We start from the raw sequence: 56728 nt of genomic DNA, 5'->3' as shown, positions 1-56728 counted from the left end.
GGTGTACCAATGAGATTGGGTATACACCCGAGAACGTTCATCGAATAGATGGGCGCTTACGCCCACAAAGAAGGGATGCTCGTGTCTGTTTACACGCTGCCGGAACTCCCCTACGACTATGCAGCTCTCGAGCCGCACATCTCGGCCAAGATCATGGAGCTGCACCACGACAAGCACCATGCCGCCTACGTCACCGGCGCGAACACCGCCCTCGAGAAGCTGGCCGAGCTGCGTGAGTCCGACGGCCTGGCTCCCGTGGTCAACCTGCACGAGAAGAACCTCGCCTTCCACCTCGGCGGCCACACCAACCACTCCGTGTTCTGGAACAACCTGAGCCCGGACGGCGGCGACAAGCCCGAAGGTGAGCTCGCAGCAGCCATCGACGATCAGTTCGGAAGCTTCGATGCTTTCCGTAGCCACTTCTCGGCCAACGCCAACGCCATCCAGGGCTCCGGCTGGTCCATCCTGGCCTGGGACTCCATCGGTCAGCGTCTGCTCATCGTTCAGCTCTACGATCAGCAGGGCAACATCCCGATCGGCCTCACGCCGCTGCTGCTCCTCGACATGTGGGAGCACGCTTTCTACCTCGACTACCAGAACGTCAAGGGCGACTACGTCAAGGCATTCTGGAACATCGTCAACTGGGCCGACGTCGCCGCTCGTTTCGAGAAGGCGCGCACCCAGACCGCAGGTCTGATCGTCTAGCTCGAACCGCCTCGCGGAAGGCGCGCAACGGAACTCACCGGTTCTGTTGCGCGCCTTCTGCGTGTGACCACCAACAGGGTGATCGCGAGGAGAACCGTGGTGACGCCGAATCCGATCGCCAGACGCTCGGAGGTGATCAACGAGTCGGGCGCGGTCGACGTACTGACGGCGACGGGCGCTGCCAGGACATCGCCGAGAGTGTTCTGTTGGGCAGCACTTCTGGCTGGAATTGCCGCCGCTCCCGATCCGAGGTCCGTGGACAACTGAGTCGACAGGTCCTTCAGTTTCGTGAACCCGTCGACGATCTGCGTCGTCGCCTGATCCACCATCTCCGGCGCCTGGTCCGCGATCGGCACGATTCCGTCGTTCAACTGCCGAGCACCGTCCGACAACTGCGCGCTCGCCGCACTCACCTGGCCCATCGCCGAACGGACCAGATCGCCGAGGTCGGATTCCGGCCCCACGCCGCCGCCGAGCAGTTCGGGTACCTCCGTGAGGTTCCGATGGAGCAGGCCGAGGTCGGCACTCACCTGCTCGAGACCGGCGAAGACCTCCGGTGGTACAGGCGTGTGGCGCAGCATGTTCAAGGTCTCGTCCACAGCGGTCTTCGTCCGCTCCGTGTTGGTAGTCGCGTCACCGAGCGTTGCTCCGAGTTCGGTGAGCCGGTTCGCGACATCGTCCGTGCTTCCAGATGTTTCAGCGACCACCGCCGCGACCTTGTCCGATACCTCGAGCAGTTCGACGGAGCCCGACCGCGCCGTTTCCAGGTACGGCAACAGGGCGTCGGCGCCTTCGGCGAGATCCTGAGCTGCCGAATCCGCGGCACCTGTGCCCGCCGCCAAGAACCCGGCAAGCATGCCGGCCTGCTGAAACTCGAGCCTGTTCCCGGCGATGTCTCCCAGCAGGCTCGACATTCCTTCTGCGCCGATCTCCTGCGTGACAGCAGCATTCACGGTGTCGACCACAGCCGGGTCGTCGACGTTCATGTGAACGTCGAGAGCTGCCTTGCGCGGCTTCGGCCCCCACACCGACGAGACCGCCTCACTGAAGTCCGTCGGGACCGTCACCACGGCGAGATAGTCTCCATCGGCAGCTTCCTCCGCACTGACGACATCCCAGTCGAGGGTCGACTGCTCCCCCAGGCTTTCGGCGATACGTTCCCCGGCCCGCACGTCCTCACCTTCCACAACTGCTCCGGCATCGGAATTGACGACGGCGATACTCCGGTCGTCACTCGAGGCCTGAGCGACCGCTGCCGCTCCCCCGCCCACGATCGCCAGGACCAACACCGTCGCCGCTGCGGCGCGCACAGAAATCATGCGCCGAAACCTAGGTGACGATTCGTAGGTGCATTCTGTGGGAATCATGAGGGGCGTCTGAGGAAAACTGGCACTCGAGTGGCCTTGTGTGCCAGATGTGGTCCGGCGCATCCTGGAAGAGGAGGCAGAGATGAACAGCAGCGATCAGAACGTCGGCATCTCGCCCTTTCAGGCTGCAGGAATCCTGCAGGGATTCGTCATTTCCGGCCGCTGGCCCGATACGACGAAGGAATGGGCGCAACTACTCGCCCTCGCCGTCCGTGTCGCGACACTGCCCGGCATCCTCCGGACCTCGACCGTTTTCGGGGCTCGCGAGGAATTACCGGACGAACCCGCCCCCGGAACCGTCGGACTCGTGATCGCCGACGGCCCGGTGCTCGGCGATTCGGCGGTGTCCCCAGGCCGGTACGGCGCACATCAGCCGCCGGCCATCCTGATGCTGCACCCGCCGTGCGAAACGGCCCCGACCCTCCCCGAATGCGAAGGCGCGGCGTCCGGCTGCGTGCTGCTGCCCGGGCTGCCGGATCTCGGCCTCGAGCACCGCGCGGCCTGGGTGGAAGCCGAGGCAGACGGAACCGTGACATCCATGGTGAGTCGGGTGGGCATCGACCCGATCAGCGATCCCGACACCGCAGTATTGGCGATGCTGTTGACGCAGTAGTTCTGGTGGCGCAGTGATCGGCGCCCCGTCCGGCATCGTTCGGGTTCCCGAAACCGACTGAGCAGTGTCCCCAAACTTATTGTCTCATTTGGTTTTTCGCGAATCCTCGAGCTAAACTACTGGCATCGAAGGGGAGTAGCCCCCAATCGCCTGTGTCGACATACTGGCTCGAGATCGCATTCGAGCCCGGCCTGGCGGACCGGCTCGTGCCGGTGGGCGAGACCTTCGGCCAGGCAGTCGCACCCGCGGCGGCCCGGGCCGGAGGCGCCACCCCATCCTCCGACCTACGACTTCGTCAGGAGGATGCCCTTGCTCGCCGCTTTTCTGCTCAGTTTCGGCGTGATCTTCGTTGCCGAACTCGGCGACAAGTCCCAGCTCATGGCGATGACGTTCGCACTGCGTCATCGCTGGTGGGTGGTCATATCCGGAATCACGATCGCCACCACCGTCGTGCACCTCGTGTCCGTTGCCGTCGGCCATTCGCTTGGCGTCGCGCTGCCGACCACACTCATAGCGATCGTCGGCGGTGTCGCCTTCCTGATATTCGGCGCTTGGACGCTGCGCGGTGATTCCCTCACCGACGACGAGTCCGACAAGGCAGGCCGCACCACACGATCGGCACTGCTTGCCGTCACCTCCGCCTTCTTCCTTGCCGAGCTGGGCGACAAGACGATGCTTGCCACCATCACGTTGGCCACGGACCACGACACCGTCGGCGTGTGGATCGGATCGACCATCGGAATGGTGGCGGCAGACGGCCTCGCCATCGCAGTCGGTGCAGTTCTCGGTAAGCACCTACCCGAGAAGGTGATTCGAGTCGGCGCGGCAGTTCTGTTCTTCATGTTCGGGGCTTGGCTGCTACTCGACGGAATTTTTCCCGGCACTGCCGCCGGCATGATCGGCGGTGGCGCGGTGGTGGCACTCGCAGCCATCGTCGTCCTCGCTCTACGGTCTCGTAGACGGTCCCCCGAAAACACCACATCTGTCGGACCACAGAGGTAGACTTCGAACACAAGTTCGATCGGGGGGTCGGGGTGGGATTCGAAGCAAGTCTCGAAGCAGTCGAACATGCCGCTGCCCTCCTCGTCGATGGAGACCTCACTCACCTGTCCGATCACGAGGTCGTCGAGTCGATCCGTCAGCTCGAGACCACCCTCCGGAAGTTGGGGGCGGCATCGGATCGCCTGATCGTCGAGACGGTGGAGCGGTCGATTCCCGCTCGTCTCGGCTACAACAGTCCCAACAAGCTGCTCGTAGACGTGATCCGAGTATCGGCGTCGGACGCATCTGCGCGTGTGACCCGCGCACGCGATGTGGGCACCTGGCACGCAATGGGCGGCGAACCGCGCCCCGCGGCGCTTCCTGAGACGGCCGCCGCCCGAGCAGACGGCGCGATCGGCAACGATCACGTTCGGGCCGTGAGCAAGACGCTGCGCAAGGTGCCACGCGCCGTTTCACCGTCCGCCATCGCAGAGGCCGAGAAGATCCTGGCCGATTGCGCTCGACGCGGTACGCCAGAGGACGTCGAGCAGGCCGGGCACAGACTGCTGGCATACCTCGACCCGGACGGCAGCCTCACCGATGATCACGATCGGGCACGGCGCAGGAATCTCCACATCTCCGCGCAGGACTCGCAGCTGATGTCGAAGATCTCAGGCGAACTCGACCCCATCACTCGCGCGCTCCTCGACCCGGTGTTGGAGAAGTGGGCACGCCCCGGAATGAATAATCCCGCCGACCCGGACTCCCCCACCGGCGACAGTGAGGGGCCCGGCATCGACCGAGAGCAACTCGTCGCCGCTGCAGCACGCGACACTCGAACCGCGGGACAACGAAATCACGATGCACTCGCCGCCATGCTCCGAAGCGTGCTGTCCTCGGGCGCCCTGGGTAGTCACCGTGGACTGCCCGCCACAACGATCATCACGATGACGTTGGCGCAGCTGGAGAAGGCCGCGGGCGGGGTTGCCACCACCGCAACCGGAGGCCTGCTGCCCATCGCAGACGCATTGAAGCTCGCGGAGAGATCACACCCTGTGTTGGCCCTGTTCGACCACGACGGCCGTCCGCTTCATCTCGGCAGGAGTCGCCGCTTGGCTTCCTCGGATCAGCGCCTGGCGCTCATCGCTTCCGATGTCGGCTGCACGCGGCCGGGGTGTTCCGCGCCTCCTACTCGGTGCGCCGTCCATCACGTGCACGGTTGGAAGCGTGGCGGCGCCACCGACATCGACAACCTCGCATTGGCGTGCGACGCGTGCCATTCGCTGATAAACGACTCCGAAACCGGCTGGCTCACACGCAAATCAAGAGGCAGAACCGCGTGGATACCGCCACGCCACGTCGACCCCGCCAGGCGACCACGTGTCAACCACCGCCATCATCCACGGGAGCTGCTCGAGGCGGCCTCGGCAGACAGTGATGTCCCGTAGAAGGTTTCGGCAGCGGAGCGGTCCTGCTCGTCATAGGCGGCCAGGGTCTTCTCGAAGTCTGCGCGCATTTCGAGCGCGCGGGCCCGATTCGATTCGATAACCGCCACTGCGGTGGCGGCTTTCTCCCGCACGCTGTCGGCGAATGCGGCCGCGGAGGGCAGGTGACCTTCGCCCAAACCCATGTTCGCAGGGGCCAATTCGTTGCGGGCACGGATGATCAGTCCATCCATGTCCTCGACGAGCTTCGTACAGGCGTCGATGCAGCGAGTCAGTGATCCGCGATCGAGTTCGAGGATTCCGTTCGCGTCCGCCATTACTCGATCCCCCGTCCGGCACCGCTGATCGCCTCGGCATTCGCGTCGTCCGTGCCGTCGTAGCCGGCAGCACTTGCCACCAGGTTGTCCGACAGCCGTGCCACGTCTGCGAGCAGGGCATCACGCCGGCCGTTCACATAAGTGCCGAACGTCTCGAATGCCGCTGCCGCTGTACCGGTCCACGCGGCCGACGAATCCGCTATTTCTCGATCGGTCGCGGTCAAAGCTGTATTCGCATCGGCAAACACCGAATCCATGCTGCCGGCCGCGCCACGCAATTCTGCTGTGTCGACCTGCACTGCCCCACCCTGTCCATTCGTCATCTTCTCGACCCTCCCCTGTCGGCTTCGGCTCGCCAGCTTACGTGGCCTGTGCACAGGCCCGGTGCAAAGGCGTGCAGACTCCGATAGATTGACCGCGCATCGAAGTTTCCTTGGGGGGGGATCGTGGATCTGAGAATGATTCGTGAGTGGGACGTCGTCGTGCTCGAACAACTGGAAGAGTCGCTGTCCGGTCGACTGGCCACTGTCACCGACGTGCAGCAACGCATCACCGAGATCGGGCGGCTGCCCGCCTGGTCCGATACGGCCGCTGATGCCGCACGGCAATCGTTTCGGGTTACGGCCGACGGTCTCACCGATGAGGCGGCTGCGATCGGAGCGGTCCGCCAGTGTGCCCAGGAATCTGCGGCGGCACTGCGACACGTCAAGGCAGAGCTCGGTGAAATCACCTCGTTCGCTGCCGCCAATGGATTCGCGATCGACGACTCCGGGCGGGTGACCGGCGTACCTGGCCAACGAGAAGCCCTCAGGTCGGAGCTCGAAGCCGGCGCGAGAGCACTCATACTGCAGGCAGCGGACATCGACGCCGATGCGGCGAGCGTGTTGGCGCGAGCTGCTGCCGGCAAGATCGACGCAGGTGGTGCCCGCACCACCGGTGAGGCGAGCGCCAAGGGCGCCGAACAGGGTGGACTCACGGCCCCGGCTCCGCCGAAGGATGGGTCTCCGACTCGGAATCGTGAGTACTGGGAGGCGCTGCCGAAAGACCAACGCGCCGAGGTACTCGCCGAACATCCTGAGTGGGTGGGCAATCGGGACGGGATCCCTGCAGTCGCGCGGCACGAGGCGAACGTCAATCAGTTCGACGACGAGCGTACGAGGCTGGAATCGGATCGTGATCGCTTGAAGGGCGAGCTCGACGACAACGTGTTCGGCGGCGCATTCAGCAACAAGGATGCGGAGCTCTGGTACACCGAGCAAAAGCTGAAGGACCTCGATCAGCTCGAGCAGATGGTCGAGAAGAACCCGGACGGCAAGCTGATGCTGCTCGACATGAAGTCCGGGGAACGTTCGATGGCGGCGTTCGCGCTGGGTGATCCGGATACCGCCGATCACATCGCGGTGACCACGCCCGGGATCAACACGACCGTCGAGTCGCTCGAGGGCATGACAAGTGAGGGCAAGGCACTGAAGACGGAAACCGAGCAGCAATTGCACAATGCCGGGCGAGGAGACGAGACGGTCGCAACCGTCGCATGGTTGGGCTACGAGCCGCCCACCACCACGGGGCCGGGAAACTTCGACGTGCCGTTCACGGATCAGAATGTGGGTCGTGGCTGGCTCGTGGACTCCTGGCAATCCGACCGGGCAACGGCCGGCGCGCCGAAGCTCGCTTCCTTCTACGAGGGCCTCGACGCGGCTTCCCAGAAGCCGGATCCTCACATCACTGCGCTGGGCCACTCGTACGGGTCGTATACGCAGGGGCTCGCCCTGCAAGACCCCGCACCCGGCCAGCCCGTGGACGATGCCGTCTTCTACGGGTCGCCGGGGTTCAACGCCGACGACGAGTCCGATCTGGGGCTGGAGCAAGGGCATGGATTCGTGATGCGCGCTCCCGACGATCCCATCACCATCGCCGACGGATTCGGCAAACTCGGGCCCGATCCGGTGCAGACGGACCTCGAGCAGTTGTCGACCGGCGGAGCCACCACTCAGGACGGGGTTCGGCGCGAGGACTCCAACGGGCACAGCGAGTACCCGCGGTCCAGTGCCAACGGCGAGCTCCGAACTTCCGGCTACAACATGGCAGTGGTCATCGCCGGCCTGTCGGATCTGGCGGTGCGGTGATGGCTCGACTCGTACGGACAGGAACTTCGATCGTGGTGGTGAGCACGGCGATCCTGATGGGTGGATGTGGTGACGTGAGCGAGAACCCTTACAACTTCGATGACAGCCAGGTGACCGCGGCCGCCGACCGCATGCATACGTGGCCGTCTCTCGCCGAGTCCGAACAGGTCGTCACCGACACGGTCACTCGGATCGGTGACGCCGCCACTGCCATCGCGCCCGAACTCCAATGGAATTGGAGCTACGACCGCAGCCAAGGGAGTTGCCCCGGCCCGTACGCGAATACGGACGGGGTGTCGGTCACCACCCAACTCCTGGGCTCCGACCTCCCGATCCGCGACGAGAACTGGCCCGCTGTTCTGGACGCCGCCGGGAAGATCGCTGCGGAGGCCGGCATGGATCGACTCGAGGTCCAGGTCGATCAGCCCGACCGGCACGACGTGACCTTCCACAGCGAGGACGGCAACAAGATCACCCTCGGCACCAACCAGGCCTCGTCCGTTCGTGGAACGACAGGCTGCAGATACCCAGCCCCGTAGACGCGGGTCAGGGCGCTACGAAACCGCCGGTGCCCGGCAACGTCGGCTGTCCCTTGTTCACTCCCAGATTGGCTGTGGTGGTGGCGACAGAGAACGCGACCGGCCCCGACCCCGTGCGCACGGTGGTGTGGACGGGAGCCTGGTCCGGGAAGTAGCTGCACGCCTTGAGCAGCGCGCTGCCGTGGTCGCCGGTGCCGAGGTTCTGGAAGTTGATCTGCAGCATCGCGCCCCCGGCAGTCGTTCCGCACACGTCGGGGCTGAATGCCGTCGAGAGTCGGGTTTCCCCGGGCACGGGCGACGTCTGGGCCAGCACCGATCCCGAGTACGCGCCCGGCACCGGGAGTCCGTCGACCCAGAGCCCCGTTGCCGGAATCTGGTAAACGGGAATCGGCGCGGGGCCGATCACCGGGCCGATCGGTTCGGCAGCGACCGGGGCAGCGATCGCCATGGTCGTTCCCAGCGCCGACAGCGCACCGAGCGCAGCAATGCACAGACGTTTCAGGTGTGGCATCAAGTCCTCCAGACGGGAATGTTCACATGATTGAACCTCATGACTGGGTTCAATGCGGGCGAAAACACTGCCCCACCAGCAAGTACAGACTATTCTTCGAGGTCAGGTGGTTACACCGACTCGAGGGGTAGGTGCGTCGTGCGCCATGGTCTCCGCGTACTGATATCGGTCATGTTCGTCGCCGCGGCGATAACCTTTCCGGCTGTCGGCACTGCCCAATCGCCCGGATACACCGAACAGCTCCTGTATTTCTCGGTGCACGTCGGGCCGGGTGACTCCCAGCAGTGCACCATCATCGGCCAACTCGTCGTCCCCCACTCCGCATCCGAGTCCAACCGAGTTCCTGCAGTCCTGACCACCAACGGATTCGGCGGCTCCTACCAGGGGCAGCTCCCACTCGCCCGAACGGCCGCGATGAACGGTTATGCAGCACTGGCCTATTCCGGCCTCGGCTTCGGCGGCAGCGCATGCAAGATATCCCTCGACAGTCCCGAATACGACGGCCGCGCGGCCGCGCAGCTCGTGAGCTTCCTCGGTGGCGCGGACGGAATCGCCTTCACCGATCCGGCTCTCACCCAACCGTTCGCTCCGCCGACCATGATCGAACGTGACACGCACGATCACGACGGAAGCCCGTCCGTCGACGACCCGGTCGTGGGAATGGTGGGCGGTTCGTACGGCGGCGGGGTTCAATTCGCCGCGGCGGCAACCGATCCCCGAATCGACACGATCATTCCGATGATCACCTGGAACGATCTGTCGTACTCACTCACCCCCAACGGCACTTCGGTGACGTCCGGCGTGTCCAGTGACGTGCCCGGAGCGGCCAAGGTGCTGTTCGCGTCCGCTTTGTTCACGAGTGGCGTGACCAACCCGCAGGCTGCCGGCTACGCAGCCGATCCAGCGCGAGCAGCGGAATGCCCCAATTTCCTTCCCTTCATGTGCACCGCGATCTCCGAGGCTGCCGTGCTGGGCACCCTCAGCCCGCCGATCATCGCGCAGCTGCGCGCGGACTCCGTCGTCAGCTACGTCGACCGCATCCGAGTGCCCGTCCTTCTCGCACAGGGACAGCAGGACACTCTCTTCGATCTGAACGAGTCGGTCGCGACCTACGACGCACTGCGCGCGCGAGGTGTCGAGACGAAAATGATCTGGCATTCCTGGGGGCACAGCCATCTCACGCCGGCACCGGGCGAGTTCAGCTTCACTGCCCCGGATCCCGCAACCCAATACGAAACCGGTCGAGTCTTCGACTGGTTCGACCACTATCTGAAGGGCACCGGCGACACCGGACCGCAGTTCGCCTACTTCCGCGACTGGGTGGGCTACAGCGGCAATGCCGAGCCCGCCTATGCCACCAGCTCCGCGTACCCGGTGGGCGTCGACCGCGCATTCCACCTCTCCGGCGACGGACGACTCGTCGATTCTGCCGCCCAAGCCGTGCCGGGCGCGGCGACCATCACTACGGGAGCAGCAGGCCTGCCCACCGGACTCGAAGCCCCCAACCTCACGCCGTCGGACCCGGTCCCGGCGATTGCTCTGCCCGGATCCCAAACGGGGTGGACCAGCGTTCCGTTCGCCGATCCGGTGGACGTCGTCGGCATCCCGAAGGTCACCTTGCGGGTGCAGTCTGCCGGGCACCCCGTGGTGTTCGCCAAGCTCTACGACGTGGCCCCCGACGGCAACGCCACTCTGATCAACGGACTCGTCATGCCGATACGGATCACCGATCCGACCGCGCCGGTTCCCGTCACGCTTCCCGGAATCGTCCACCGCTTCGACACAGGACACTCGATACGGCTCGAAGTGGCCGGTGGCGACCTCAGCTTCCGGGGCGGACTCGAATCCACCGCCGTCACTCTGATCAGCGAAGGATCCGGGCCCCTGGTACTCCCGGTCGCCGGGTGACTCCCGGTCGCTGGGTGACCGGTCACAGTCCGTTCGCGTTATGGTGCAATTCACCAGAGTCGACCGTTCAGAAGGTCGCCGGAGAAGAGGAGCGAACGTGGAAATTCAGGGAACCGCTGCACTGGTCACCGGAGGCGCGTCAGGCCTCGGTGCTGCGACCGCCAAGCGTCTCGCGGATGCGGGCGCCACCGTATTCGGCCTGGACCTCGCGCAGTCCATCGAGCGTGCCGGTGACAACGTCCCCGCGGGCGTCACTCTCATCCCGGCCGATGTCACCAGCGAAGAGGACGTCAAAGCCGCGCTCGAAAAGATCGGTGAGGCCGGCGTCCCGCTGCGCATCGTCGTGAACTGCGCGGGCGTCGGTTGGGCCGGACGCATCCTGTCCAAGAAGGGGCCGCACGACCTCGAGCTCTTCCGCACGGTGCTGACCGTGAACCTGCTGGGCACGTTCAACGTCATGCGCCTCGCCGCAGACGTCATCTCCAAGACGGACACCGTCGACGAGTCGGGGCAGCGTGGCGTCGTCGTCAACACCGCGTCGGTGGCCGCGTTCGAGGGCCAGATCGGACAGATCGCCTACTCCGCATCGAAGGGCGGCGTGCACGGCATGACCGTTCCTGCGGCTCGTGACCTCGCCCAGTTCGGCATTCGTGTCAACACGATCGCGCCCGGAATCATCGACACCCCGATGCTCGCGGGCGTCACCGACGAATACCGCGCGGGCCTCGAGGCCGGCGTGCCGTTCCCGTCGCGTCTGGGTAAGCCCAGCGAATACGCACAGCTCGTGCAGATGATCGCCGAGCACGACTACCTCAACGGTGAGACCATTCGTATGGACGGCGCCCTCCGCATGGCGCCTCGGTAAAGCTTCGCCTGTGAGTGGCCGACGAGTCCCTGGACTCGTCGGCCACTCACAGGGAGCGAAGCTCCCGCTTGGAGGATGACATGGGTTTCTACGCGAACCAGATCGTTCCGCGGCTCGTGAACGTCAGCTGCGGAGTGAAGCTCACCGGCGCACATCGGCGCCGGGTCTGCTCCGGACTCCACGGCCAGGTGGTGGAAATCGGGTTCGGATCGGGACTGAACGTTCCGTTCTACCCCGCCGCCGTGTCTTCCGTGAACGCCGTCGAGCCGGCCGATGTCGGCTGGAAACTCGCGAGCGAACGAGTCGCGGCATCCTCCGTCCCCATCGAGCGGTCGGGCTTGGACGGCCAGTCCCTTCCGTTCCCCGACAACACCTTCGACACCGCACTGTCCACCTGGACGATGTGCACCATCCCCGACATCGACACGGCACTGCACGAGCTACGGCGAGTTCTGAGGCCCGGCGGAACCCTGCACTTCGTCGAACACGGGAGCGCCCCTGACGAGAACGTCCGAAAGTGGCAACACCGCCTCGAGCCGATTCAGAAGACTTTCGCCGGCGGTTGCCACCTCACCCGAGACATCCCTGCCCTGCTCACCGACGCGGGATTCGAGGTCCAAGAAGTCGACAACTTCTACGACGAAGCCGCACCCAAGATCGCCGGAGCCTTCTCCCTGGGGCGTGCCGTGTCCGGTTAAGCTGATCGGACAACATTGGGCACGGGGGGAATATTGAGTTCGTTCAGAGCAGACCTGGAGAAACTGGAAGGGCTGGGGGGTGTGCTTCACGGCCTTGCGCAGGAGGCAGGCGGGCTCAAGACGGGGCCCGCTGCGGGCCCGTTTCTGTCGAGTCCCGGCGGCATGATGAGTTCAGTACTCGAAGCGTCCAGCATCTCGCACGACTTGATCGATGGGGCGCTGGTGCCTGCAATCAAAGAGCGCCTCGGTGAAACAGGCGACGTAATGATCCACACCGCGCAGGAGTACCGGAACCAAGACGAATCGAACGCAGAGAAGCTGGCCACCAATTACGCCAATGCAACCGGCGATTGGAACGAGCAGCCGTGAGCCTTACTCGCAATCAGATCAGTTCGTGGAACCCGACTGGGCTGACCGATATCGGCGACGCATGGATCGCACTCGGCGCCAAAGTGGAAGACTTGTTCACCCGGTACGTCGACGGCGTTACGAAGGTGAACGACGCTTACTGGGAAGGTGTCACCGCCGACGCCGCACAGGGCCGCGCCACTGCAGACAAGAAGACCGCAGTGGTGGTCGTCGATGCACTCGAGGCGCTGGCGGATCGTGCGAAGCAGGGATTTCACGAAATCGATGCGCCGCTTCAACGTGCGCGCCACGCGATCTCCGGTGCAGAGAGTGCCGGCTTCCGTGTCTCGGAGAACCTTGCGGTGACCGATCCAGCTACTGCAGATCCTGACAGTGATCGCGTGCAGGCCATGCGAGACTGGCAGCGCGAGCTCGACGATTCGGCGAATGCGGCCGAGCAGGCCGACCGGAGCGTAAAGGACGCGCTGAGTACAGGGCGGGGTGACCTTCGCGCCAAATTCACATCGGCCGCAACATTGGGTGCGGACCAGGCACGTAAAGACACTGCAGACCTACTTGCACACCCGGAGTCCCTGACACCAGAGCAGATTCAGAGACTGGCCGACGGCGGCAGTCTTACACCGGAACAACTCTTGTCACTTGAAAATGGTTCTACTGCAACCATTCCGGCCTCTCAGATGGAGTATCTGAACCAGCTCAGTCGTTCGATGGACGGGAAGAGCCCCCAAGAGATTCAGCAGTTGATGGACAAACTCCCGCCGGATACTCAACGTGCAGTGGCGAACTCACTTCAGCTCGTCTCGAACGAGAAGGTGACCGCGTCGGTCAAGGGCGATTCGGAAGTTCCGACCAAGGGCGGCGTCGAGCTGCTGCCTACAAAGGTCAAAGAGTCGTTGACACGGGATGACCTGGTTGTCACAGGGTTTGAGAGATCGGGATACGCGGCACATCCGAGCACGGCACTCAATGGAGTCGCCGACAACCAGGCGATCGCGAAGATCGTCGATGCGGGTGATTCCGAATACAAGGCAGGTAGCAGTTTGGATCGACACCTCATGGACGTCGGTCGCCAGTACCTCGATGCGCAGGTGGCGCACGAGCAGAACCCCGACAACAAGCTTCACTACTTCACCGTGGACGGGAGGGGAACGACTGACACGGACATCACAGAAGGCATCTTCCAAGCTGTGGGGGACGACAAGATCGCCGTCCACGATGCAGTCACCAACCCCGACCATGGCAAAGATTTCGTCAGCGACGTAATGACGCACAACTGGTCCGACGATGGAAAGGCCGCGTCGACGATGTTCCAGTTCGGCGACCTGGACGCGAGCGTCCAGGATCCCAACAATGCAAATGACGTTGCGACCGCCACCCGAACAGGTGGCATCATGTCCGCAGTCGCGGAGTCCATGAGCACCAACGAGGCGTGGGAACTCATGAAGAACGTTCCTGAGACCGACAAGCAATCCATCGGCCAGATCAATCCGAGTCTTCTCCAGTCCGTCGCCCACAGCATGTCGCCCTACGCCGCAGATCTTGCCGGTGCAGACCAGCCCGACAAGCCCGGTTTCGACATCGCCGGGTGGGCCGACCCGAGCAACAACGGCCATCTCGCCGGATCGTCGAATGTTTTCGCTGCGCTGAACACGGACGAAGCGGCTGGAACCGAATTCACCAAGAACGCCTACGCGGCAATGCTCGCCAAAGAAGGTGAGTACGCACAGGACCCTTACGCGTCGAACGCTGCCAATTCGCTCTCCACAGCTGGCCGACTACAGGGCTTGGTCGACAAGGGCCTCCTTTTGTCGACAACAGACGAATTCACCGACACGGCAGAGCGGAACCAACAAGCGTACGACCGTAAGTCGGCGGCTTACGGAGCCATCACATCTCTCGGTGGCCCCGCCCTCGACTCCGTTCGCGGCGGCGCGTTCGTCAACACGATGATCAGCGCAGGCGGCGACCCATTGAAGGAAGCAGTTATCGGAAGCCCGCCGGGCCCTGCAGAATCGGCACAACTGTCTGGCCCTGACTGGAACAAGCACTATTACAGCGTTCTCACTGCCACCCCGAACCTCCCTCCCGAATTGGCCAACGACGCCAACTATGACTGGGCCTTCGACGAGAAGGGGAACCTGTTGCCCTGGGATCAGGCGCAGACGAATTTGTCCAACAACCTGGAACGGGGCGGTGACTACGAAACGATGTTCAATCGTTCCGGACGACAGGACGACGGGCACGGCACCCGAATCACCCAAGGATATGACGATGTGGTGCGAAATGACGGATAAGAGAATGCTGCGCGCTGCTGCTCTGGCTGCTGTGACACTGACTGTTTCGTGTGGGGCGGACGGAGCCAACCCGGCGCCTCTCGAACCAGAACCCCCGGCACCGATCCCCCACTCCTACCGTTGGTCAGCGGAACCCTCCGTGGACTTGTTCAGTCGCGGCGCTGAACTGGTACGTGCCACATATGAGGCAGGAGGCCTCTCGTTCTTCAGGGGCATCGACCATTCATTCCCTGGCTACCGCGACGCACTCGGAGGACCGATCGGCCCCCTTGACCCGGACGTCTTGGATTCGGTCGGTTCGGTCGATCCGATCGGAGTTCCGTTGCCAACTACCAATTTTCGACATATCGCCGAAATGTCCTCGAACGACCGTTCCGTAGAGGCGACAGTCTGCACCTACGAAACGTTTGCCAACGACTCTGATAATAGGCTGGCACCGCGATTCGGGCAGACTCGGATCGAGCTAGAGAATGTGGGTGAGTCAGCGGGCACGCCCGGAACGCCGGATGCTGATCCGAATATCGAAGACCCGGGATCGCGCAATCCACCCGACTGGAATATCTTCGAAGACTGGAAGATAAGAGTCTTCAAAACGGATACACCGCAACCGGCCGAGTGCGGCCGCTGGTGGCATACCCAATTCCCCACTTTGCCGTTCGACACTGAAACCGGTCAGGTCGACATCCCCAGTGGTTTCAAAGCGCCGACACAGCCCGTAGCCATCCAGTATCCCGAATGGATCGGTCCCGGACAGGAGCAGTGAGCCGCCTCACAAGTCCCCAGCCAGCGGAATTTCCTGCACGGCACGGTCGCTCATCCATTCACGCAGCACCTTGGTCGCGATGACGTCGTCCTCGTTGTATTCGAGGATTCGCTGGCGCTGGCTGGTGACCACGTCTCCGTCGTATCCGACGGCCTCTCGGTACCAGCCCATGGATGCCTCGCCGCCGGCCTCGTCGTCGCGCCAGCGAAATCCGGCGATGGGAGCAATCTTCTTGAGCCCCTTGCCGTTGGGACAGATGAACTGCTCGCTCACCACTTGGTAGATGTCGACCCATTGGGGGCTGTCGATGAACTCGCGCACTTCGGCCTTTGTGGGGATACCCGGCATACCCGCGAAACGCTTCGCCGAACCGAGTAGCCACTTGTCTTCGGCCGCACGCGAATAGCAATACGCTGCAAAGGTTTTTCCGGTTGCCGCTGCCGCCGCACGCTCGGCCATCAGCCACGTCCAGAATTCGGCGAACGACCGCGCTTCGTCGTCTGTGGGCAGCGGTTCCCACGTGACGAAGGGCCGGTGGACGGAGACCTCGCCGGTGTTCAGCAGAGTTCCCCACAGGTACGCACCGTGCTCCTGGTAGCTCTCCATGTCGACGTCCACCTCGACGTCTGCGCGGGTCACCTGGACGGTCTCGAATCGGCGCACCAACGGTGCACCGGCCAGCCACGCCTTCGCGGTGATCACGGCGTCGGCGAAGTCACCGTGCGGCCACTCCTCGATGGGTTCGCCCTCCCATGACGCGAGATCGTCGATCGTGTGACATCCGCGCTCACGCAACAGATCTGCTCGCGATCCACTGGCCACCAGGCTCACGTCTCGCGATTCGGCGAGCTCCGATTTGCAGCCCGGCCACCATGGGCAGGAACGACATTCGCCTATCTGCGAGGGTTTGGTCTCGGTCTCGCCGCGGGCAATGGCGATCCGGTCGGCAAACCGTTCGTCGTACTCGTCGAGGATGTCGGCGAGATCGTGGACGTAGATGCAATCTCCGCCGTATCCGATCGCGCCGCCGACGAGGGCCGGCGTGGCGAGCGACCGCCGCTCGAGCATGCGGTAGATCTGCGCCACCCGCATCTGATCACGGATCTGGCTACGTGGTTTCCGCTTCTCGTCGACGGTCGGCTCCCACTCGAACAGTCCCGACGTGGTCGCGCCGCGCCCGGGGTCCGTCACTTTGTGGTTGACCACGATCACCGGGATATAGCCGCCCTGCGAGGCGTCCCGCATCAGAATTTCACAGTGCCCTTTGCGCCCGCTGTCTCGTTCGGCCGGCAGTACCGCGCCCCAGATTCGGTCGACTCCGGCAACACACGCCTCGAGCGTCGCGGCCGCCCGCTCCCGTCGCGACAGGTCGGGATCGATCACCACCCACCGATCGGGATCGGCGCCAACGAGCTGGTCCCGCACCTCGGCCCGCTTTGCGGCCGCCGATTCTTGTCGCTGACGTACACCCGAATCCTCGGGCCCGTCGAACACCTGACCGGGATGGGCGGCATCGAGATGAACCCGATGACGACACCGCGTGAGCGCCCCTGGGTCGAGCAGCACCGCAGGACTTCCCGACGTCCGCTCGAGGCCGACGTCGGGTTCTGATTGCCGACCGTTTTTGGAACACACGATGACGAAGATTATGTGCTCCCCTAGGCTGATCCCGAACCACCGGATGCAGTTGGTAGCGTGGGCTGCGCTGAAACACCAGGAAAAGGGGTCTTTTCGATGGCGTTGTTCAAGAAACGTACGTCCCGAGCTACCCGCAAAGCGGAGGCGAAGGCGCTCAAGCACAAGGCTGCGGTCGAAGCCAAGCTGAGCGCGAAGAACGAACGCAAGCGCGACAAGGCTGCGGCCAAGTCGCTCAAGAAGGTCGGCAAGACCGAGACCAAGAAGCAGAAGAAGGTCGAGAAGGCGCAGGTCGCGAGCCTCAAGGCTCAGGAGAAGGCCGCCGCCCAGAAGGGCCTGAGCGTGGCGAAGGTACGCAAGTACCTCGGCGTCGCGCGGCTGCTGACGCCCGTCCTTCTCCCCATCGCCTACCGGGCCGCCACTGCGGTACGCGGTCAGGTCGACGCCAAGCGTGCGCACAAGTTGGGTGTGGGAGTCGATCAGCTCGGCGAGTTCACCGGGCACGGCGGAAAGCTGAGCGCCCGCATCGTCGGCGCCGAGTCTTCCGTCAAGAAGGTCCTCGCCCAGCGGCCGAACGATGCCGAGACCCAGGCGTTCGCGTCCGCCACGCACGATCGGCTGAACGACCTCAACACTGCGGTCCACGCTGCCGAGCAGATGCCGCCGCCGCGGCGGAAGTCGGCTCACACCGCGATCTCCGCGGAGCTCGACGGGGTCGAGGCCGACCTCCTGGCACGCCTCGGCGTGCGTTGATTCACCGCCAGTAGACACAGCGAGTCGTAGAAGCACATGTCCGCCGCCCATCCCGAACCCATCGCGATTCTGCGAGGCACCGCCGTCGGCGCCCTGTCCGCAGGCCTCGCGTTCGCGGCTCACGGGATGGGCGGCGGACATGCGCCGACACCGTCGGCACTCGTCCTGTTGGTGATCGTGTGTGCGGGTCTCGGCGCCGTCGTCACTTCGCTTCCGCCGCACCGACACGCCCGGATGTATCTGGTCGCAGCTCTCGGCGGCGGACAGCTACTGGGGCACGTCGCTCTCAGCGCTACTGCCCATTCACACTCGGCGGTTCCGCCGGTCGCCATGCTGATCGCGCACGCCGCAGCCACCGCGGTGTGTGCCGTCCTGGTCTCGGCGGCAGAGAAGCTGTACTGGCCCATCGTTCGGGTGCTGCGCGTGATCCTGCGCAGCCCTACGCCGCCCACACCCCACACCCCTCAGCTCGTCGTCACCCCGAGCCTCTCGGACCCCGTCGACGAGTTGCTACGCGCCAGCATTTCGCGGCGCGGTCCTCCGGTACGGATCTGACTTCCCCGTCTCGATCCCGCATACCCAGAAGGACAAATTCATGAACTCCCTCGTTTCGCGTGCTCTCTTCACGGCCGGAGCAGCGGGCAGCGCCATGCTGCTCACTGCCGGTATCGCGTCCGCACACGTCACCGTCGCGGCTCCGGACGCCGCGCAGGGCGGATACTCCGTCCTTACCTTCCGTGTCCCCACCGAGTCCGACACCGCCTCCACCACTCAGGTTTCGGTGGAGCTTCCCGGATTGAAGTCGGCCCGCACGGAACCGCTGCCCGGCTGGACGTCCGTCGTCGAGAAGGACCCGCAGTCCCAACTCGCCAACCGGGTCACCTGGACGGCAGATCCGGGCGTCGGTGTCGCGCCCGGTCAGTTCCAGCAGTTCGTGCTCTCCGCCGGGCCTCTCCCCGAAGAGGAAGAGGTTTCGTTCGCCGCAGCGCAGACGTACAGCGACGGTCAGCTCGTCAATTGGGATCAGCAGCCCGCCGACGACGGCAGCGAACCCGAGAAGCCCGCTCCGTCACTGACGCTGGCCGCCGCCTCGGAGGACGGGCACAGCCACGGCAGCCATGACGCCACTTCGGACAACTCGTCCGAAGCGTCCGAAGACTCGTCGACCGACGACACCGCGCGTTGGCTCGGCGGCATCGGCCTCGTCCTCGGCGCACTCGGTGCCGCCCTCGGCATCGGAGCCACGATCCGCGGTCGCCGTTCATGAGTAGGCGTATCCGCGCGGTTGCGGTCGGACTCTTCGCGTTGATGGCCCTGATGCTCACCGCAGGTCCTGCTTCGGCGCACTCCGTGGTGATCGGGTCCAACCCCGAGGAGGGGACACAGGTCGCTGCCGGCCCCGCCGAGGTGTCCGTGACCTTCAACGAGGCGCTGCAGGAGGGATTCGCTTCCCTCACCGTCGTCGGACCCGACGGCAACCTCTGGTCGCGCAGTGACGCGGCAGTCGACGGTCCGACCGTCAGCACCGAGGTCGGCGACCTCGGCCCGGTGGGCGACTACACGATCGCGTTCCGAGTCACCTCCGCCGACGGGCACCCGGTCAGCGGCACCCGCACCTTCACCCTGACCGAGGAGGGCGCCGGCACTCCCGGGCCCGCGGCGGACAGCTCCGGGTCCGGTGACTCCGGATCGGACGGTGTGCCGATCTGGGTGTTCGTCGTCGCCGGGGTCGTGGTGTTCGCGGGCGCGCTCGCGTTCGCGCTCCGGAAGCCGCGCGAGGACAACTGATGAACGTGGGTACGGCGAGTCGCTGGTGGTTGCTACTCGCCGTACCCACGGCATTGTTGGGTGTCGCGCTCGCATGGGCGCTCGCGGGGCCCGTCGGTCCGGGAGCGGCCACGGTGGTCCGCGCACTGACGCTGATCATCGGCTCGGTGGTCTTCGGGCTCGGCGTTCTCGCTTGGATGGGCCGAGACGACCGCCGACCGGCCATGTCTGCCGACACTCTGTGGCGCGCTGTTGCTGCTCTCGGAGGACTCTGGGCTCTGTGCGAGGCGGTACTGCTGACGATGACGGCCGCATCCGTCGAGAACGCCACCCTCTCTCGCATGTCCGTCGCTCAGTTCACCGAGTTCCTCACGGGTGCCACTGCCGGCCGGATCGGCGCGGCCTCCGTGGTGTGCACCGTTGCCATCGCAGGCTGGGCGGCGTACGCGTTTCGGTCCGGACACGACTCACCGGTGATGCCGTTGATCGCCCTGTCCGCGGTTTCACTGGTGCTACGGCCGGTCACCGGCCACATGTCACAACAGGTGCTGGGTTCGGCCCTCGACGCCGTCCATGCCCTCGCCGCCGCGACGTGGGTGGGCGTGCTGGCAGCCCTGGCTCTCGCCCTGAAATCACGTGGTGCGTGGGCAGTATGGCTGCCCCGCTACTCGGTACTCGCCTGGCGATGCGTGTGGGTGCTGACCGTCACCGGGGTGATCGACGCAGCGGTGAAAATCGGATCCCTCACCGCTGCTTACGAAACCGGATACGGACGCATCGTTCTTGCCAAGACACTCACGCTGGTGGCACTGCTCGGGCTCGCGTGGTGGTGGCGACAAACCTGGGTGAAAGGCGCTGCTGCCCACCGCATCAGCGCTGAAGCGTCACTTCGCCGCGCGGTCGTCGAGGTAGTCGCAATGGGTGTGCCCTTCGGACTGGCTGCCGCCTTGGCCACCACCGCCTGACGAGCAGCAACTACCTGCGCTCCACCGTGCGTGCCAGGATCCCCAGCGTCGCCCTTAATCCGCTTTCCGGAATGACCGGGAAGATTCCCTTGTCCCGGTAGCGCTCCGCGATGTGACTCCAGTCGTAGTACGAGGTGACGAGGGTTCCCGTCTCGCTGGACTCGAGCCGGTATCCGTAGCGATGCTCGATCGGCGGCTGGATGGTTCCGGAGATCGTCCACTCGATCCGAGCGTCCTGCTCGAACTCGGTGATGATGACCGCGACGTCGTACTTGCCCATCGGCAGATCGTTCAGCGACTCCCTGTCCATGTGTACGACGAAGGTGTCGCCCGCTTTCTCGACCGGGCGACCCTCCGCCGACTGCAGCATTCCGGAACTGTCGATCGACACGTGTCCGGCCGGATCACACAGCAACGCAAAGATTTCTGCGGGCTGCGCCGCGATCGTCCGCTGCACCTCGAAACGTTCTGGCACGTCACAGACCCTTGGCAATGAGAGCGTCCAGGCGCTCGTAGCCTTCGCGGACACCGGTTTCCATATCACTCGCCATCATGCCGTCGCGGGCCTCGACGCTGGGAAACACCGAATGCCCCTCGATGCGGGTGCGGCCGTCTCCCAGGTCGACGAGTGTCATCGACTCGATGCTCACCGTGTCCGGGTATCCCTCGAATTCGAAGGTCTGGATCACGAACTCGTTGTCGCGCACCACGTGGTAGACGCCGTTGAACGCGTACTCCTCGCCTTGCGGGTCCCGATGGATATAGCGGTAGCGCCCGCCCGTCTTGAATTCGTATTCCACGATCTCCATCTCCAACCCGTTGGGGCCGAGCCACTGCTTGACCAAGTCGGGATCGGAATAGGCGCGGAACACTGTCGCCACGGGTGCGTCCACGACGCGGGTGATGTCGATGAACGGAACGCCCTCGGGCGCTTCGATGGTCACGGGGTTGGTCGACGTAGTCATTGCTCTGTCTCCTTCAGATCGTTCAGCACGTTGTCGAGTTTGCGAAACTGCTGCTCTCTGACGAGTCGGTATCTGTCGATCCACGCAGTGAGGTCTTCGAGTCGGGACGCATTCAAATGCACCGGCCTGCGTTGCGCCTCCCGTGTACGGGTGACGATCTCGGCCTGCTCGAGCACGTGAATGTGCCGGGAAACGGCTTGCTTGGTGATCTCGAAGGGCTCGGCCAGTTCGTTGACCGTTGCCGGCCCTCGACTGAGTCGTGCCACTATCCGCCGCCGCACCGGATCCGCCAGGGCCATGAACGCTCTGTCGAGTCTGTCTTCGGCTTCCGGATCCCAGATCATTAATCAACCATTTCCTTTATCAACGTTTACGTTGATTACGTTAGACCCGCCGATCGCGCTCGTCAACCCCTACGGAAACCCTCAGGCGGCAGCAGCAGAGTGTTCGTCGAGGCCGAGCACTCCGTCCACCACGCGGTAGACGGTGTCCATGCGACCCAGATGTGCCTGGTCGTGAGTGACCAGAAGAGTTGCGGCGTCGTGTTCGCGAACCACGCCGATGATGAGCTCGATGATCGCCGCGCCGCGCTCCTGATCGAGCGCCGATGTCGGCTCGTCGATCACCAGCAACGCCGGGTCGTTCATGAGTGCGCGAGCGATGTTCACCCGCTGGCGCTGACCGCCGGACAGCTGCGACGGGCGCTTGCGCGCATGGTCGGCCAACCCGACCGCGTCCAGCAGTTCCATCGCCTTCTCGCGGGTCGCCTTGCGCACGCTGCGCGGCGTGAAGATCCGCTGCCCGAGGTGCGACATCGCTTCGAGCTGCTCGACAGCGCTGAGCGAGGACACCATGTTCGACTGCTGGAAGACGATGCCGATGTTGCTGCGGCGCAGTTCCGAAGCGTCACCGCGACTGAGGCCGGCGATATCGGTCGTACCGTCCTCGCCGCGGAACAGCACCCGGCCCGAGTCCGGGCGGATCAGCGTGGACGCCACCGCGAGGAGAGTCGACTTGCCGGAGCCGGACGGGCCGGTGATGGCTGCGATCTCGCCGCGATCGAGGCGGAGCGACACGTGGTCGAGCGCGGTGATGCGGCTCTGTCCGTCGGGGAAGGTGAGGGTGACGTCGTCGATGTCGAGAACGGTCTTGTTCGATGCGGTGTTGTTGGTGATCATCGTGAACCTCCGAGTGCGGTGAGGGGATCAGTGGTGGCGAGGAAGCGAAGGGCGAAGGCTGCGCCGACGAGTCCGAGGCCGATCAGTGCGGCTGCGGGCACCAAGGTGGTGGATGCGTCGAGGACGAACGGCATGGCGTCTCCGATGAGACTGCCCGCTGCGGCGGTGATTCCGATGCCGACCGCGACACCCGCGAGGAGCACGATCAATGCCTGCCCCAAGGCGTCCCGAATCAGTGACGAAGTGGTGGCGCCCAATGCCTTCAGGGTGGCGATGTCGGGCATCCGCTGGATGGTCCACACGGTGAAGAACGCGCCGATCACCAGGGCAGAGATCGCGAACAGCATAAGCGTCATCAGGGTGAGCGAACCGTTCTCGGACTTGTAGGAACCGATCGCGTTCAGTGAATCCTTCACGCTCGTCGACGTGGTGGCTGCAGCGGTGTCTGCGGCTGCCTCGTCGTGCACACCGCTGACGGCGAGTGCCGTGGCGTCACCACCGCGGGGGTTGTTCTGCTGCCAGTCCGCCAGAGTCATCCACACGACCGGCGTGTGGCTGTACCAGTCGTCGCCGGTGACGGCGCTGACCGCGAACTGTCCTTCTCCGATGTCGACGGTGTCGCCCGCGGCCGCGCCGAGATCCTTGGCGGCGCCTTCACTGAGAACGACGGTGCCCGGCTCGGTGGGGGTACGGTCCCCGAACCCGGCGTCCGAACCGAACAGCGAGACGGACTTCTGCGCCTGATCAGCGAGGCCGGCCTTGCCACGGCCGATGCCGATCGGGTCGACGGTGTCCGCATTGGCACGCCACGTGGAGATCTGCTCCGCGGACAGCGAGGACTCGTCGAACGAGGGGTCGCTACCGTTGTCGGACAGCACCAGTCGCTCTGCCGAGATCGACTCGATGGCGGAAATGTTCTGATGACCCAAACCTGCCGTCAATCCACTGAGGAAACTGACCAGCAGCGCCACCAGTAGAACGACGATCGAGATGAGCGCGAAGCGGCCCCGCGCGGCACGCAGGTCCCTCAATGCGACAAACACGACGTAGTCCTTTCGTTCGAAACCAACCTTGTGCGGCTTCGGTACCTACTCTGTCGCGATTCGGCTTCCGTTCCATCGCACGTCGGATGGGGTTTTCGGTATCGAAGGTTGGTGACCGGATTACAACTTTCGATGGATGCCGACGGCATGGCCCTGGCTAAGCTGGGCGGGATGCACCGATCACCCCTGACACCCGTCTTCGCCGGCCTGCAGCTGAGCATGCATGTGCTCGTCGGCGCACTGACGGCTGTCGTCTTCCTGCGGGCGGTACTGCTGGATGCGCCGCACGCGATCGCGATCGCGGTGCTGTCGGTGCTGTTCATCGCGGGCTACCTGTTCGGACTCACCCGGCACTGGCGCGGAACGAAGATGCACGTGTGGCTCGCCGGCGGCACGCTCGTCTGGCTTGCCCTGATGTGTCTCGCGCCGGACGCCGCCTACATCGCCTTCGGCATGTTCTTCCTCTATCTGCACCTGCTGCGGCGGCCGTGGAGCCTGATCGGCGTCGTCTTCGCCACCGTGGTTGCCGTCGCCGGCACCGCTGCGCACCGCGGTTGGTCTGTTGCCGGGGTCGTCGGCCCGGTGATCGGGGCGTGCGTCGCCGTGGCGATCGGACTCGGATACCAGGCGCTGTATCGGGAAGCGGCAGAACGAGAACGCGAATCCGCCGAACGCAAGCGGCTGATCGACGAGTTGATGAGCACCCGCGAGGAGCTTGCGGCGCAAGAACGCAGCGCCGGCGTCCTGGCCGAGCGTGAACGGCTGGCGCGGGAAATCCACGACACCGTCGCGCAGGGATTGTCGAGCATCCAGATGCTGCTGCACGCCGCCGAACGGGCTGCGCCCGACCATCCTGCACTCGACCGTATCCACATGGCACGCGACACCGCCGCGGACAGTCTCGCCGAAACCCGGCAGCTCATCGGCGATCTCACCCCGGCAGCACTGGACGGCCAGTCGCTCGCCGAGGCACTCGGACGCATCTGCGAACGCGCGAACAGCGAGTCTCTACGTGCAGAAGCCGTCGTCGAGGGAGACGCCGTCCGGTTGCCCATGCCCCTCGAGGCCGCCCTGGTGCGGATTGCGCAGGGCGCGGTGTCGAACGTGCAACGGCATGCCAACGCCTCACGCATGGCCGTGACTCTCACCTATGCTCCCGATGTGGTGAGCCTCGACATCGTGGACGACGGCGACGGATTCGACGTGAATGTGCTCAGTCGCGGTCCCGCAGAATCGTTCGGCCTGAATGCCATTCGCCGCCGGGTGGAGATGTTGCACGGCACGATGAACGTCGAATCGGAGCCAGGACTGACGGCCGTTGCCGTGTCGTTTCCCCTTCAGGAGGTGACCGCATGATCCGCCTGCTTCTCGCGGACGATCACGCCATCGTTCGAGCCGGGCTGCGCGCCCTCCTCGACGGGGAGGACGACATCGAGGTCGTCGGTGAGGCGCCCACTGCCGAGGACGCCATCGCGTACTGCTCCACCACTGCCGTCGATCTCGTGTTGATGGACCTTCGCTTCGGTCCGGGCAAGTCGGGGGTGGACGCCACTCGCGCACTCAAGTCGCTTCCCGACGCGCCCCACGTGCTCGTGGTGACCAACTACGACACCGACGCCGACATCCTGAGCGCCGTCGAAGCCGGGGCCAGTGGGTATCTGCTCAAGGACACGCCGCCCGTCGAACTCCTGGCCGCCGTGCGCGCGGCGTCGTCCGGTGAGAGTGTCCTGTCGCCCGCCATCGCATCCAAGCTGATGACTCGGGTGCGCAAGCCCGAGACGAGCCTCAGCCCACGCGAGATCGAGGTTCTCCGCCTCGTCGCAACGGGCAGTTCGAACCGCGAGATCGGCAAGACTCTGTTCCTGTCCGAAACCACCATCAAGTCCCACTTGGTCCACATCTTCGGCAAGCTCGGCGTGAAATCGCGAACCTCCGCCGTTGCTCGGGCGCGCGAGCTGGGAGCGATCTGACCGGCAGGTAAGGTCCTCTGGACGGCGAAGTACAGTTACCCACGTCACCGCCGAGACGCAAACCGAGGGGTCGAGCATGGCAATCGCAAGCAACACCGGACGCAGCAATGTCGCAATGTTGGGAATCGGTGCATGCCGCCCGAAGCGCCTGGTCAGTAACGACGAGGTGTGCGAGGTTCTCGACTCTTCGGACGAATGGATCTACGAGCGCAGCGGCATCCGCAATCGCCGCTGGATCAGCGGCGACGAATCGGCTCGCACCCTCGCCGAAACTGCAGGTCGACGCGCGATCGAGAACTCGGGCATCCCCAAGGAGAAGATCGGCGCACTGATCCTCGCCAGCAGCAGCTGGAAGACGAAGATCCCGCACGGCGCTCCCATCGTGGCCTACGACCTGGGCATGAACGGCATCCCGGCATACGACGTCGGAGCTGGCTGTGGCGGCTTCGGTTACGCCCTCGGCATTGCTGCCGACACCGTGCGCGCAGGCTCGGCGGAGTACGTGCTGGTCGTCGGTGTCGAAACGATGTCGGTGGTCATGGATCCGACAGACCGCGGCACCGCCTTCATCTTCGGTGACGGCGCGGGCGCTGTCGTCGTCGGCCCGAGCGAGGAGAACGGCATTTCCCCCACCGTGTGGGGCAGCGATGGCGAGAACGCCTCGGCGATCGGGCAGAACATCGACATCCCCGCCTACATGGACCGGGCACAGGAGATGCAGGGCCTCGACCCCGCCACCGATCCGGTCGGCCGCATGGTCGTCACCATGGAGGGCCCGCGGGTCTTCCGCTGGGCCGCCATCACCCTGCCGAAGGCTCTGAGTGAGGCCATCGAGCTCGCGGGCATCGACAAGTCCGAGCTCGAGGTGTTCGTTCCCCACCAGGCCAACGCGCGGATCAACGAGCTCATGGCCAAGAACCTGGGACTCTCCGAGGACATCCCCGTGGCCAACGACATCGAGAACACCGGCAACACCTCGGCCGCGTCGATCCCGCTGGCTATGGAAGAGATGCTGGCCACCGGCAAGGCGAAGGGCGGCCAGACCGCCCTCCTCCTCGGTTTCGGTGCCGGACTGAGCTACGCAGGTGCTGTCGTCACCCTGCCGCCGGCCCCCAAGGTCACCAGCTTCGACGACCTGGACTGATTCCTACTCCTCGTCAGGGTGCTTGTGGAGGTGGATCAGGCTGAGCGCCAGTCCACCCCACAGCACGACGAGGGCGATCACCATCATCACGATCGATGTGAGGCTCATGCGGTCTCACCAACCTTCTCTTCGTCCGTGTCCGGAGTGTGTTCGAGGTCCTCGGCGCTGCGGCGCCACGGGGTGAAGGTCAGCAGGATCGCCGCCACCACGATCAGGCCTTGAACTCCCCAGCCGAATGCGGTGACCAATCCGTTCGGCAGATCGTTGTAGCCGTCGTTGATACGGGTGACCACTTCGTTGATCAGCATGTACGCGAGGACGATAGGCGTGATCACGCCGAGGAACACCCGCCAGACGATGCCGACTTTGAAGGACGACACGGCGTTGAGGTGATTCTGCATCTCCGGCAGGCGACGCAGTGCCCAGGTGACCGTGACGACGGCGACCAGCGCCACCGACACGATGCCGATGTTGTTCGCGAAGTTGTCCACGACGTCGAGGGTGTTCAAGCCGGTGGCCGTCGGGAAGAGCAGCAACGACACGACCGTCATCGCGCCACCGACACCGACGACCGCCGGAACCCGGCCGATGCCGAGTTTGTCCTGCACGGCCGCCACACAGACCTGCACGATGCTGATCAGCGATGTGAAGCCCGCGAACAGCAGGGATGCGAAGAACAGGACGCCGAAGAACGGCCCGCCGGGCATCGAGGAGATGATCGTCGGGAAGGCGATGAAGGCGAGCCCGATTCCGCTCTCGACCACCTCGTCGACCGGCACCCCTGAGATCGAGGCCATGTATCCGAGGGTGGCGAACACACCGATTCCGGCGAGCATTTCGAAGCCGCTGTTGGTGAAGCCGACGACCAGACCCGAGCCGGTGAGATTGGTCCTGCGCTTGAGATACGACGAGTACGTGATCATGATTCCGAAGCCCACGGACAAAGAGAAGAAGATCTGGCCGTAGGCGGCGATCCACACGCTGGTGTCCGTCAGCGCGGACCAGTCGGGGCTGAAGAAGGCGTCGAGGCCGACGGACGCACCTTCGAGGAAGAGCGAGCGCACGACGAGGACGGCGAACAAGGTGATGAGCACCGGAACGAAGAACTTGGCCGAGGCGCCGATCCCCTTCTGCACACCCAGCCCGAGGATGACCAGCGTCGCGATCCACACCAGCAGCAGCGGGAACACCACTCCCGGCACGAAGTCGAGGCCGAAGCTGGCACTGCTGTCCTGTTTCAGGAAGTCCGAGCTGAAGAACGTGGCCGGGTCGTCGCCCCAGGCCTCGTTGAACGAGAAGAACAGATAGCGGAGCGCCCACGCGATGATGACCGCGTAGTAGACGGCGATGACGAAGCAGATGCCCACCTGCCACCAGCCGAGGAACTCGGTGCGCTTCTTCAACCGCCGGAAGGCCAGCGGCGGCGAACCGCGGAACTTGTGCCCCAGTGCGTAGTCGAGGAAGAGCAGAGGAATACCGGCCGACAGCAGTGCGATCAGGTACGGGACGATGAAGGACCCGCCGCCGTTCGAGTACGCCACGTACGGGAAGCGCCAGATGTTGCCGAGGCCGACGGCAGAGCCGATCGCGGCCAGGATGAAGACGGTCCGGCCGGACCACATCTCACGCTTCTCTTCCACCGCAGGTTCCACTTGGAGAAGGCCTTTCGCTGTGCCGCATTGTCCGGAGGCGAATCGTCCGGCCCCGCGACACTATCGACTGTCGACCGGAACCGTGACATTTCGCCCGATGCGGCAGGCCACGGAGGATGGTGACTACCGGCGGGCGCCCTCGAGTTCGACTTTCATCCGTGCCAGAGTCTGCTGCATGCCGTCTCGCATGAGCTCGTCACGCCCGCGTCCGAGCAGCTTCGTCTTCTGGATCAGCCGCACGTACAGCGGTGGATTGCCGAACTTGGCACGCGTTTCCGTGAGCAGCGTCCCCGTCTCGGACTGCTCGAGCTGATACGTCCAGCGCGTCTTCGACTGGTGCACCTCGAACGAGAACAGTTCCTGGGGAACCGACTCCACCACGACGCATTGCGTGCTCCAGCGCATCAACCCGTGACGGTTGGTTCCGGTGAATCGGGCGCCGACCGCCGCGGGAGTGCCCGACGTCCATCGGGCACCCGTGTTCTCCGGGCTGAATCGGTCCATCCCCGCCACGTCCGTGACCAGGTTCCAGACGTCGGCCGTAGGCGCGTCGATCTCGATGCTCACCGAGTCCACGAAGTCACCGTCCCGGCAGCCACTTCAGTGCCTTCACGAACGGAGGCATGATCTTCGCCCACAGCTTGGGCGGCACTCCGCGCGGGCCACCCAGGTTGAGGATGCGCGTGGTGGCGACGGTCTGCTGTTCGGTGTACTTGATCAGGCCGTCGGCTCCGTGACGACGACCCACGCCGGAGACGCCCATGCCGCCCATCGGCGCGGCGGTGCTGCCCCAGGCCGGGGCGTATCCCTCGTCGACGTTGACGGTGCCGGCGTGAACCCGAGCAGCGATGGCCTCACCCTCGGCCTTGGTACCCGCCCAGACGCTGGCATTGAGCCCGTATTCGGTGTCGTTGGCCCGCGCGATCGCCTCGTCGACGTTCTTCACCGGGTACACGGACACGAGCGGGCCGAACGTCTCCTCGCGGAAGCACTCCGCATCCTCGGGAACGTCGGTGAGCACGGTCGGCTCGTAGAACAGGGGGCCGAGGTCGGGACGTGCCTTGCCGCCCGCCAATACCTTCGCACCCTTGACGACTGCATCGTCGACGTGACTGGATACTGCCTTGACCTGGTCCTCGGATACGAGGCTGCCCATCTCGATGCCGAACTCGTAACCGGCGCCGAGCGACATGTTGCGCACCCGCTCGCCGAGCATGCGGCTGAATTCGGGCGCGATCGACTCCTCGACGTAGATCCGCTCGATCGAGATGCACAGCTGCCCCGAGTTGGAGAAGCAGGCGCGAACCGCAGCGTCGGTGACCTCGCGCAGGTTCGCGCCGGCGGCCACGATCATGGGGTTCTTGCCACCGAGTTCGGCGGAGAAACCGATGAGACGACGGCCGGCCTGCTCGGCGAGGAGCTTGCCGGTGGCGGTGGACCCGGTGAACATCAGGTACTCGGTGTTCTCGACGAGAGTCGTGCCGACGACCGACCCGGGGCCGGGTACGACCGCGAACAGATCACGCGGGAGGCCGGCCTCGTACAGCAACTCGACACACGCGAGAGCGCAGTAGGGCGTCTGGCTGTCCGGCTTCAGCACCACCGCGTTGCCCGCGAGGATCGCCGCGATGGCGTCGGACACCGCGAGGGTCATCGGGTAGTTCCACGGCGAGATGACACCGACGACACCCTTGGCGTGATACCGCACCATCGCCTTCGTGAGCACCGGAAGCATTCCGCTGACGCGGTGCGGGCGCAGCAGTTTCGGTGCGACGCGCGCGTAGTGCCGGGCCGTCATCGAGATGTCGAGGACTTCCTCCTGGGCGGCCGCGCGGGACTTGCCCGTCTCTGCCTGCGCCATGTCCATGAGGGCGTCGCGGTTCTTCAGAACCAGGTCGCGGTATCTGTGGAAGATCTCTGCACGATCCGAGACGGGACGCTTGGCCCACTCGGCCTGAGCGACACGGGCGCGGGCGATTGCCCCCTTCGCGTCGTCGGCGGTGCCGATGGGAACGGTCGCGATCTCCTTGCCGGTGAACGCCTCCACGACAGGTCGGGTCGGACGATCGGCGGCATCGGGAATCGCGATCAGTTCGGCAAGTCGCGCGAATGTTGCGGAGGACGGAGCAGGCATCGGAGCACCCCTACTGGTGAGTAGTTTACGGAGTTACAGATAACCTACCCGTTCGGTGGCGCGTCTCACAGAGTCAGCCCATCTACCAGGACCTTCCCCATTACCCTGAACAGCATGGCCGAGCGTATGAGCGATGCCCAGTGGCGTGCGTTTCTGTCCGAGGGAACCCGAACGGCGAAGCTGGCGACAGTCCGCGCCGACGGGAGCCCGCACGTGGCACCCGTGTGGTTCGTGCTGGACGGCGACGACATCGTCTTCAACACCGGAAAAGACACGGTGAAGGGCCGAAACCTGATGCGCGACGGCCGCGCCACGCTGTGCGTGGACGACGAACGGCCACCGTTCTCGTTCGCCGTCGTGACGGGCCCGGCCCGCACGAGCGAGGACCTGGACGAGGTTCGACACTGGGCCGGGAAGATCGGCGCCCGCTACATGGGCGAGGACCGCGCCGCCGAGTTCGGCGATCGAAACGGGGTACCGGGCGAACTCCTGGTTCGCCTGCACTCCGACAAGGTGCAGGCCTACCAAGGGATCGCCGACTGAGCACTTTCGATGACACGGAAGGCCCGGCCGGTGCGATGATCAGAACCATGGCGATTGCACGCGCATCAGAAGAAGTAGTCGACAACGAAGCGATCGACAACCGAGCACCGTCGGTCGCACGCTTGTTCATCGATCGGGTGGGGTCCACTCCGAGCGCCGAGGCGTTCCGGTTCCCGGAGCGCGGCGGCTGGGCAAGCGTCACGTGGGCCGAAACCGGCACGCGGGTCAGCGCCCTCGCGGCAGGCCTGATCACCCTGGGGGTGCAGGCGGAGGACCGCATCGCACTCGCGTCGTCGACTCGCTACGAATGGGTCCTCGCGGACCTCGCCGTGATGTGCGCCGGAGCGGCGACCACCACCGTGTACCCGTCCACCACTGCGCCCGATGTCGCGTACATTGTGTCCGACTCGGGCAGCCGAATCGTGTTCGCCGAGGACGCTTCGCAGCTCGCGAAGCTTCGCGAGCATCGCGGGGACCTCTCCGCCGTCGAGAAGGTGGTGCTCGTCGACGGCACTCCCGACGTGGACGACGACTGGGTGATCACGTTCGCCGACCTGCAGAATCTGGGTGCCGAGCAGCTGTCCGAGAATCCGGATGTGGTGGCAGATCGCATCTCCGGAATCACCCCGGATCACCTGGCCACTCTCATCTACACCTCCGGGACGACGGGCAAGCCCAAGGGTGTCCGACTTCCGCACTCGGCGTGGACATACGAGGCCGCCGCCATCGACGCGATCCACATTCTCGGCTCCGAAGACCTTCAGTACCTGTGGCTGCCGCTGTCGCACGTCTTCGGCAAGGTGCTGCTCACCCTGCCGCTGCAGATCGGGTTCCCGACAGCCGTGGACGGCCGAGTCGACAAGATCGTCGATAATCTCGCGGTCGTGAAACCCACCTTCATGGGGGCCGCGCCGCGCATCTTCGAGAAGGCATACGCAAAGGTCTCGGCCACCATCCGTGAGGAAGGCGGCATCAAGGAGAAGATCTTCGACTGGGCCATCGGTGTGGGCCTCGAAGCTTCCCGCGCACGCCAAGCAGGCAAGAGTCCGTCGTTCCTGGTGAACGCGCAGCTGGCGATCGCCGACCGCCTGGTGTTCTCGACCGTTCGGGACCGTTTCGGTGGCCGACTGCGCTTCTTCATCTCCGGCTCCGCGGCCCTCGACAAGGACGTCGCACAGTGGTTCGACGCCGTGGGAATCGTCGTGCTTGAGGGTTACGGCCTGTCGGAGACGAGTGCCGCGAGCTTCGTGAATCGTCCGTACGCGTACCGGTTCGGGACGGTCGGCTGGGCCGTTCCCGGCACCGAGGTTCGCATCGGCGAAGACGGCGAGGTGCTCGTCAAGGGACCCGGCGTGATGACCGGCTACCACGAGAACCCACAGGCCACCGCAGATTCTCTGACCCAGGACGGCTGGTTCCACACCGGTGACATCGGCGAGCTGGACGCGGAGGGCTACCTGCGCATCACCGACCGCAAGAAGGACATGTTCAAGACGTCCAACGGCAAGTACGTCGCACCGTCCGCCGTCGCAGCGACGTTCAAGGGCCTCTGCCCGTACGTCGGCGAGATCATCGTCAACGGTGAAGGCAAGTCCTACTGCGTCGCACTGATCAGCCTCGACGGTGAGGCCATCACCGAATGGGCCGAGGCCAACGGAATGGCTGGGCAGTCGTTCGCCGAGATCTCCCAGGCGCCGAAGACTCACGACCTGATCAGCGGCTATGTCGACGAGCTGAACCTGGAACTGAACCGCTGGGAACAGGTCAAGAAGTTCCGCATCCTGGAACGGGAGCTCACCGTCGAAGCCGGCGAGATCACCCCCAGCATGAAACTCAAGCGCAAGGTTGTGATCGACAATTTCTCGGACGAGATCGCAGATCTCTACACGTGACTGCAGATCGCAGATCTCTACACGTGACTTGACCCTCACGCGGCGTGAGGCTGCACGGTGGTTCCTGTGAGCGAGAAACACACGGTAGGCGTGGTCGCCAGGCTCGTCGGAGTGAGTGTGCGAACACTGCACCACTACGACGACATCGGCCTGGTCACGCCATCCGACCGAACGGCAAGCGGATACCGCAGTTACTCGGGTGCAGACGTCGAACGTCTGCACCAGGTGCTGCTGTACCGCGAGCTGGGGTTTCCACTCGAGGAGATCGCGACCCTCCTCGACGATCCGTCCGTCGACGCGATGGCGCACCTGCGCCGTCAACTCGAACTGCTCGACGACCGAATCGATCGCTTACATCGGATGGCCGCGGCCGTAGAGAAGATGATGGAGGCGAGAACCATGGGTAATCAACTGACACCCGAAGAGCAGCGTGAGATTTTCGGCGACGACTGGCCGGCTGAGGAGTACGCGGCGGAGGCCGAGCAGCGTTGGGGCGCTACCGACGAGTGGAAGCAGTCCCAGCAGCGCACCGCTGAGTTCACCAAAGAGGACTGGAAGAAGGTCAAGGAAGACTCGGATGCCTTGATGGCCAAGCTCGCCCAGGGGCTCACCAGCGGTGCCACCCCCGGTTCCACCGAGGCCAATGCCCTCGCCGAGGACCACCGCGCGAGCATCGAGCAGTTCTACGACTGCGGCTACGAGATGCAGGTGTGCCTGGCGGAGATGTACGTGCAGGACGAGCGGTTCACGAAGACGTACGACGACGTCGAACCGGGCCTCGCTCAGTACGTGCGCGACATCATCGTCACGAACGCCGAGCAGCAGACGAAGTAGGCCCGCTCATGTCAGCCGCGCGTTCTCGCTCGGTCGCTCATCGAAGTATGCGCCCGCGCGTGGACGCGCATCCACGCGTCCTATCCTGTGAGGTATGTCCGCACCGCAGCGCCCCAGTTTCTCGCAGTACGTCGGGTATCTGTTCGGCAAGACCTTGCCGGAATCCATGCAGGACTGGGTTCGTGACGACCTGGTCGGCCCGGGCGCATCCGTGCGCTACGTCCTTCGCTTCACGCTGCCCGCCGTCGCGGTGCTCGCACTGTTCCTGTTCATTCCGGGCCCGATCTGGATTCCGCTCGCGATGATGGCCCTGCTGATCCTGCCGTTGCTGTACTTCGCGGTCGCGCTGCAGAACATCTATCGGCGTCACCGCCTACTCAGCCACGGACTCGATCCGGAACTTCTCAACGAGAAGGCGCAGAAGCGCGCCGACCGCACCCGTGCCGATTACGAGCGGCGCCACGGGCGCACAGCCGACTGAGGGTCGGCTACTAAACTGCTCGGCATGACCGAACCAGTAGCGACAGCTGACCTGGCCGACGAAATCGGCCCCGATATCCGAAGCTGCGATACGCAGTTCATCCAGTTCGGAGGCCGCGAAGTCTTCGCCGGCCCCATCACCACCATCAAGTGCTTCCAGGACAACCTGCTGGTCAAGCAGACGCTGGGCGAGCCCGGCAACGGCGGCGTCCTGGTCGTCGACGGTGACGCGAGCATCCACACCGCGCTCGTCGGCGACATCATTGCCGGCCGCGGCGTCGACAACGGCTGGGCCGGAGTCATCGTCAACGGCGCGATTCGCGACTCCGCGATCCTGAAGACCCTGGACATCGGTGTGAAGGCGCTCGGGAGCAATCCCCGCAAGAGCACCCAGACCGGATCAGGCGAAAAGAACGTCCCCGTCGAGATCGGCGGCGTGACCTTCAACCCGGGCGAGACCGTCTACAGCGACCAGGACGGCGTCGTAGTCCGCTGATTTTCTCTCCCCCCGCCCCTGACCAATGTCACACACGTTCAGCTCACACGAACCGGTGTGACATTGGTCGGGGGCAGTTGGTGGGAAATGACGGCAGGTCAGGGTGTCTCGACCCGGGCTGTCATGCCACCGATCTCGACGACGTCGCCGTTGCGCAGCTGACGTCCACGCCGAACTTCCACCTCGCCGTTCACGGACACGAGTCCGTCGGCGATCACTTCCTTGGCCTCCGCACCCGATTCGATGAGGTTGGCCAGTTTCAGGAACTGACCCAACCGGATGGATTCGTCGCGGATGGGGACGCTCTCATGGATGTCGGACATGCCCCTATTCTCGCTGTTCCCCCCATCGAGCACCCGAACCGGCCAGACTGGTAACAGTCCCGTCGTCTCGCAGGGAGGAAGTTCGTTGATCCAGACCCAGACCAAAACCACAAAGGGAAAGCCCAAAGGTGGACGCCTCCACCAATTTCCCCACATCGCCGGACTGATTCTCGGCGTCTTCTCGGTGGCGGTCTTCCTCTGGAGCCTCTCCCCCGTACTGCGCTACTACGTTCATGCTCCCCGCCAGTACGTGGACACGTACTACTTCGATGCGCCGGACACGAGCCTGTCGTGGGCTCTCGTCGTGGCGCTGCTGGCGGCGGCGGTGGCGAGCCGAAAACGCATCGCCTGGTGGCTTCTGACGCTCTACGTCGCCCTTTTCGCCGTCTCGAATCTCGTCGACCTGATCACCGACCACGACGTGAGCGCCGCGGTGGCGATGGTCGTGCACCTGGTCGTTCTCGCTCTCCTCGTCGCGGCTCGGCACGAGTTCTATACCCGGGTGCGGCGCGGAGCGTTGTGGAAAGCACTCGGCGTGCTGGTTGCATGCCTCGTCGGCGGAACGTTGATCGGCTGGGGCCTGGTCGAGTTGTTCCCGGGCACACTGCCTTCGGGTGAGCGGCTGCTGTGGTCGTTCAACCGGGTCACCGCCCTCTCTGCGCTGGACAACGAGGAGTTCTCGGGACGTCCACACGGCTTCGTGAACACGCTGCTCGGACTCTTCGGTGCGCTGGCTCTCCTGGGCGCGGTGATCACGCTCTTCCGTTCACAACGCTCCACCAATGCCCTCACCGGGCACGACGAATCCGCGATCCGCGGGCTGCTGCAGGAATCCGGTGGTGACGATTCCCTCGGCTACTTCGCCACTCGTCGCGACAAGGCCGTGGTGTTCGCACCCGGCGGCACGGCTGCGATCACCTACCGCGTCGAGGTGGGAGTGTGCCTGGCCAGTGGCGATCCCATCGGTGACGAGGAGTCCTGGCCGCAGGCGATCGAGGCCTGGCAGAAGCTCGCCGCCGAGTACGGCTGGGCGCCCGCCGTGATGGGTGCCAGCGAACGAGGCGCCACCGCCTATACCGAGGCCGGCCTCTCCGCTCTCCAACTCGGTGACGAAGCGATCCTCCGGACCAGAGAATTCAGCCTGAGCGGCCGCGACATGCGCCAGGTACGCCAGGCCGTGACGCGCGTACGACGCCACGGAGTGGAAGTACGAATCCGGCGGCACCGCGACATCAGCGCCGACGAAATGGCGAAGGTCGTCGAGCGGGCCGACACTTGGCGTGACACCGAGACCGAGCGCGGATTCTCGATGGCGCTCGGCCGACTCGGCGACCGGCTCGACGGTGACTGCCTGCTGGTCGAGGCCTACAGCGAATCGGGCGAGGTGCAGGGCATGCTGTCGCTCGTCCCGTGGGGCCCGAGCGGTGTGTCCCTCGACCTCATGCGCCGCAACCCCAAGTCTCCCAACGGAGTCGTGGAGCTGATGGTGAGTGAACTGGCGATGATGTCGAACCAGTTCGGTGTCACCAAGGTTTCGTTGAACTTCGCGGTGTTCCGTTCGGTATTCGAGGAGGGCAGCCGAATCGGCGCCGGCCCGATTCTGCGAGCCTGGCGGTCCGTCCTAGTGTTCTTCTCCCGGTGGTGGCAGCTCGAGGCCCTCTACCGATCCAACGTGAAGTATCAGCCCGAATGGGTTCCGCGCTACATCTGCTTCGAGGACAACCGGGAGCTGCTGCGGGTGGGATTCGCGTCAGCGATCGCGGAAGGCTTCGTGATTCTGCCCCGCGTCGGACGCGGGTCGCGCGGCGTCACCGAACACACCGGCATCCACGAGGTTCTGCCCGCAGGATTGGTGGCCACCGAAGGTCTCAACGCGGACGGCAGCGCGCCCGCAGGCAAGGAAGTTGTCGCGGCTGGGCCACGTCGCCCGGAGCAGGTGCGGGTCCGCCTCGACAAGCTCGATGCACTCGCGGCGGACGGAATCGATCCGTACCCGGTCGCGTACCCGCCCACTCATACGGTGCGTGGCGCGATGGAGTCTCCCGAGGGCACCACGGTGCGCATCGCCGGGCGTCTGCTGCGGATCCGCGACTACGGCGGCGTGGTGTTCGCGCTGGTCCGGGACTGGTCGGGAGACGTCCAGGTGCTCGTGGACGAGGCGCGGGTGGGCACCGATCGCATTCGTGCGTTCTCGACCGAATTCGACCTGGGCGACCTCCTCGAGGTGTCCGGTGTCGTCGGATTCAGCCGACGCGGGGAGCTGTCCCTGCTCGCCAACGAATGGCGGATCACCGGCAAATGCCTGCACCCACTGCCCGACAAGTGGAAGGGCATGTCCGACCCCGAGATGCGCGTGCGGCAGCGATACGTGGACCTCGCGATCAACACCGACGCCCGTCGACTGCTGGAAGCACGTAGTGCGATCGTGAAGTCTCTGCGTGATTCGCTCAGTGGACGCGGCTATCTCGAAGTCGAGACACCGATCCTGCAGCAGGTCCACGGCGGCGCCAACGCAGCCCCGTTCCTCACCCACATCAACGCCTACAACCTCGATCTGTACCTGCGCATCGCCCCGGAGCTGTACCTCAAGCGGTTGTGCGTCGCCGGCGTCGAGAAGGTCTACGAGATCGGACGGGTCTTCCGCAACGAGGGTGTCGACTTCAAGCACAACCCGGAGTTCACGATCCTCGAGGCGTACGAGGCCCACAGTGACTACGAGCAGATGATGGTGCTGTGCAGGAAGCTCATCCAGACCGCAGCCGTCGCGGCCTTCGGACGCGAGATCATCAAACGACCCGGACCGGACGGCAAACTGGTCGACGTCGACATCTCCGGTGAATGGCCGATCAAGACCATGCACGGAGCCGTTGCGGAGAAGCTGGGCGTCCCGGTCGGGCCGGAGACTCCGCTCGAAGAGCTTCAGAAACTGTGCGACGAACACGAGATTCCATATCAGTCCAGCTGGGATGCGGGCGCTGTTGCGCAGGAAATGTACGAGCATCTGGTGGAGGACGACACCGAGTTCCCCACCTTCTACACCAACTTCCCCACCTCCATGTCACCGCTGACCAGGCCTCATCCGACAATTCCCGGTGTGGCAGCGAAATGGGACCTCGTCGCCTGGGGTGTGGAACTCGGCACCGCCTACAGCGAGCTGACCGATCCGGTCGATCAGCGAAACCGCCTCACCGAGCAGTCGCGGTTGTCGGCGGGCGGCGACGAGGAAGCAATGGAGTTGGACGAAGACTTCCTGAAGGCCCTCGAACATGCAATGCCGCCAACCGGCGGACTGGGAATGGGTGTCGATCGCGTCGTCATGCTCATCACGGGCGGCAGTATCCGTGAAACGTTGGCGTTCCCGCTCGCCAAACCGAAGCAATGAAAACACCGGCTGGTTCCACGTGAAACCACCTGGGCAAATGGTGGCCGGAGTCCACGTCGTCGTCGACGGGGCCGGGCCTCCCGTGCTCGTCTGTTCCGGCCTCGGCGGGCATTGGTTCGACTGGGACGACGTGGCCGACGTGCTGGCACGCGACCACACCGTGATCCGCTACGACCGCCCCGGGTACGGGGCGAGTCCACCGAGTCACGCTGTGCCCGACGTCTATGCCGAGGTGCATCGCATCCTGGCGCTGCTGGACGGGCTCGCGGTCACGGAACCCTCGATCCTGGTTGGGCACAGCCTCGGGGCCGCGTACGCGGAAGCGTTCGCGCGACTCCATCCGAGCCGGACTCGGTCTCTGATCCTTCTCGATCCAGCATTCAGCGTGCGGCCGCGTCGGCTGATACCGACGAGGTGGCGGGTGGTGTCCGCGCGAACGACGGCGCACCTGATCAGCGCGTCCGGACTCCAACGCCTCGTCGGCCCCGCTGCACGGCGCGTCCTCGACCATTCCGCCCCGCCTGGCGGGTACTCGAAACAGACCGTCGAATGGCTTGCCGAGCTGTACAGAGCGCCGCACTACCTCGAAGCTGCGGTCGTGGAAAATGCTTCGTTCCCGAAGCTGGCTGTGGAGCTGGCCCAGATTCGACGGCGGTCATCACTCACGTCGCCCACCACCGTCGCAGCGGCTGATACCGGTCGACGCACACCGTGGGGAGCACTCTGGCTGCGCCGAATGCGTTCGTTCGCAGAACTACTCGGCGCGCGCTACACCGTCGTCCGACCGGCACACCACCAAGCGATGATCGACCTGCCCGCCGAGGTGGCTGCGGTGATCACGAGATAGCTCAGGCGATCCGCACGCCCTTCGGGAGCTTGCCTGCCGGTACCCGCAACCGGCGTGCTGCGATCGTCAGTCCGATGCCGCCGAAGACGGCGTTCACGAGCAGGCCGAGGTACCAACTGTCGCCGATCCGTGCGCGTTCGTGGGCTTCCCGAGCCTCGTAGAAGGATGGCTCTTCACGGGGAGTCGGCTCGCTGCTGAGGGTGAGTTCATGATCACTGCACGTGGGAGCGGCGATGTACGGTCCGGTTCGAGCAGTGGAGAGCGCCCCGGCGATCGAATAGACCACGGTGGGATTCTTCGGGCCGGAGTTCGCGAACCAGGCGCCCTCGCGCGGATGCTCCTTGCCCGCAACGACATCGGGAAGCAGAAGAAACGGGTTCGGCGCCAGGAGCCACCAGATGCGTTCGGTGTGATGGAACGTGTCGGTCTCCTCGGCGTCTCGGCAGGTCGGATACTCCGACGGGTTCTCGCTCGCGGTGTACTCGGTTCCCATCACTCGATGATCCTGTGCAGTCGTCGAATACAGCACTCCGAAGATTGCGGGCAGTCCCAGGATCAGGAAGAACACGGTGGCCTGGGTGAGCACAGCCGATCCCGCCGGGCGGGCGGTCAGAGCCGAGAAGCCGAGTCCGATACCGCAATAGCAGGCGAACAGCAGGCACAGGACGAGCACGGCGAGCACGCTTGTCCATATGCCGTAGGGCGCTTCAATGATGCCCCAGATCAGATACGGGGCCGCGACGGCCACGAGAGCCAGGCACGAAACCCAATTGCCGATCAACTTTCCGATTGCCAACTGCCAATTGCTGATAGGCGTCGCCTGCACGACTGCGAGAGTGGCGTCCTTGCGGTCACCGTTGATGGCGGTGGCGCTGAGCGTCGGCGCGAGAACGATCCCGAGGAACAGTTCTGCTGCCATCACGACCGCGAAGTGGTTCTGCGCCCAGTCGCTGTAGTCGGTCCCGGCCGGGCCCGTCGCGACGTACAACGAGCCGAGGACGATGAGCGACAGCGCCACGAAGGCGATCGCCAACGTGATCTTCCACCGAGTGGTGCGCAGACGCTGCCGGAGTTCGAGCCCGACCAGTACACCGACTATCGACCACCACCGCTTGGTGTCGTCCATTCTGCTGGTCACGGCTTCAGGTCCTCTCCGCGTCCAACGCAAGGTAAGCGTGTTCGAGTTCGGTGTCGACACGGGAGAATTCGGCGATACGTGCGCCGCCGGCGATCAGTTCACCCAGGTGACGAGCGGCGGTCTCGTCGTCGGCGAATCGCAGCGTCTGTGCCGATGCCGCTGGCTGCCCGACTTCTCGGATGCGCCAGAGGTGACCGTCCGGGCGCTCGGAGTCCCGGGTCCGCCCGTCGGTCATGATCACCACGTCGTCGACCATCTCCGACAGTTCGGTGAGGATGTGCGAAGAGATCAGGATCGCGCAGCCCTCATCGGCCATCGAACGCAGCTGATCCCGCAACTCCATCCGGGAACGCGGATCCATCCCGGATGCGGGTTCGTCGAGCAGCAGAACTCGGGGCTGGTTCACGAGAGCCCGTGCGAAACCCAGCCGCTGCTTCTGCCCTCGGGACAGCTCGTGGGCAGGCTTGTCTGCGAAGGCCGAGAGATGCACCAGCTCGAGCAGTTCACCGGCGCGCGCCCGCGCCGCCCCGGACGGCATTCCGTGCAACCGCCCGAACGTGGACAGAATTTCGCTCGCCGTGAGGCTGTCCCATGTTCCGAACACGTCCGGCATCCACCCGGTCGCCGCCCTCAGCTGCGCCGATCCCACCTCACGATCGTCGAGCGTGAGCGAGCCGGCATCCGGGGCCAGCAGTCCGGCGAGCATGAGGAGCAGCGTCGTCTTGCCCGCGCCGTTCGGACCGACGAGACCGGTGATACTGCCCGGAGTGAGCGTGACGTCGGCATGCGACACCGCGTGGTGCCGACCGAACGAACGCGTCAGGCCGCGAGCCTTCAGAACCATGCCGTGACATTAGCCGAGTTCGCGGCCTACTCGCCGTCACCCCAAGGGCGTCAACGGATGGATTGCGGGTGCCTCGGCGAGGAGCTCACCGAATACGGCGACCGCGTTCTGCATGTGCTCGGACTTCATGTGCGAGTCCAGGTCTTCCTTCGCACGCCAGGTCTCGATGGTGACGAACGTGCCGGGCTTTGCTGCCGACTCGTACAGCTCGTACGCGATGCAGCCTTCTTCGCGTCGACTAGCGGCCGCAAGTTCACGCAGCGCGCCGCCGAGTGCTTCCTCGGATCCGGATTTCGCAGGGATGGTCGCCACTACACGAAGTTCTGCCATGGGAATCCTTTCGTCTGGAGACCACCGAATGTGGCCGTCGTCACGAAGCTACACACTGCGACGTGCAAGATGGAGTCATGAGTCTTCTGAATGACGTCCGCGGCTGGCGCAAAGGCGCGAAGAAGCAGCGCCGCCTACGCGACCTCACCGGCACCCTCGTCGTGGTCACTGGAGCAGGAAGCGGCATCGGCCGAGAAACCGCGCTGGCGTTCGCTGCCGAGGGCGCGATCCTGGTGGTCAGCGACATCGATCTGGTGACCGCGCAGGAGACCGCAGCTCTCGTCAACGATCCGAGCTCGGTGGGCGGTGCCGAGGCAGTGTTCGGCGGCGGCGCCCACGCCTACCAGCTCGATGTGTCCGACGAGTCGGCCGTCGCCCGCTTCGCCGAGGAGGTGCGGACAGAGCACGGTATTGCAGACATCGTGGTCAACAACGCCGGGATCGGCTATTCGGGCACCTTCACCAAGACCACCCAGCAGGCGTTCGAGCGCGTCATGAACATCAATTTCTGGGGTGTCGTGTTCGGCAGCCGCGAGTTCGCGGCGCAGATGATCGAGCGGGGTACGGGCGGGCACATCGTGAACCTGTCGTCCGGTCTGGGCTACACGCCGCAGAAGGAACTCACCGCCTACGCGACCAGCAAGGCCGCCGTGCTGATGATGTCCGATTGCCTACGCGCCGAACTGGTCCCGCACGGAATCGGTGTGAGCACCATCTGCCCTGGTGTAGTGCGCACCAACATCGTCAAGCACACCGGTTTCGCCGGCATCGATCCGGACGAAGAACGCGCAATGCAGGACAAGGTCGACAAGTTCTACCGGCGCCGAAACTTCGGACCGGAGAAGGTCGCGGCGCAGATCGTGAGGGCGGTGAAATCCAACAAGGCCGTCGTTCCGGTCACTGCCGAAGCGAAATTCGGGAAGGTGATGAGCCGGTTGTCCCCCGCGGCAATGCGAGTGGGCGCACGTTTCGACGTCGACTGAGAACCACGAATCAGATCTTGCCGCGAAGCCAGTTCTGCATCCACGCGGTGGCGGACGTGCCGGCACCGTCGACGGGATACGTCGCGTAATCCTGGTGGACGGTGGAACCGTAGAACTGCTCGAGCTTTTGGACCCGCTCGTCGTTGGAGGGGTCGTCCAACTGACTCATGAGTGTGGGGAACCCACCCGCGGCCATCAGGTCGTTGAAGATCGACTGAGCCTCCTGCTGGAACTGGCCGAATTGCCCCGGCGCGGTCCCAGAGATCTGCCCGAGGAAGCCGGCGAATCTGGAGACGAAGTCGTCCTGCGGGGTGGAGCAGTAGAGGTCACCGACTGCGCAGATCGTGACCACCTTGTCGCTGATCCAACCGAACCCACCGATACGGGCGCCACCGACACCCGCTCCGGCGACGGGCGCGCCGATCTGTACGTCGGAAGGCGACCGGCGCGGGTCGGAGATGAGGCCGACTGCGGCCATGCGATCGGCGGGCACCACACCGAGCCCTGTGCCGATCTCGGATGCCACGTCACCGGCGGCGTCGGCGCCTTGGCTGTAGCCGACGATCGCGAGTTCGGTGCTCGCACACCGGTCGGCCATCCCCTTGAGCAGGGCCTTCGCGCCGTTGACGGCCTGCGCCTTGGACCGGCCGTAGACCTCGGTCTCCCAGGGGAAGGCCGTGGCGGAGTACGTCACGTAGTCGGTCTGGACGGATCCGGGCAGACCACCGGTGACGCCGGACAGCAGCCCGGGGCCCGGACTACCGCCGTTGGACGTCTCCCACGTTCCCGGAACCGCAACGACGTACATGCTGGGACACCCACCCGGATCGGCCTGTGCTGCGGGGGCCGCGACGGCGGGGACCAGCGCTGCAGCAGCCAGCGAGGTGAGAAGCGCGAGAAGACGTTTCATGGCACGCATACTTTCATCACGACATGACCTGCATATGCACGGTCGGTAAACGAAAGTTACCAAACCGAAGTTCCGATTGTTGTCCGAATGCACAAAGATCCGCACCCCGTTCGAGCCGAACGGGGCGCGGATCTTGTTATGTGTAACTACCGCTGCGGTGCGGTGGTCGGCAGGATCGGCGCCGGCAGCGCCGAAGAGCCTTCCAGGTAGGCGTCCACGGCTGCGGCCGCCGAACGGCCCTCGGCGATGGCCCACACGATGAGCGACTGGAACGATCAAATCCAGAAGCCTCGCGGATAGCGTGACTGATCGACTACTCAGACTCCTTGAGCCCCTCGGGCACAGGACGGCAGATTGTGCAATCGTAAATTACCCACAATTCATACGCCCCGCCGGCGGGGCGGCATTCGTACCATCCGTAGATGCGACCAAGACCGTTCTGCCCCGTTGCATGACAATCCGAGTAGCTCCACCCACCAGACACGAGTGCCGGGGCGGCTCCCCTGGGCGCCGCGTCCTGCGAAGCGCCGTACTCGCCAACTGTGTTGGGTTGTGCGATTGCAGTGCCGGCTCCGAGACCGAGCCCGGCCAATGTCATTGCTGTTGCAAGACCAGCAAGTGCGAGCCGGCCTCTCATCCGTGAATTGCGCGCGCTTGGGGTGTCGCTGGATCGAAACATCCTGCACCTCTCAGTGATGTGTTTTGCCGGTCGGCTAGTCAGCAGATTAAACCGACCGGACGGAATGCCGCTTCAGCCAACATAGTTTCTTTACTCAAGCGTTACCGCAAGAAAGTGATCGGGACTCGGCTCTTTGACATCACTCGACAGCTCAGTCGTGACTATGACTTCCTGTTCCCCGGCCCACGGATCCACGTCCACTGTCCGCGCGCCTCGATTGACGAGCTCGGCTATGTCGAACGTTGCGATTCGTCGAGGGCTCACTTCGTCGCCTACCACCCACACTGCATGGACGGGCGAACGCGCGCGCCCGGGTGTTACCAGCGACGAAGTGGTTTCAGTCTTACCGATTTCAATGCCGTCTCGCAGTACCGCCACCGTGTTGTGAGCAACGTTGAGGCCTGTGTTCAGGCCGATTGCGTCGTGCGTCGACTCCCAAGTGAGATTGAAGGTCCCTGGCGAGAATCGCAGTGTCCTGTCGGGCGTCTGCTCCGGGCTTGAGCATCCGGGAGCAACGGCGAGTGCAGTGAGGATTACGAACAAGAAGCTTCGCCTACGCATCAATTTCTCTCCGCTTCTCGTCGCGTTGAAACTTTGAGCAGGGCCGTCAAACGCCGTGCCCTGCTTGCTCGTGGACACGACGAGCATATCCAAACCCTGAAGAACGGCCCTGCAAATGCCGGGACAGGCCGACGTGCCCGCGTGGCCAGAAAGGGCGGGCGCGGTGGAATGCTGCGCCATGAGCGCGCTTGAACAACGATCTCAATCGCGATCCCTGGCTAGGAGACGAACTCAGACGCACTCAGGGTATTTGGGATCCTATCCGGCGTGCGGAAGGTTCTCCGGTAACGCCCGCACAGACTTTCGAGTCGCTCCGGCTACATTCGCTCTTCGAATGCACAAAAATCCGCGCCCCGTTCGAGTGGAACGGGGCGCGGATCTTGTTATGTGTAACTACCGCTGCGGTGCGGTGGTCGGCAGGATCGGCGCCGGCAGGGCCGACGAGCCTTCCAGGTAAGCGTCCACGGCTGCGGCCGCCGAGCGTCCCTCGGCGATTGCCCACACGATGAGCGACTGGCCACGGCCCATGTCACCCGCGACGTACACACCGTCGACGTTGGTGGCGAACTTGTCCGAGCGGGCGACGTTGCCACGATCGGTCAGGTCGACACCGAGATCGGTGAGCAGGCCCGGCTTCTCGGGTCCGGTGAAGCCCATCGCCAGGAAGACGATGTCGGCCTCGAGATCGAACTCTGAACCCTCGACCTTCTGGAACTTGCCGTCCACCATTTCGACCTCGTGGGCCTTCAGAGCGGTGACCTTGCCGTCCTTGCCGACGAACTCCTCGGTGTTGACCGAGAACACGCGCTCGCCGCCCTCTTCGTGAGCGGAGGAGACGCGGTACATCAGCGGGTACGTCGGCCACGGGGTCTGCTCGGCGCGAGCCTCCGGCGGACGCGGCATGATCTCGAACTGGTGCACGACCTCGGCGCCCTGACGGTGCGAGGTGCCGAGGCAGTCCGCGCCGGTGTCGCCGCCGCCGATGATGACGACCTTCTTGCCCTTGGCGGTGATGGTCGGCTCGTCCAGGTCACCGAACTGCACCCGGTTAGCGATGGGCAGGAACTCCATCGCCTGGTGGATGCCGTCGAGTTCGCGGCCGGGAATCGGCAGGTCGCGTGCCTCGGTGGCACCGCCGGCCAGGACCACGGAGTCGAACTGGTCACGAAGCTCGTCGGCGGTGATGTCGACGCCGACGTTGACGCCGGTACGGAAGGCCGTGCCCTCCGCCTCCATCTGTGCCAGGCGACGGTCGATGTGCCGTTTCTCCATCTTGAACTCGGGGATGCCGTAGCGCAGCAGGCCACCGATGCGGTCGGCTCGCTCGAAGACGGTCACCGAATGGCCCGCACGGGTCAACTGCTGCGCAGCGGCCAGACCGGCGGGACCGGAACCCACGACGGCAACCTTCTTGCCGGTCCTGCGCGACGGGCGCACGGGCTCGACCCAGCCTTCGTCGAAGGCGCGGTCGATGAGCTCGACCTCGACCTGCTTGATCGTCACCGGGTCCTGGTTGATCCCCAGGACACACGACGCCTCGCAGGGCGCCGGGCACAGCCGCCCGGTGAACTCCGGGAAGTTGTTGGTGGCGTGCAGTCGCTCGATGCCGTCGTGCCACTTGTCCTTGTAGACGAGGTCGTTCCACTCGGGAATCAAGTTCCCCAGCGGGCAACCGTTGTGGCAGAACGGAATACCGCAGTCCATGCAGCGGCTGGCCTGGTCGCGGAGGGTTTCCTTCGGGAAATCCTCGTAGACCTCTTTCCAGTCGAGCAGGCGCAACGGAACGGGACGGCGGACCGGAACCTCACGGGATCCGTGCTTCAGAAAGCCCTTCGGATCAGCCACGAGCTGCCTCCATGATCGCCTCGTCCACGTTGGCGCCGCGAATCTCGGCGTCCTTGATTGCCATGAGTACCTTCTTGTAATCGCGCGGCATCACCTTCGCGAAGTGCCCCACCTGCTGCGACCAGTCGGACAGGATGCGCGTGGCAACCTCCGAACCGGTCTCGTCGCGGTGACGCTCGATCGCGCCCTTGAGCCATACGCACTCGTCACTCTCGAGGTCTTCGAGATCGACGAGTTCGGTGTTGAGATTGTCTTCGAAGTCGCGGTCCGGGTTGTAGACGAACGCGACGCCACCGGACATGCCGGCACCGAAGTTGCGTCCCGTCTTGCCCAGGATGACCACCTTGCCGCCGGTCATGTACTCGCAGCCGTGGTCGCCGATACCCTCGACGACGGCAACGGCGCCGGAGTTACGAACCGCGAAGCGCTCACCGACGACACCGCGCAGCAGCACTTCACCGCTGGTGGCGCCGAACAGGATCACGTTGCCGCCGATGATGTTGTCCTCGGCGACGAATCCTGCGGCGGTCTCGAGCGGCGGGCGAACGACGATGCGTCCACCGGACAGTCCCTTGCCGACGAAGTCGTTGGCGTCGCCGTGCAGTCGCAGCGTGATGCCCTTGGGCACGAACGCTCCGAAGCTGTTGCCGGCCGAACCGGTGAAGGTGATGTCGATCGTGTTGTCCGGCAGTCCTTCACCGCCGTAGACCTTGGTCAGCTCGTGTCCGAGCATGGTGCCCACGGTGCGGTTCACGTTGGTGATCTTCGATTCGAAGGTCACCTTCTCGCCCGTGTCGAGGGCCTCGCGGCTTTGGATGATGAGCTGCTGGTCGAGCGCCTTGTCGAGACCGTGGTCCTGGGTGCCCGTGCAGTACAGATCCTGTTCGAGGAACGCGGACTCGGTCTCGTGCAGGATCGGCGACAGGTCGAGGTTGCCCGCCTTCTCACCCTTCCAGTGCTCGAGCGCCTTGGTCGTGTCGAGCACGGCGACCTGACCGACAGCCTCGTCGAGGGTGCGGAATCCGAGCTCGGCCATGAGTTCGCGCACCTCCTCCGCGATGAACATGAAGAAGTTCTCGACGAACTCGGGCTTGCCGGTGAAACGCTCACGCAGAACCGGGTTCTGGGTGGCGACGCCCACGGGGCAGGTGTCGAGGTGGCAAACGCGCATCATGATGCAGCCGGAGACCACCAGCGGTGCGGTGGCGAAACCGAACTCCTCGCCACCGAGAAGCGCCGCGATCATGACGTCGCGACCGGTCTTGAGCTGGCCGTCGACCTGCACGACGATGCGGTCACGCAGACCGTTGAGGAGCAGCGTCTGCTGCGTCTCGGCGAGGCCGAGCTCCCACGGTGCACCTGCGTGCTTCACCGAGGTCAGCGGGGTGGCGCCGGTGCCACCGTCGTGACCGGAGATGAGAACCACGTCGGCGTGCGCCTTGGAGACACCAGCGGCAACCGTTCCGACACCGACCTCGGAAACCAGCTTCACGTGGACGCGGGCCTGCGGGTTGGCGTTCTTCAGGTCGTGGATCAGCTGCGCGAGATCCTCGATCGAGTAGATGTCGTGGTGCGGAGGCGGCGAGATGAGGCCGACACCCGGAGTGGAGTGCCGAACCTCGGCGACCCACGGGTACACCTTGTGCGGCGGCAACTGGCCACCCTCACCGGGCTTCGCGCCCTGCGCCATCTTGATCTGGATGTCGGTGCAGTTGGTCAGGTAATGCGACGTGACACCGAATCGTCCCGAAGCGACCTGCTTGATCGCCGACCGACGCCAGTCACCGTTCTCGTCCGGCTCGAAGCGGTCGATGCTCTCGCCGCCCTCACCGGAGTTCGAGCGGCCGCCGAGACGGTTCATGGCGATCGCCAATGTCTCGTGCGCCTCGGCCGAGATCGAGCCGTAGCTCATCGCACCAGTGGAGAAGCGCTTCACGATCTCGCTGGCGGGCTCGACCTCGTCGAGCGGAACCGACTGACGCTCACCCGATTTGAAGTCGAAGAGGCCGCGCAACGCTGCGAGACGCTCCGACTGGTCGTCGACCAGCTTCGTGTACTCCTTGAACACCTTGTACTGACCGGTGCGGGTGGCGTGCTGGAGCTTGAAAACGGTTTCCGGGTTGAAGAGGTGGTATTCGCCCTCACGGCGCCACTGGTACTCGCCGCCGACCTCGAGCTCGCGGTGCGCGTGCTCTTCCGGACGATCCAAGTACGCGGTGGCGTGACGGACCGCGACGTCGGCCGCGATCTGGTCTAGGTCGATACCGCCGAGGTGCGAGTTGAGGCCGGTGAAGTATTCGTCCACGAGTTCCTGCGACAGGCCGATGACCTGGAACAGCTGTGCGCCCGTGTAGGAGGCGAGGGTGGAGATGCCCATCTTGGACATGACCTTGAGAACGCCCTTGCCGGCGGCCTTGATGTAGTTGGCGATCGCCTTGTCGAGGTCGATGCCGGACAGGTCCTCGTTCGTCACCAGTTCGTCGATGGTCTCGAACGCCATGTACGGGTTGACCGCTGCCGCACCGAAACCGATGAGCAGTGCCATGTGGTGCACCTCGCGGGCGTCGCCCGCCTCGACGATCAGACCGACCTTGGTACGGGTCTTCTCACGAACGAGGTGGTGGTGCACGGCCGAGGTCAGCAGCAGCGACGGGATCGGTGCGTACGTCTCGTTCGACTCACGGTCGGACAGGACGACGATGCGCGCACCGCCGGCGATGGCCTGCGACACCTGATCCCGAACGTCGTCGAGCGCCTTGCGCAGACCCTCGCCGCCTTCGGCAACCGGGTACAGGCCGCGGACGATGACGCTCCGGAAATCGGGGAATCGTGCGTCGTCGTTGGCGTGGATCAGCTTCGACAGGTCGTCGTTGTGCAGGATCGGCTGCGGCAGGAAGATCTGCCTGCACGATTCGGCCGTGGGCTGCAACACGTCGTGCTCGGGGCCGATGGTGCCGCCGATGCTGGTGACGACCTCCTCGCGGATCGCGTCGAGCGGCGGGTTGGTGACCTGCGCGAACATCTGCGAGAAGTAGTCGAAGAGCATCCGTGAACGGTTCGACAGAACCGCGATCGGGGTGTCCGTGCCCATCGAGCCGAGGGCTTCCGCGCCGGAAGCCGCCATCGGCTTGACGAGGAGGTCGACCTCTTCGTTGGTGAACCCGAACATCTGCTGACGCAACACCACACGCGCATGCGACATGTACGTGTAGGGACGGTCCGGCAGATCGTCCATGTGGACGAGGTTCTGGTCGATCCACTCCTGGTAGGGGTGCTCGGCGGCGAGTTCGGACTTGAACTCCTCGTCGTCGATGATGCGACCCTGCTCGGTGTCGACCAGGAACATACGTCCCGGCTGCAGGCGGATCTTCTTCACGACGGTCGCCGGATCGATCGGCAGAACGCCGACCTCGGAGGCCATGACGACAAGGCCGTCCTCGGTCACCCAAAGACGTGAGGGGCGCAGACCGTTGCGGTCGAGAACCGCGCCGATGACGGTGCCGTCGGTGAAGCACACCGACGCCGGTCCGTCCCACGGCTCCATGAGTGCCGAGTGGTACTCGTAGAACGCGCGGCGGGCGGGGTCCATGCTCTCGTGACGCTCCCAGGCTTCCGGGATCATCATGAGGACTGCGTGCGGCAGGCTGCGGCCGCCGAGGTGCAGCATCTCGAGCACCTCGTCGAAGCGAGCGGTGTCGCTGGCGCCCTTGGTGCAGACCGGGAAGATCTTCCCGAGTTTGTCTGCGCCGCCGAAGATGTCGGACTCGATGAGCGCCTCGCGGGCACGCATCCAGTTCTCGTTGCCGGTGACGGTGTTGATCTCACCGTTGTGGGCGACCCGGCGGAACGGGTGCGCGAGCGGCCACGACGGGAACGTGTTGGTGGAGAAGCGCGAGTGCACCAGGCCGAGAGCCGACTCGACGCGCTCGTCCTGCAGATCCAGGTAGAAACCCTTGAGCTGCGGAGTGGTGAGCATGCCCTTGTAGACGAACGTCTGGCTCGACAGGGACGGGAAGTACACCGTCTCCTGGCCGGGGCCGTCCTGGCCGGCGCCTTCGCTACCAAGCTCGTGCTCGGTGCGCTTGCGGACGACGTACGCGGCGCGCTCGAGATCCATGCCGGTCAGCGCATCGTTGTCACTGCCGATGAAAATCTGGCGGAACGTGGGCATCGCGTCGCGCGCGAGCGCGCCGAGGGAGGAGTCGTCGGTTCCGACGTCACGCCATCCGAGGACCTTCAGGCCCTCGCTCTCGACGATCTTCTCGACGGACTCGGCAGCCTTCGCCGCATCGGCCTCGCCCTGCGGGAGGAAGGCGATACCGGTCGCGTAGGTACCCGCTGCGGGCAGCTCGAAGTCGACCACGGCGCGGAAGAACTTGTCCGGCACCTGCAGCAGGATGCCCGCACCGTCACCGGTGTTGGGCTCGGAACCTGCGGCTCCACGGTGTTCGAGATTGACCAGCGCGGTGATCGCCTTTTCGACGATGTCCCTGCTGCGGCGGCCCTTCATGTCCACAACGAATGCAACACCACAGGAGTCGTGTTCGTTGGACGGGTGGTAAAGCCCCTGGGGGCTTGGAAGTTGCTTCATACCCAGCCTTCGTATGCCAAAGAATCTGCACCGACGACCAGCAGCGCTGATGGCCATCTCTTGCAACGCGAGCGCAGTCACGACGATGTGATCGGCACTCATCCGTGCGGCTGTCGCCTCGCGCGGCACTCCAGGGGTGTGGTTCTCGCCCCAAGCGACATTGCCTCACGGTCGGGTCGGACTTTCGTGAGTCCACCGTGTAAAGAAAACGATAATTCAGAACCCCCGGATTCTCACAACTTAGGCTGACCTACAAATGCTGTGACCTGGCATTATCCTTCGTGGGCTATCGACTAGTTCACACTTCTCCTCGGCATTTCGTGACGACTGCCGCACCTTGCCGATCCAGTCGGCAAATGGTTAGAGTGATCGACGCGCCCTTCCCGGGGTTTCCCAGAGCCTGTATTCGTCGGCTCCGGATGCAGCAACAAGCCCGGGGCGGGACTGTGTCCTCTGAGCGACTCCTCCGATCTTTCCCCGGCAGACGTGACGGCGCCACCGTCAGGGCCTGGGCGTCGATCGAACGTAGGTTGAATCCATCTCGCGATCTCGACCTGACAAAAGTGATCGATGCGGTTCGGTCGTCTCGCACGCGGTTCACTTCCGACCTGAGATCCAGTCACCGGCGACAGACGTTTCATATCGACGCACTGCCCGTCCTCGGACCGTCTGGAGAAGCACACGGCATTCAGTTGTGGGTCGGCGATCCCGCCACGGCTGTCGCACCTCCCAGAATCACTGCTGGCGTCTCGTGGTCGTTGAAGCGGACGGTGATATTGCAAACTCTGGAAGCGTCGCTCATGACCGGAGTCCTGCCGGAGAACCACGTTCCTGAACGCACCCCCGGCGAGCATTTTGCAAAGTCTCCGCGATTCGACAACGAGGAAGCGCTGTACGCCCTTTCTCTCAATCCCCAGCCCGGAGCGCGATGGGACGGAGCAGCCGCGGTCGAGCACGCCGACGGCCGAACGATGAAGTGGCACGCGTGGACGAAAGCTTCGACCAGGCCCGGTGAACTGGGTACGAGAAGTCTCTGGCACGACATCTCCGATGCCGGCGCGCCCACTCCACCGACTTTCGCCGAGCGCGCATTGGAAGCGGCCGCTTACGGCGCCGATCACTACACAGCCGTCATCGACTCCGATACGCGAGCTATGGTCCGCTGGATCCCGCACGATTACGCGCCACCATGGGTCCGATGGCGTGACCTCCGATCGGCATCCGACCTGATCATCAGCGAAGACCACGCGGTCCTCGACCTTGCCGCAGCGCAGCTCCGTGGGCTCGACGACGTGGTCGATGACGTTCACCTTCGTCTGCGCGGTATCGACACGGACTGGGTGGAATCGGCGTGCACGGTCACACGGCACCCAGGGGAACTGTCCGATCGCCTACTCGTCGTGCGGATTCGACGGCCCTGAGCAGCGCCGTGTCCGTCATCGCCTGGCGAGGCGCGCGACGCAAGTGTGTGGGGTGTCCCAGGGCGTGAGTGTGCCATTCGTTTCGGGTACACCCGACCGTTCCAGCACGCCGCGCAACAACCCGAGATGGAGCGAACACACCACGGTGGGGCTCTCCCGGGCGACCGCCGCGAACGGGCACGCGTGCAATCGGATTCGAGTTTCGTCGGCCGAGGTCTCGGTCCTGGGCTCGAAACCCATCTCCGCGAACAACGCCGACGCACTGTCGACCGCGGCGTCGAATGTCCGCGGCGCCTCGTCACGTTCGGCCAGGCCGCGCCGTGCCCACTGCTTACCGGCCGTGATGGCGCGCGCCGCCGGATCTCCGCCCTCGCTCTCCCAGTGCGAGGCGAGCACCTCGGCCAACTCGCGGTATCCCGTGTGGTGTCCCTGAACATCGGGTGTGAGCGCCCGATACAGCCTTCGCGGACGTCCTCGAACGGGCTTCGTCTCGAATTCGGCGACGACCAGTCCCGCGTCGATCAGCGCGTCGAGATGAAACCGCACGGTGCTCACGTGCAGGGAGAACTCCTCCGCCAGCTCACCGGCAGCCTTGGGTTCGGAACTGGATCGGAGAGCGTCCATCAACGCGGCGCGCCGATCGGACGCCAACACCGCGTGCGTGACGACTCGATGGCGCCCGCTGCCTGTTCCCTTTCGTACCGCCATACTGTAAGACTTTAGAGGAATACATTCCTCTAAAACCAGGGCGAGCTCTCTGGAGGTGCGTATGACGTATGTGATCGCGGAGCCGTGCATCGACGTGCTCGACCGCGGCTGCGTCGAAGAATGTCCTGTCGACTGCATCTACGAGGGCGAACGAGCGCTCTACATTCAACCGGACGAATGCATCGATTGCGGCGCCTGTGAGCCGGTCTGCCCCGTCGAGGCGATCTACTACGAATCCGATACCCCACCCCAGTGGGAGCAGTACATAGACGACAACGCCCGCTTCTTCCACAGTCCACTCCCTGGAGCGTCCGAGCCGCTCGGATCACCTGGAGGCGCAGGAAAGCTGGGGCCGACCGGGGTCGACACCGAACTCGTCGCCGGATTCCCGCCCCGCCCAGATGACGCGGGAGCCGAGGGCACGCCGTGAACGCGCCGGCACTGACCAAACCTCGCCCTGCCCGCCCGTACCCACCACGCGTCGGGCCGAAGGGTTCGTATCTCTACCGAGCGGCCACCACCACGGATCCCAAGATGCTGGGGATCATGTACCTGGTCACGTCCTTCGGGTTCTTCATGGCCGCCGGACTCATGGCGCTGTTGATGCGAGCCGAACTCGCCGTTCCCGGCATGCAGTTCCTGTCCAACGAGCAGTACAACCAACTCTTCACCATGCACGGCACGATCATGCTGCTGTTGTACGCGACGCCCGTGGTGTTCGGCTTCGCCAATTACATACTGCCGCTGCAGATCGGCGCGCCGGATGTGGCTTTCCCCCGGCTCAACGCGTTCAGCTACTGGCTCTACCTGTTCGGAGCGTTGATCACGGTGTCCGGCTTCGTGACCCCCGGTGGTGCAGCGGATTTCGGCTGGACCGCCTACACACCACTGACCAGCGTTCTGCACTCGCCCGGCGTGGGCGCCGACCTGTGGATCACCGGTCTGGCCGTGGCCGGACTGGGCACCATCCTCGGCGCCGTCAACATGATCACCACCGTCATCTGCCTCCGCGCGCCGGGGATGACGATGTTTCGGATGCCGATCTTCACGTGGAACATCTTCTTGACGTCCATCCTCGTTCTGATGGCATTTCCGCTGCTCACCGCGGCACTGATGGGGCTACTCGCCGACCGTCACCTCGGCGCGCACGTCTTCGATCCGGCGACCGGCGGCGTGCTGCTGTGGCAGCACCTGTTCTGGTTCTTCGGCCATCCCGAGGTGTACATCGTGGCGTTGCCCTTCTTCGGGATCGTGTCGGAGATCTTCCCGGTGTTCAGTCGCAAGCCCGTCTTCGGCTACCTCGGCCTCGTCTACGCCACCATCGCCATATCCGCCCTGTCCATGACCGTGTGGGCACACCACATGTTCGCGACGGGCGCCGTTCTGCTGCCGTTCTTTTCGATGACGAGCTTCCTGATCGCGATCCCGACCGGTGTGAAGTTCTTCAACTGGATCGGCACCATGTGGAAAGGGCAGTTGACCTTCGAGTCGCCGATGCTCTTCTCCGTCGGGTTCCTCGTCACCTTCCTGTTCGGCGGCCTGTCAGGAGTCATTCTGGCCAGCCCACCGTTGGACTTTCACGTCACCGACTCCTACTTCCTCATTGCGCACTTCCACTACGTACTGTTCGGCACGATCGTCTTCGCGACCTACGCCGGCATCTACTTCTGGTTCCCGAAGATGACCGGACGGCTTCTCGACGAACGTCTCGGAAAGTGGCACTTCTGGACCACGTTCGTCGGCTTCCACGCCACGTTCCTCGTTCAGCATTGGCTTGGCGCCGAGGGCATGCCCCGCCGCTACGCCGACTACCTGCCGTCCGACGGATTCACGGTCCTCAATTCCGTGTCCACCATCGGTTCGTTCATCCTGGGCGCCTCACTACTGCCGTTCGTGTGGAACGTCTTCAAGAGCTATCGCTACGGCGAGGTCGTCACCGTCGACGACCCCTGGGGTTACGGAAACTCGCTCGAATGGGCCACGACGTGCCCACCGCCCAGACACAACTTCACGGAACTGCCGCGCATCCGTTCCGAGCGGCCCGCCTTCGAACTGCACTACCCGCACATGGTGGAACGAATTCGAGCCGAATCGCACGTAGGTCGTCGGGGCTGAGGGGTGTCCGACACTGCGGAGGCGATCGTGGTCGCCGTGTTCGTGCTGGCTGTCAGCGTGTGGGTCGGTGGTTATGTCGCGATCGCGGTGGTCGCCAGAACGGCCACCGCCACGCTCGACGACTCGCATCGAGTCGCGTTCTTCCGGTCGCTGGGACGATCCTATTTCTGGGTCGGCTGTCCGGCCCTGATCGTCGCATTGGCCACCGGCGGTGTCCTCGCACGAGAGAAACCTTGGGACGGGACACTGGTGGCCGCCGTGGTGTGCGCTGCCGTGTTGCTGGCGAGCTTCGGGGTCGCGGTGGCTCAGGCCCGTCGTATGACCGTGCTCCGAAGGACGTTGCTCGCATCCCCCGATGACGAGCAGTTGAGGGTCCGAGTGCGACAAGGCGCGCTGGCCGCCGGCGGTCTGCGGGCCCTGCTCGGCGTGCTCAGCGTCGCCCTCGTGTTCTTGGGCGCTTTCCTCTCCACCTGATTCGTGGCCGGCTCAGGAATGTCGAAGATGCGACAGCACGATTCCGACAGGAATGCTGACGGCAAGCACCAACAGCAGGGCTCGGTAGATCCAATAGATGGTGCCGGTAGCGCCTCTGGCGGCGTGCAGTGCGAGCGCCAATGCCACGACCAGAACGATCGATCCGGCGTCGACCACCAGCGGCACACTTGCCAGCGTGCCGACGATGACTCCGGCATTACCCAGATTCCACGACGCTGCCTGAATCCAGCCCCACCGGTGCCGTTCCCCCGATCCCGTTCGCCACTGCCGTGCTTTGCCCATCGCGACCTGAGCAACACCGCCGACCAACACCAGATATGCGGCCAACCAACTGCCTCGAACCAGCTCCAGCGGCCCGGTGACCGCGGCAATCAGCCCGCCGAGAACGACACAGCAGACGCCGACCGCAATCAGGATGGTGGTCGGCCTTGCGACAGTGAGTCGATCAGGGCGCATGCGCGCGATTCTAGAACCGTCCGAGCAGTTTCGGGCCGGCGGAGCACCTGTCCCTGGCGATTGTTCGCAATCACGACGGACCGGCAGAACGGCAGTGCGGTATCTTGGCGATTCGGACATGCGGGACGGCGCGCGGCAGCTACGGGGG

General features: G+C 64.6%; 55 protein-coding genes and 1 pseudogene. 33 read left to right on the top strand and 23 right to left on the bottom strand.

Annotation, left to right across the window (positions count from 1 at the left end; translation table 11 throughout):
- Positions 1-81 precede the first annotated feature (81 nt).
- Complete coding sequence (locus ACZI8R_RS05770) at positions 82-705, top strand: superoxide dismutase (protein ID WP_463378612.1); 624 nt, start codon at positions 82-84, stop codon at positions 703-705.
- Here the strand turns inward: ACZI8R_RS05770 and ACZI8R_RS05765 are convergent.
- Positions 702-2024: a YhgE/Pip domain-containing protein gene (locus ACZI8R_RS05765; protein WP_463378611.1), complete on the bottom strand. Its 1323-nt coding sequence runs from the start codon at positions 2022-2024 to the stop codon at positions 702-704. The two genes, ACZI8R_RS05770 and ACZI8R_RS05765, sit on opposite strands and share 4 nt — an antisense overlap.
- A 130-nt stretch (positions 2025-2154) precedes the next feature.
- On the opposite strand from ACZI8R_RS05765, the gene ACZI8R_RS05760 reads away from it, so the two are divergent.
- The 3 genes from ACZI8R_RS05760 (at position 2155) to ACZI8R_RS05750 (ending at position 5114) form a co-directional block, all read left to right on the top strand.
- On the top strand, positions 2155-2685 hold the full coding sequence (locus tag ACZI8R_RS05760) for a peptidase (protein ID WP_463378610.1): 531 nt from the start codon (positions 2155-2157) through the stop codon (positions 2683-2685).
- A 303-nt stretch (positions 2686-2988) separates the two neighbouring features.
- On the top strand, positions 2989-3687 hold the full coding sequence (locus ACZI8R_RS05755; protein ID WP_463378609.1) for a TMEM165/GDT1 family protein: 699 nt from the start codon (positions 2989-2991) through the stop codon (positions 3685-3687).
- 32 nt (positions 3688-3719) lie between these two features.
- Complete coding sequence (locus ACZI8R_RS05750; RefSeq protein ID WP_463378608.1) at positions 3720-5114, top strand: HNH endonuclease signature motif containing protein; 1395 nt, start codon at positions 3720-3722, stop codon at positions 5112-5114.
- Here ACZI8R_RS05750 and ACZI8R_RS05745 read toward each other — a convergent pair.
- Together ACZI8R_RS05745 and ACZI8R_RS05740 are read right to left on the bottom strand one after the other, a co-directional pair.
- Positions 5063-5428 carry a hypothetical protein gene (locus ACZI8R_RS05745; protein WP_463378607.1) on the bottom strand — a complete coding sequence of 122 codons (366 nt, stop codon included), beginning with the start codon at positions 5426-5428 and terminating at the stop codon, positions 5063-5065. The genes ACZI8R_RS05750 and ACZI8R_RS05745 overlap by 52 nt on opposite strands.
- The gene (locus ACZI8R_RS05740) at positions 5428-5751 is read right to left on the bottom strand and encodes a type VII secretion target (RefSeq protein ID WP_463378606.1); all 324 of its coding nucleotides are present in this window, start codon (positions 5749-5751) and stop codon (positions 5428-5430) included. Before ACZI8R_RS05740 ends, ACZI8R_RS05745 begins: the two co-directional genes overlap by 1 nt.
- 123 nt (positions 5752-5874) lie before the next feature.
- On the opposite strand from ACZI8R_RS05740, the gene ACZI8R_RS05735 reads away from it, so the two are divergent.
- Both ACZI8R_RS05735 and ACZI8R_RS05730 read left to right on the top strand, forming a co-directional pair.
- Entirely contained in the window at positions 5875-7554 is a 1680-nt protein-coding gene (locus ACZI8R_RS05735) for an alpha/beta hydrolase (RefSeq protein ID WP_463378605.1), read from the top strand.
- Entirely contained in the window at positions 7554-8093 is a 540-nt protein-coding gene (locus tag ACZI8R_RS05730) for an LppA family lipoprotein (protein ID WP_463378604.1), read from the top strand. The genes ACZI8R_RS05735 and ACZI8R_RS05730 overlap by 1 nt, the downstream gene beginning before the upstream one ends.
- 7 nt (positions 8094-8100) lie before the next feature.
- Here ACZI8R_RS05730 and ACZI8R_RS05725 read toward each other — a convergent pair whose 3' ends face one another.
- Positions 8101-8604, bottom strand: coding sequence for a hypothetical protein (locus ACZI8R_RS05725; protein ID WP_463378603.1), 504 nt, complete (start codon positions 8602-8604; stop codon positions 8101-8103).
- A 171-nt stretch (positions 8605-8775) separates the two neighbouring features.
- On the opposite strand from ACZI8R_RS05725, the gene ACZI8R_RS05720 reads away from it, so the two are divergent.
- The 6 genes from ACZI8R_RS05720 to ACZI8R_RS05695 all read left to right on the top strand — a co-directional run bounded on the left by ACZI8R_RS05720 (position 8776) and on the right by ACZI8R_RS05695 (position 15501).
- Positions 8776-10512, top strand: a complete 1737-nt coding sequence (locus tag ACZI8R_RS05720) for a CocE/NonD family hydrolase (RefSeq protein ID WP_463378772.1) — start codon at positions 8776-8778, stop codon at positions 10510-10512.
- A gap of 97 nt (positions 10513-10609) precedes the next feature.
- Positions 10610-11377, top strand: a complete 768-nt coding sequence (locus ACZI8R_RS05715) for an SDR family NAD(P)-dependent oxidoreductase (RefSeq protein WP_463378602.1) — start codon at positions 10610-10612, stop codon at positions 11375-11377.
- Positions 11378-11457: 80 nt separating this feature from the next.
- Complete coding sequence (locus ACZI8R_RS05710) at positions 11458-12075, top strand: class I SAM-dependent methyltransferase (protein WP_463378601.1); 618 nt, start codon at positions 11458-11460, stop codon at positions 12073-12075.
- 33 nt (positions 12076-12108) lie between these two features.
- Entirely contained in the window at positions 12109-12444 is a 336-nt protein-coding gene (locus ACZI8R_RS05705; RefSeq protein WP_463378600.1) for a hypothetical protein, read from the top strand.
- Entirely contained in the window at positions 12441-14738 is a 2298-nt protein-coding gene (locus tag ACZI8R_RS05700; RefSeq protein WP_463378599.1) for a TPR repeat domain-containing protein, read from the top strand. Before ACZI8R_RS05705 ends, ACZI8R_RS05700 begins: the two co-directional genes overlap by 4 nt.
- 139 nt (positions 14739-14877) lie before the next feature.
- Positions 14878-15501, top strand: a complete 624-nt coding sequence (locus tag ACZI8R_RS05695) for a hypothetical protein (protein WP_463378598.1) — start codon at positions 14878-14880, stop codon at positions 15499-15501.
- 6 nt (positions 15502-15507) lie between these two features.
- Here the strand turns inward: ACZI8R_RS05695 and ACZI8R_RS05690 are convergent, their stop codons facing one another.
- The gene (locus ACZI8R_RS05690; protein WP_463378771.1) at positions 15508-17064 is read right to left on the bottom strand and encodes a TM0106 family RecB-like putative nuclease; all 1557 of its coding nucleotides are present in this window, start codon (positions 17062-17064) and stop codon (positions 15508-15510) included.
- Positions 17065-17235: 171 nt separating this feature from the next.
- Between ACZI8R_RS05690 and ACZI8R_RS05685 the strand changes: the two genes are divergently transcribed.
- Genes ACZI8R_RS05685 through ACZI8R_RS05665 form a run of 5 tightly spaced genes read left to right on the top strand, consistent with a single transcriptional unit; the run spans position 17236 to position 20621 of the window.
- The gene (locus ACZI8R_RS05685; RefSeq protein WP_463378597.1) at positions 17236-17889 is read left to right on the top strand and encodes a DUF6474 family protein; all 654 of its coding nucleotides are present in this window, start codon (positions 17236-17238) and stop codon (positions 17887-17889) included.
- 36 nt (positions 17890-17925) lie between these two features.
- Positions 17926-18444, top strand: a complete 519-nt coding sequence (locus tag ACZI8R_RS05680) for a hypothetical protein (protein ID WP_463378596.1) — start codon at positions 17926-17928, stop codon at positions 18442-18444.
- Positions 18445-18484: 40 nt separating this feature from the next.
- The gene (locus tag ACZI8R_RS05675) at positions 18485-19156 is read left to right on the top strand and encodes a YcnI family copper-binding membrane protein (RefSeq protein ID WP_463378595.1); all 672 of its coding nucleotides are present in this window, start codon (positions 18485-18487) and stop codon (positions 19154-19156) included.
- Positions 19153-19677 carry a copper resistance CopC family protein gene (locus tag ACZI8R_RS05670; RefSeq protein WP_463378594.1) on the top strand — a complete coding sequence of 175 codons (525 nt, stop codon included), beginning with the start codon at positions 19153-19155 and terminating at the stop codon, positions 19675-19677. The genes ACZI8R_RS05675 and ACZI8R_RS05670 overlap by 4 nt, the downstream gene beginning before the upstream one ends.
- On the top strand, positions 19677-20621 hold the full coding sequence (locus ACZI8R_RS05665; RefSeq protein WP_463378593.1) for a CopD family protein: 945 nt from the start codon (positions 19677-19679) through the stop codon (positions 20619-20621). Before ACZI8R_RS05670 ends, ACZI8R_RS05665 begins: the two co-directional genes overlap by 1 nt.
- 10 nt (positions 20622-20631) lie before the next feature.
- Here ACZI8R_RS05665 and ACZI8R_RS05660 read toward each other — a convergent pair whose 3' ends face one another.
- The 5 genes from ACZI8R_RS05660 to ACZI8R_RS05640 all read right to left on the bottom strand — a co-directional run bounded on the left by ACZI8R_RS05660 (position 20632) and on the right by ACZI8R_RS05640 (position 23807).
- Positions 20632-21096, bottom strand: a complete 465-nt coding sequence (locus ACZI8R_RS05660; protein ID WP_463378592.1) for an SRPBCC family protein — start codon at positions 21094-21096, stop codon at positions 20632-20634.
- A 1-nt stretch (position 21097) separates the two neighbouring features.
- Complete coding sequence (locus tag ACZI8R_RS05655; RefSeq protein ID WP_463378591.1) at positions 21098-21586, bottom strand: SRPBCC family protein; 489 nt, start codon at positions 21584-21586, stop codon at positions 21098-21100.
- Entirely contained in the window at positions 21583-21930 is a 348-nt protein-coding gene (locus ACZI8R_RS05650) for an ArsR/SmtB family transcription factor (RefSeq protein ID WP_463378590.1), read from the bottom strand. Before ACZI8R_RS05650 ends, ACZI8R_RS05655 begins: the two co-directional genes overlap by 4 nt.
- 81 nt (positions 21931-22011) lie before the next feature.
- A complete protein-coding gene (locus ACZI8R_RS05645; RefSeq protein WP_463378589.1) occupies positions 22012-22764 on the bottom strand; it encodes an ABC transporter ATP-binding protein in 753 nt (250 codons plus the stop codon).
- Positions 22761-23807 (bottom strand): ABC transporter permease, encoded by a 1047-nt coding sequence (locus ACZI8R_RS05640; protein ID WP_463378588.1) that lies wholly within the window; start codon positions 23805-23807, stop codon positions 22761-22763. The genes ACZI8R_RS05645 and ACZI8R_RS05640 overlap by 4 nt, the downstream gene beginning before the upstream one ends.
- Before the next feature lie 171 nt (positions 23808-23978).
- Between ACZI8R_RS05640 and ACZI8R_RS05635 the strand changes: the two genes are divergently transcribed.
- The 3 genes from ACZI8R_RS05635 to ACZI8R_RS05625 all read left to right on the top strand — a co-directional run bounded on the left by ACZI8R_RS05635 (position 23979) and on the right by ACZI8R_RS05625 (position 26921).
- A complete protein-coding gene (locus ACZI8R_RS05635; protein ID WP_463378587.1) occupies positions 23979-25163 on the top strand; it encodes a sensor histidine kinase in 1185 nt (394 codons plus the stop codon).
- Positions 25160-25777, top strand: coding sequence for a response regulator (locus ACZI8R_RS05630; protein ID WP_463378586.1), 618 nt, complete (start codon positions 25160-25162; stop codon positions 25775-25777). Before ACZI8R_RS05635 ends, ACZI8R_RS05630 begins: the two co-directional genes overlap by 4 nt.
- 76 nt (positions 25778-25853) lie before the next feature.
- A complete protein-coding gene (locus ACZI8R_RS05625; protein WP_463378585.1) occupies positions 25854-26921 on the top strand; it encodes a beta-ketoacyl-ACP synthase III in 1068 nt (355 codons plus the stop codon).
- A 3-nt stretch (positions 26922-26924) separates the two neighbouring features.
- Here ACZI8R_RS05625 and ACZI8R_RS05620 read toward each other — a convergent pair whose 3' ends face one another.
- The 4 genes from ACZI8R_RS05620 to ACZI8R_RS05605 form a co-directional block, all read right to left on the bottom strand.
- Positions 26925-27029: a methionine/alanine import family NSS transporter small subunit gene (locus ACZI8R_RS05620; RefSeq protein WP_463378584.1), complete on the bottom strand. Its 105-nt coding sequence runs from the start codon at positions 27027-27029 to the stop codon at positions 26925-26927.
- Complete coding sequence (locus tag ACZI8R_RS05615; RefSeq protein ID WP_463378770.1) at positions 27026-28543, bottom strand: sodium-dependent transporter; 1518 nt, start codon at positions 28541-28543, stop codon at positions 27026-27028. Before ACZI8R_RS05615 ends, ACZI8R_RS05620 begins: the two co-directional genes overlap by 4 nt.
- Before the next feature lie 153 nt (positions 28544-28696).
- On the bottom strand, positions 28697-29149 hold the full coding sequence (locus tag ACZI8R_RS05610) for an SRPBCC family protein (RefSeq protein WP_463378583.1): 453 nt from the start codon (positions 29147-29149) through the stop codon (positions 28697-28699).
- 4 nt (positions 29150-29153) lie between these two features.
- Positions 29154-30707, bottom strand: coding sequence for a succinic semialdehyde dehydrogenase (locus ACZI8R_RS05605; protein WP_463378582.1), 1554 nt, complete (start codon positions 30705-30707; stop codon positions 29154-29156).
- A 114-nt stretch (positions 30708-30821) separates the two neighbouring features.
- On the opposite strand from ACZI8R_RS05605, the gene ACZI8R_RS05600 reads away from it, so the two are divergent.
- The 5 genes from ACZI8R_RS05600 to rraA all read left to right on the top strand — a co-directional run bounded on the left by ACZI8R_RS05600 (position 30822) and on the right by rraA (position 34952).
- Positions 30822-31250 (top strand): PPOX class F420-dependent oxidoreductase, encoded by a 429-nt coding sequence (locus tag ACZI8R_RS05600; protein WP_463378581.1) that lies wholly within the window; start codon positions 30822-30824, stop codon positions 31248-31250.
- A gap of 47 nt (positions 31251-31297) precedes the next feature.
- Positions 31298-33142: an AMP-dependent synthetase/ligase gene (locus ACZI8R_RS05595; protein ID WP_463378580.1), complete on the top strand. Its 1845-nt coding sequence runs from the start codon at positions 31298-31300 to the stop codon at positions 33140-33142.
- Positions 33143-33208: 66 nt separating this feature from the next.
- Entirely contained in the window at positions 33209-33976 is a 768-nt protein-coding gene (locus ACZI8R_RS05590) for a MerR family transcriptional regulator (protein WP_463378579.1), read from the top strand.
- A 94-nt stretch (positions 33977-34070) separates the two neighbouring features.
- The gene (locus ACZI8R_RS05585) at positions 34071-34457 is read left to right on the top strand and encodes a DUF5313 family protein (protein WP_463378578.1); all 387 of its coding nucleotides are present in this window, start codon (positions 34071-34073) and stop codon (positions 34455-34457) included.
- 24 nt (positions 34458-34481) lie between these two features.
- Positions 34482-34952, top strand: a complete 471-nt coding sequence (gene rraA, locus ACZI8R_RS05580) for a ribonuclease E activity regulator RraA (protein ID WP_463378577.1) — start codon at positions 34482-34484, stop codon at positions 34950-34952.
- Positions 34953-35050: 98 nt separating this feature from the next.
- Here rraA and ACZI8R_RS05575 read toward each other — a convergent pair whose 3' ends face one another.
- A complete protein-coding gene (locus tag ACZI8R_RS05575) occupies positions 35051-35275 on the bottom strand; it encodes an RNA-binding S4 domain-containing protein (RefSeq protein ID WP_463378576.1) in 225 nt (74 codons plus the stop codon).
- Here ACZI8R_RS05575 and lysX point away from each other — a divergent pair.
- Together lysX and ACZI8R_RS05565 are read left to right on the top strand one after the other, a co-directional pair.
- On the top strand, positions 35274-38657 hold the full coding sequence (gene lysX, locus ACZI8R_RS05570) for a bifunctional lysylphosphatidylglycerol synthetase/lysine--tRNA ligase LysX (protein ID WP_463378575.1): 3384 nt from the start codon (positions 35274-35276) through the stop codon (positions 38655-38657). The genes ACZI8R_RS05575 and lysX overlap by 2 nt on opposite strands.
- A gap of 37 nt (positions 38658-38694) precedes the next feature.
- A complete protein-coding gene (locus ACZI8R_RS05565) occupies positions 38695-39504 on the top strand; it encodes an alpha/beta fold hydrolase (RefSeq protein WP_463378574.1) in 810 nt (269 codons plus the stop codon).
- A 1-nt stretch (position 39505) separates the two neighbouring features.
- Here the strand turns inward: ACZI8R_RS05565 and ACZI8R_RS05560 are convergent, their stop codons facing one another.
- The 3 genes from ACZI8R_RS05560 to ACZI8R_RS05550 are packed head-to-tail and all read right to left on the bottom strand — an operon-like array spanning position 39506 to position 41816.
- Positions 39506-40642 (bottom strand): ABC transporter permease, encoded by a 1137-nt coding sequence (locus ACZI8R_RS05560; RefSeq protein ID WP_463378573.1) that lies wholly within the window; start codon positions 40640-40642, stop codon positions 39506-39508.
- A gap of 4 nt (positions 40643-40646) precedes the next feature.
- Positions 40647-41486, bottom strand: coding sequence for an ABC transporter ATP-binding protein (locus ACZI8R_RS05555; protein ID WP_463378572.1), 840 nt, complete (start codon positions 41484-41486; stop codon positions 40647-40649).
- 36 nt (positions 41487-41522) lie between these two features.
- Positions 41523-41816: a putative quinol monooxygenase gene (locus ACZI8R_RS05550; RefSeq protein ID WP_463378571.1), complete on the bottom strand. Its 294-nt coding sequence runs from the start codon at positions 41814-41816 to the stop codon at positions 41523-41525.
- 77 nt (positions 41817-41893) lie between these two features.
- On the opposite strand from ACZI8R_RS05550, the gene ACZI8R_RS05545 reads away from it, so the two are divergent.
- The gene (locus ACZI8R_RS05545) at positions 41894-42799 is read left to right on the top strand and encodes an SDR family NAD(P)-dependent oxidoreductase (RefSeq protein WP_463378570.1); all 906 of its coding nucleotides are present in this window, start codon (positions 41894-41896) and stop codon (positions 42797-42799) included.
- A gap of 10 nt (positions 42800-42809) precedes the next feature.
- On the opposite strand, the gene ACZI8R_RS05540 is transcribed toward ACZI8R_RS05545, so the two are convergent.
- From ACZI8R_RS05540 to gltB, 3 genes are all read right to left on the bottom strand, one after another.
- Positions 42810-43709, bottom strand: coding sequence for a cutinase family protein (locus ACZI8R_RS05540; protein ID WP_463378569.1), 900 nt, complete (start codon positions 43707-43709; stop codon positions 42810-42812).
- A 1633-nt stretch (positions 43710-45342) separates the two neighbouring features.
- The gene (locus ACZI8R_RS05535; RefSeq protein ID WP_463378568.1) at positions 45343-46794 is read right to left on the bottom strand and encodes a glutamate synthase subunit beta; all 1452 of its coding nucleotides are present in this window, start codon (positions 46792-46794) and stop codon (positions 45343-45345) included.
- The gene (gene gltB, locus ACZI8R_RS05530; protein WP_463378567.1) at positions 46787-51385 is read right to left on the bottom strand and encodes a glutamate synthase large subunit; all 4599 of its coding nucleotides are present in this window, start codon (positions 51383-51385) and stop codon (positions 46787-46789) included. Before gltB ends, ACZI8R_RS05535 begins: the two co-directional genes overlap by 8 nt.
- 356 nt (positions 51386-51741) lie before the next feature.
- Between gltB and ACZI8R_RS05525 the strand changes: the two are divergent.
- Both ACZI8R_RS05525 and ACZI8R_RS05520 read left to right on the top strand, forming a co-directional pair.
- Positions 51742-52089: pseudogene (locus ACZI8R_RS05525) on the top strand (GAF domain-containing protein); the annotation flags it as partial.
- Positions 52090-52155: 66 nt separating this feature from the next.
- Positions 52156-52806 (top strand): hypothetical protein, encoded by a 651-nt coding sequence (locus ACZI8R_RS05520; protein WP_463378783.1) that lies wholly within the window; start codon positions 52156-52158, stop codon positions 52804-52806.
- Positions 52807-52821: 15 nt separating this feature from the next.
- Here ACZI8R_RS05520 and ACZI8R_RS05515 read toward each other — a convergent pair whose 3' ends face one another.
- Positions 52822-53514, bottom strand: a complete 693-nt coding sequence (locus tag ACZI8R_RS05515) for a helix-turn-helix transcriptional regulator (RefSeq protein WP_463378566.1) — start codon at positions 53512-53514, stop codon at positions 52822-52824.
- Positions 53515-53575: 61 nt separating this feature from the next.
- Here ACZI8R_RS05515 and fdxA point away from each other — a divergent pair, with 61 nt between their 5' ends.
- From fdxA to ACZI8R_RS05500, 3 genes are read left to right on the top strand one after another with little or no spacing between them, the layout of a single operon-like run.
- Positions 53576-53944, top strand: coding sequence for a ferredoxin (gene fdxA / locus ACZI8R_RS05510; RefSeq protein WP_463378565.1), 369 nt, complete (start codon positions 53576-53578; stop codon positions 53942-53944).
- The gene (gene ctaD / locus ACZI8R_RS05505; protein ID WP_463378564.1) at positions 53941-55629 is read left to right on the top strand and encodes an aa3-type cytochrome oxidase subunit I; all 1689 of its coding nucleotides are present in this window, start codon (positions 53941-53943) and stop codon (positions 55627-55629) included. Before fdxA ends, ctaD begins: the two co-directional genes overlap by 4 nt.
- A gap of 3 nt (positions 55630-55632) precedes the next feature.
- Positions 55633-56103, top strand: coding sequence for a hypothetical protein (locus ACZI8R_RS05500; RefSeq protein ID WP_463378563.1), 471 nt, complete (start codon positions 55633-55635; stop codon positions 56101-56103).
- Between the two features lie 12 nt (positions 56104-56115).
- Here the strand turns inward: ACZI8R_RS05500 and ACZI8R_RS05495 are convergent, their stop codons facing one another.
- Positions 56116-56580 (bottom strand): hypothetical protein, encoded by a 465-nt coding sequence (locus tag ACZI8R_RS05495; RefSeq protein WP_463378562.1) that lies wholly within the window; start codon positions 56578-56580, stop codon positions 56116-56118.
- Between the last annotated feature and the right edge of the window lie 148 nt (positions 56581-56728).

Source organism: Rhodococcus huquni (assembly GCF_055231055.1).
This window is presented reverse-complemented; position numbering and strand designations above follow the sequence as displayed.

What these genes read in the sequence shown, in the direction of transcription:
- ACZI8R_RS05630 (WP_463378586.1), top strand. Translation starts at nt 25,160, where the DNA reads ATGATCCGCCTGCTTCTCGCGGACGATCACGCCATCGTTCGAGCCGGG.
- ACZI8R_RS05555 (WP_463378572.1), bottom strand. Translation starts at nt 41,486, where the DNA reads ATGGTTCTGAAGGCTCGCGGCCTGACGCGTTCGTTCGGTCGGCACCAC.
- ACZI8R_RS05655 (WP_463378591.1), bottom strand. Translation starts at nt 21,586, where the DNA reads ATGACTACGTCGACCAACCCCGTGACCATCGAAGCGCCCGAGGGCGTT.
- ACZI8R_RS05615 (WP_463378770.1), bottom strand. Translation starts at nt 28,543, where the DNA reads ATGTGGTCCGGCCGGACCGTCTTCATCCTGGCCGCGATCGGCTCTGCC.
- lysX (WP_463378575.1), top strand. Translation starts at nt 35,274, where the DNA reads ATGCCCCTATTCTCGCTGTTCCCCCCATCGAGCACCCGAACCGGCCAG.
- ACZI8R_RS05515 (WP_463378566.1), bottom strand. Translation starts at nt 53,514, where the DNA reads ATGGCGGTACGAAAGGGAACAGGCAGCGGGCGCCATCGAGTCGTCACG.
- ACZI8R_RS05540 (WP_463378569.1), bottom strand. Translation starts at nt 43,709, where the DNA reads ATGAAACGTCTTCTCGCGCTTCTCACCTCGCTGGCTGCTGCAGCGCTG.
- ACZI8R_RS05725 (WP_463378603.1), bottom strand. Translation starts at nt 8,604, where the DNA reads ATGCCACACCTGAAACGTCTGTGCATTGCTGCGCTCGGTGCGCTGTCG.
- ACZI8R_RS05650 (WP_463378590.1), bottom strand. Translation starts at nt 21,930, where the DNA reads ATGATCTGGGATCCGGAAGCCGAAGACAGACTCGACAGAGCGTTCATG.
- ACZI8R_RS05595 (WP_463378580.1), top strand. Translation starts at nt 31,298, where the DNA reads ATGGCGATTGCACGCGCATCAGAAGAAGTAGTCGACAACGAAGCGATC.
- ACZI8R_RS05765 (WP_463378611.1), bottom strand. Translation starts at nt 2,024, where the DNA reads ATGATTTCTGTGCGCGCCGCAGCGGCGACGGTGTTGGTCCTGGCGATC.
- fdxA (WP_463378565.1), top strand. Translation starts at nt 53,576, where the DNA reads ATGACGTATGTGATCGCGGAGCCGTGCATCGACGTGCTCGACCGCGGC.
- ACZI8R_RS05720 (WP_463378772.1), top strand. Translation starts at nt 8,776, where the DNA reads ATGTTCGTCGCCGCGGCGATAACCTTTCCGGCTGTCGGCACTGCCCAA.
- ACZI8R_RS05635 (WP_463378587.1), top strand. Translation starts at nt 23,979, where the DNA reads ATGCACCGATCACCCCTGACACCCGTCTTCGCCGGCCTGCAGCTGAGC.
- ACZI8R_RS05665 (WP_463378593.1), top strand. Translation starts at nt 19,677, where the DNA reads ATGAACGTGGGTACGGCGAGTCGCTGGTGGTTGCTACTCGCCGTACCC.
- ACZI8R_RS05495 (WP_463378562.1), bottom strand. Translation starts at nt 56,580, where the DNA reads ATGCGCCCTGATCGACTCACTGTCGCAAGGCCGACCACCATCCTGATT.
- ACZI8R_RS05585 (WP_463378578.1), top strand. Translation starts at nt 34,071, where the DNA reads ATGTCCGCACCGCAGCGCCCCAGTTTCTCGCAGTACGTCGGGTATCTG.
- rraA (WP_463378577.1), top strand. Translation starts at nt 34,482, where the DNA reads ATGACCGAACCAGTAGCGACAGCTGACCTGGCCGACGAAATCGGCCCC.
- ACZI8R_RS05545 (WP_463378570.1), top strand. Translation starts at nt 41,894, where the DNA reads ATGAGTCTTCTGAATGACGTCCGCGGCTGGCGCAAAGGCGCGAAGAAG.
- ACZI8R_RS05670 (WP_463378594.1), top strand. Translation starts at nt 19,153, where the DNA reads ATGAGTAGGCGTATCCGCGCGGTTGCGGTCGGACTCTTCGCGTTGATG.
- ACZI8R_RS05755 (WP_463378609.1), top strand. Translation starts at nt 2,989, where the DNA reads ATGCCCTTGCTCGCCGCTTTTCTGCTCAGTTTCGGCGTGATCTTCGTT.
- ACZI8R_RS05745 (WP_463378607.1), bottom strand. Translation starts at nt 5,428, where the DNA reads ATGGCGGACGCGAACGGAATCCTCGAACTCGATCGCGGATCACTGACT.
- ACZI8R_RS05760 (WP_463378610.1), top strand. Translation starts at nt 2,155, where the DNA reads ATGAACAGCAGCGATCAGAACGTCGGCATCTCGCCCTTTCAGGCTGCA.
- ACZI8R_RS05740 (WP_463378606.1), bottom strand. Translation starts at nt 5,751, where the DNA reads ATGACGAATGGACAGGGTGGGGCAGTGCAGGTCGACACAGCAGAATTG.
- ACZI8R_RS05575 (WP_463378576.1), bottom strand. Translation starts at nt 35,275, where the DNA reads ATGTCCGACATCCATGAGAGCGTCCCCATCCGCGACGAATCCATCCGG.
- ACZI8R_RS05600 (WP_463378581.1), top strand. Translation starts at nt 30,822, where the DNA reads ATGGCCGAGCGTATGAGCGATGCCCAGTGGCGTGCGTTTCTGTCCGAG.
- ACZI8R_RS05675 (WP_463378595.1), top strand. Translation starts at nt 18,485, where the DNA reads ATGAACTCCCTCGTTTCGCGTGCTCTCTTCACGGCCGGAGCAGCGGGC.
- ACZI8R_RS05550 (WP_463378571.1), bottom strand. Translation starts at nt 41,816, where the DNA reads ATGGCAGAACTTCGTGTAGTGGCGACCATCCCTGCGAAATCCGGATCC.
- ACZI8R_RS05730 (WP_463378604.1), top strand. Translation starts at nt 7,554, where the DNA reads ATGGCTCGACTCGTACGGACAGGAACTTCGATCGTGGTGGTGAGCACG.
- ACZI8R_RS05645 (WP_463378589.1), bottom strand. Translation starts at nt 22,764, where the DNA reads ATGATCACCAACAACACCGCATCGAACAAGACCGTTCTCGACATCGAC.
- ACZI8R_RS05685 (WP_463378597.1), top strand. Translation starts at nt 17,236, where the DNA reads ATGGCGTTGTTCAAGAAACGTACGTCCCGAGCTACCCGCAAAGCGGAG.
- ACZI8R_RS05620 (WP_463378584.1), bottom strand. Translation starts at nt 27,029, where the DNA reads ATGAGCCTCACATCGATCGTGATGATGGTGATCGCCCTCGTCGTGCTG.
- ACZI8R_RS05605 (WP_463378582.1), bottom strand. Translation starts at nt 30,707, where the DNA reads ATGCCTGCTCCGTCCTCCGCAACATTCGCGCGACTTGCCGAACTGATC.
- ACZI8R_RS05680 (WP_463378596.1), top strand. Translation starts at nt 17,926, where the DNA reads ATGTCCGCCGCCCATCCCGAACCCATCGCGATTCTGCGAGGCACCGCC.
- ACZI8R_RS05565 (WP_463378574.1), top strand. Translation starts at nt 38,695, where the DNA reads ATGGTGGCCGGAGTCCACGTCGTCGTCGACGGGGCCGGGCCTCCCGTG.
- gltB (WP_463378567.1), bottom strand. Translation starts at nt 51,385, where the DNA reads ATGAAGCAACTTCCAAGCCCCCAGGGGCTTTACCACCCGTCCAACGAA.
- ACZI8R_RS05625 (WP_463378585.1), top strand. Translation starts at nt 25,854, where the DNA reads ATGGCAATCGCAAGCAACACCGGACGCAGCAATGTCGCAATGTTGGGA.
- ACZI8R_RS05710 (WP_463378601.1), top strand. Translation starts at nt 11,458, where the DNA reads ATGGGTTTCTACGCGAACCAGATCGTTCCGCGGCTCGTGAACGTCAGC.